Origin of the sequence: Meridianimarinicoccus zhengii (assembly GCF_003254465.1) — a bacterium.
GTDB lineage: Bacteria > Pseudomonadota > Alphaproteobacteria > Rhodobacterales > Rhodobacteraceae > Meridianimarinicoccus > Meridianimarinicoccus zhengii.
The window spans coordinates 1-42,918 of record NZ_QDFI01000035.1 but is presented as its reverse complement, the minus strand read 5'-3'; the positions used below and the strand labels follow the sequence as shown (position 1 = coordinate 42,918).

Below are 42,918 nucleotides of genomic sequence, written 5' to 3'. Positions count from 1 at the left end.
CTTCAACCCGTGGTCGGCAGCAAGTTCCGCCGTCAGTTCATCGATCGTGAGGTCGGGGCGGCCGCGATCCGGCGCCGCACCCAGTCTTTGACATCGGTCAGCTTGCCGCGTCCCGGATTCCGGGTCCTCGAAAAGCGTCATGAGCGCGGCGAGCCGGCAGGCATGTTCCGGTGCCTTCGAGGCGAAACCGGAAATGTCCGAGGCCCAGCCCCCGCGCCCGAGTGAGGCCTCTACCTTGTCATGGAACGCGATACAGATCGCGAGAGCCTCTTGGGACAGGGAGAGCAGTCGCTCGGTCGGGTCCTCGAGCGTGCGCGTCAGGGCCGCCTCGACCTCGGCATGGAAGCGGCACGCGGCGGCCTCGTCCTCGTCGGTCGGGCGCCTGTATTTCCGCTTGCCCATGTTGCTTTCGGGCCAACAAGGAAGCATCCGGGCGAGAAGCCCCTGGCCGATCAGGAACTCGTCGCCATACGTGTCGCGGATCAGAGTTGGCTGAAACATCAGATTCAGGGTGGTCGCGGTGGGCGGCACGTAGCCGTCGCCGTCCTGGCCGACACGGGGGCGAAAGAAATAGTCGCCGTCCCAGAGTTTCGAAACGATCCCACTCGTCTTCGCGCGTTGATCCTTGGACATGGAATGCCCGCCCCAGAACGCCGCGGCCTCGTCGGTTGCCCAGAATAGAAAGCCGCATCCGCTCGCAATCGTCTTGAATGCACCCTCAATCGTCGGTTCGGTCACGAGGAAGCCGGGACAGACCGGTGCTGCAGGTTTGTCTTCTCCGCGTCCGACACCTGCCAGAGCTGACTTGTGTTGCGCCATCGCGATCTGGTGATCTTTCCGCAGGCGCATGACCACCCGGTCGATGCCGGTTTTGGCGATCTTGTCAGCGGCGCTCTTGCGTTCGCCTGACAGCGCGATCGTGATGAACGCGGCTGTTGCATTCGAAGGGGATCCCAGTGTCTGGACCTGGGCCCTGCTGCCTGCGGCCACGGAGGCCACCGATAGAACGGACTGGGCTGCCAGAGCGGCCGGACCTTGCGTTTTGCGCATGATCGCTTCGGCGGCGCTGCGGAGCTTCGGCGTCAGGCACTCCAGCGGAAACACGGCCGTCGGCGGCTCCGCATGGGGGAGCGGTGTGGGCTGCTGGGGGGCAGGGGCTGTCTCGCCTGCCGGGACGGAAAAGTTTGGCTTCGGCGCTCTCGAGCCACTCGTGCTGGTGTTTCCGGTCTTGCCGATGAAGGATTTTATGCGGGCCAGCATGCCTGATCTCCGTTGCTGCTCGTTGTGAGCAGGACATCGGTCGATCGACTTTTTGACGGAAACAGCGGAACGCAGAATCTTGAGGCGCGGGGCAGATTTTTCCGCCTGCAAAAGAGAAGGACATGGTCCGCCGTGCAGGCGATGCGCGATGCGCGTCGGGGGGCGCGCAGCGAGGAATGCTCCACGGGGATCATGGCGTTGGATTGGGCCGTCAGGTCTCGTCATGTTTCGCACCCTGCCGCCAGATGCGCCGGGGACAGCGCAATCACCCGGTCAGCCGTGCGCGGCAAAGGCGACGATATTCCCATCCGCGGAACGCGCCCCAGGGTCATGAAACGGACTGCGGACGCGTGAGATGTCGATCTCGATCCCGTCGACCCACGCCTTGTACTCCTCGATCGGTGAGCCTTCGGGATCGTAGTGTTGTTCCGTGATGTCACGTAGCTTGTGGCCGAGAAGCCGTTTACGGATCTCGAGCGGGCACTTCGCGCGCTTCAATTCGACGTTGAAATGCGTGCGCAGCGCGTGGAAGTCCCGGCACGGATCATAGACGCCGTGCTCGATGCGGTAGTGCCCGAATGTCTTCGTGAAGGTACCCGAAAGGCGTCCCTTGGTGGCGCATCGCGCGATCTCCGGGAACAGCCATTCCTGCCCCCTGCGGCGACAATCCTCGACATGCCTGAGAAGGCCAAGCGCGATCAGATTGCGGTGGATCGGGACGATGCGGTAACGGGTTCCGCTCTTGATGTGCTGACCGTCGCCGGACTGGACGCGGAAGATCGAAATCCCCTTGATGCTATCGAAATCGTCGGTTTTCAGTTGGAGCGCCTCTTCCTGCCGCATGCCGGAATGCACGGCTATCAGCGTCGGCCAGAAGACGTCGTGCATCCTTGCGCCAGCAGGAACAGGCGTGGTGAACGCCCCGGTGTTCAGAAGATCGGCAAGCTTGTCGCCCCAGGGCAGACGCCGCATGTTCTTTTCCTCGGTCTTCAGCCTTTCGAGCTGTTTCGTGGTCCAGATGACGCCTTTCATCGCGTTCACGGGCGCCGCACCATGATCGGCAGCGTGCCGGAAGACGAACTGGATCGCCTGCAGGTGCCGATACACGGTCGCGTGCCGAACCCGCTGGATCTTGGCCCTTGCCCGACGCTGCTCGGCATCGCCCCGATTGAGGCCGTGTTCCACGATCTCGTTCTCGGCGAGAACCATGTTGCGCGCTTCCTCCGCCTCGGCCTCGTCGATGATCGTGTAGAGGCCGGGCGCGTCACTGCTCTTGTGGTGATTTTTCGGCAAGGCACACAGGAGAGAACGGAACTCCAGAAGCCTCTCGCGCGTGTAGAACGACATGGGCCGGTCCCCGTGCGCCTCGATGAAAAGCTTCTTCGTCGCGCGCCAGTTTGCCAGGTTGTTGACGTGCCAACCCGGGTTTTCCTCCTCCTTGCGGTGTGTGGCCTCATCGAACCACGCACTGAACGTTTTCTCCCTGGTTTGCGGCGCCGTGGGCGCGACGGGCGTGACGGATGCCGCGCCCTTCGGCGCGGCACGCAACCGCGCGGGTGCCCGGTGCGGCACAACTCGTGCGGGGGTGATGTCGTCCTGCGCGGGTGCAGAGTGATCACGTGCCGGGGCAGGCTGGACCGGCTGCTCGATGACGGTGTGGTGAGTGTCGGCCTCGGCGCAGCCGACATCCGGCGCCCCAGCCGATGCTGGTCGCATCTGCGACGCCGCCACTGTGGCGGACGGCAGGGGCGGCAACCCATGCTGCACAATCGCGTCCTGCTGCGCGACCGCGTCCACATTGTTCAAGGCATGCGTCGACGCGCGCCCGATGCAGGAGGCGAGGCGGGAATCCGTACGGTAGATCCCCTTTTCGCGGAGAATGTTCTCGTCCGCCACTTCGATCAGGGCGCGGGCGGCCCGCCGCGCCGCGCGGGACCAATCCTCGCTGTCGGACTCGAGCGGAAGCCCGAGGCGCGCGAGCGTACGGGCCAGAGGTGCGGTGACCGCGTCGTACGCGTTGTAGACGAGGGCGGCCCGCATGGTGTCGCGGGTGGCTTCATGGAGGCGGACAGCGGCGGCGACGGCTTCGGGGCCGCGCGGACCGCAGGTCTCCCGGAGTGCCTCGGAGGCCGCGACCTCGAAGCGCATCAGGTCGTCGACCACGCAATCCAGCTGTCGTTCGTCGAGCATGTCCGCTCCGCACATCTCTATCAAACCGATGAGATCGTCGGTGAAGCGGGCTGCGATCGCAGCCCGTCGCCGCGCCTCGGAGACGAAGTGCGTTCGAAGCGAGAAACAGAAAAACGGCTTGGCGTAAAAATTTTCCGCGATGGCCGGGACCCGGCGCCGGAAGACGAGGGTCGCGCCCCTGCGAATGACATAGGTCGTGTGTGCGGCCATGTGTGCCACCTTCTTGCGACGTTTGTGTCGCAGGATGTGTCGCTCTCCGGACTCTTGATCGATCTTTCGACCCAGGTACTTGATTTCACACGATTTTATGAGAATTGGCTCCGGCGGTAGGGATCGAACCTACGACCAATTGATTAACAGTCATTAGCCGATCCATTGTTTTCAATGGCTTAGGTCGATTAGTGTGATGATGAGCGCACGTCCATGTCGGATACGATTAGTCGCGAACGCTGATCACAAGGACCGGTGTCCCACCCGAATAAATTGCGCTCCACGTCTCTCCTGGAGCGACGTCGAAACTGACATGGCTTACCTCTCCGAAAATTTGCGTGCCGTTCTTCAGTACCGATGTGATCGTGGCGCCGGCACCACCGTTTCGCAGGTTAATTGTCTGAATATAGGGTGTAGCGTTGACAGTAGTTGCGCCACTGACGGGCATCGCTTTCGATGAGGTTTCGTAGTATTCGGGAAGGCTACCGTCGGTGCAGGTGTTGGCCCTGACGGTACGACCGACGGTGAAGGAGTTTTCATCAGGCAGACTGTAATGAGTTACCTTCGCATTCACCGTGTTGCCGATGATGTAATAAGGCCTGTTCAGCGTCGCGAGGCGGACGCCGATGTCCGGAACAAGATATTCATCAGCGCCAGTTCCCCACAGCGTGTTGACCCCTTCGTCGCTTGACATGCTGATACTGGAAACGTTGATCCTGATCGCCGCTCCAAAATCGAAGGCGACACAGTTGTTCAGGCGCGCCCGGCCCAGTGCGACGATCTTGCAGTCCTTGAACTGGACGTCGAGGATGTGATCCTTGGCAGCATCCGCGACAATACCGCGGCCGCTCATCCCGATCATCTGTCCCTCGCAAGTCAGTGCTAGCAGTGCACCCGTGCTGATTTTGTCCGTGAACAGCCAGTCGTTGTTCAGGCAAAAATGCCAGCCGCCCTTGACCTCCACATTGCCAATGGAACCGCCCTCGAACGTCATCCGCATGCGACCGTCGCCGGCGTAGTCCCAAATGTTGTGGAGGTCGTAGATAAACGACATGGGTCCCGTCGCATGAAGTTTCCAGAGCCAGGCCCAGTGCTGCAGTGTGCAGTCCTTGATCACCGCCGTGTCCCATTTTCCCTTGATGTTCACGACCGAGGTGCCGAAAGCGAAGGACCAGTGCAGCTCGGCCGCCCAGCCGCCGGATGTGTATGCGTTGAAGCCGGTTCCGTCGGTGTCGTTCAGCGTAAAGGTGTCCGCATTCACGACGGTGATGATATAGCTGTTGCCGTTCAGTTCGGTCATGCCGGCCACGCCACCGATGCGCACGCGACGACCCGTCTGGAAGCCGTGGCCGACGGATGTGATAGCGACCGGATTGGTACGCGTCGCTCCGGTGATCGCGCTCGGCACGATCGCGGGATTGGATGGCACGCCCTCTGGATACCCGTTCACGTCGTTGAGATAGAGCGCTGATCCGACTGAGGCCGCGGTGGTGTCGATCTTTACCAGATCGTACTGGGGCTGGCCGGTGCCGTACATGTTGATTAGGCGAACGCCGGACAGGGTACCCGTGACGATAGCCCGGAAGATATGTGGCAGGTTGCGGAACTGTGTTTTCATCACGAATACGCGGGCGACATTCGTGCCCTCCACCCATGCAACAGACCCGGCCGTATCGCCGATCGACACACGGGGGTAGCCGCCGAGAATGTTCACGTTTTCGATGAACTGTGCGTCCGTTCCGCAAATCCACACACTTCCGTCACGAAGCACAAACTGCGCTGCCATCGAACAGTTAATTGTGACATTGGAAATGAGGATCGGATCGATGCCGCCAGCGCGAACGTTGTAAACGCCCGCCGGTACGAATGCCTCCACCATCTTGTAAGCTGTACGCGCCGGATCGCCCCGGCGGTTGATGGCCGCGATGAACCGGTTCAATGCCGGAACATCGTCGCTGGTGCCGTCCGCCGGCGGTCCGAAAGCATCGAAGGTCAGGATCGGCACCTTCAGTTTCAGCCCGCCGTCCGTGGTGAAGTCCTCGTCTTCGCTCACAACCTCGTAGGCCCACCGGCTGTTGCGAAGCTGGATCATCGTGCCGACCGGAAGCGCGGCTGGATATGCATTCATGGTGGCGAAGTCGTCGAACCTGGTATCGCCCAGCCAGCCCAGCAGCACATCGCTGCCGCCGTCGTTGGAATGGACCTGCACGCCCGGCAGCATGGCAACCAGGAACACGTCTCCATCGGTGGTATCCGCCAGCCCGTCCGCGACCGAGGCATAAAGCGTGGCACCCGCGGCGACGGCCGCCAGCTCCGCCTGCGTGCGTGCCACGTCGGCCAGCGCCGCGTTCTGCGCCGCCTCTGCCGCGCTGAGTTTCGCCTGCGCCTCGCTGGCCGCGGCCGCGATCGCGGCAGCCTTTGCGATCGGGCCGAAGGTGTTGGCGCCCTCGATGTCGGCCGCGTTCGGTCCTTGCGCAAATCCGCCGCCTTCGGTGGCGATCAGGGTGTGCCCGGCTTCGATCGGCGGGATTTCGGGCGTGATGCCGTTGCCCCGCTGAACCACCAGCGCGCGCCGGACGCGTTCGGCGTTCTCCTGGATGGCCATGACCATCGCGTCGAGCTGGCGTTCCATGCCCTTTTCGCGCGACGTGGCTCCGACGAACCCCTGTTCCTTCTCCGTGTTCCGGTCGATGCGCAGCATCTTTCCCGCGAATGCGGTCGCCGCGTCGGCCGACAGCGTGACGATCCCGAAATCCACGGGACCGGCGGGTTCGACCGAAAACTCACCGCTGGCCAGCGGTGTGATGGCGCCGTCGTCGACAAGGCTGACCTCGATATCCTCGGCCGCACGATAGGGGTGCTCGATGGCATAAGGGCCCGTGCCGCTGATCGTGTAGATCGGGGAAAGGTCGAACGTTTCGACGGTCATGGCGTCCTCATGGCGTTGGAAAGATCGGGGCCTCGGCTGGGTGCCGGATCACCGCGCCGCCACCAGCTTTGGGTGTTGTAGTCGCGCTTGAGGCGCTGTTCGGCGCGGTACCGCAGGTCTTCGACCTCCGGGTCGACCAGGGGCTGGATTTGATCCCAGAGCAGGCGGTCCAGCGCCAGCCGGGTCGGGATCGGCAACAGGGGCTGGAACGTGGCGAGTGGATTGTACCGGCGCAGCAGATTGACCATGTCGCGCCCGATCAGCGGTGCCTTGCCATCGGCGACGCGCGCCACGTTGGAATTGACCGCACGGCCGACATCGCTGATTGCGCCGATGACCGGCCCGGCGGCGGTTTCGCCAAGTCCGCCACCTGTGCGGCTTGTGGTGGAGCTGAAGAAGTCTCCGAAAATGCCGATGCCGCCGCCCTGCAGGAATGCTTGCGCCCAGAATGTTGGCGTGGTCATGGGCCGCGGATCATTGCCCTTGGCGATATCCTTCAGTTGAAGCGACACGGCCCCAAGGATGGTCATCTGGGACATGAAGGCCACGATGTACGTGCCTTTCTCGCCCAGGCTGCTCATCTCGGCGACGCGCTGGATCTGGTTGAACATGACCGACAGGGCGTAGCTTTTGTACATGACCCCGGAATTGAGCAGTTCGCCGGGAATGGAACCGGGGGCTCGGTCCCCAAGAAGCGTGGCTCGCCCGCGCGCCGATGCGGATGGCACACCCAGTTCCGTACGCGCTTCGATGATGCCGCCCAGCTTCAGCGCCAGCCGTTCGGCCTGCGCGCGGGGCAGGCTGCTGTGCTCGACGAACCAGCTTGGCGTGATGACCTTGCCGCCGCCGGGCGATGTGAACATCACCGCCGGGTCGCGCAGCAGGTCCCATTCGGCGGCGGTCAGCCCGCGGTTTTCCATGAAGCGGCGCAGCCGTGGGTCCAGATCGGCAAAGGATTTTCCCGCCTGTTCGCCCAGCTCATGGCTGAAGGTCACGCGCATGGCGGTGCGCGCGCGGTCGGTCATCATCGCCAGCCCGTTGGCGCGCAGCACCGCGTTGGTGATCCGGCTGGTGATCTCCGGCGACCAGATATCGCCCATGAACCGCGCGTGGGCCGATCCTGTATCGAACCAAGTGTCGAAAACATAGCCCATGTCGCGGGCTTCTTGCTGGCTGATGTTGCTGGTCAGCAGCTTCATGGTTTGTACCAGCGGTGCAGTCGGGTTCATCCCGATGGCCTTGGCTGCGAGGCGCATGGTGCCAAGGTCGCTAAGCTGCGACAGCGGGGCCGCGCCAAGCTGCGCTGCGGTCAACAGGTTGCGCGTGCCCGCAAAGAATGCCGCCATGAACTTGTCGTGGGGTACATTGACCGCGCCGTTCAGGTGGCGCAGCACCACGCGGGCCTTCTTGTTCTTGCGGTCGATCACGCTGCGCAGGGTGCGCACCTTTTTCAGGTCGCCCGCCGACGCGCGCAAACCCCCGGCCAGCACGTTCAGCCCGGACACCAGCCGTTCGCCATCGACGCCCGCGACCTGCTTGGCAAGGATCTGCGCCCGGAACTCCACACCCTGCGTCGGGTTCGGGCCGAAGTTGCTCATCAGCGCGATGTCGCGGGCCATGCCGCGCAGCTCGCCCACGATGGCTTCGAACGGGTTGTACTGGCCGAAGGCGTCGTTGTACTGCATCCAGGCGTCGCCATCCCGGAAATGCAGCACCCGGTGTTCCTTGCGCCGGTTGTACATCGCGGTGCCGCCCATCCCAAGGCTGGGTTCCCGCGTGTTCCAGCCTTTGCTGGTGATGCCTTCATAGACCTGTTCCAGGAACCGGCGCGCATCGCTTTCGAACGGGCGCGCGTCGGCCGACACGGCGAAGGGCTTGCCGGTGTCGAAGTTCTCGATCCGCGACCAGTCGATCAGCCGGTTGTCCCACAGCGTCTTGAACCACGCCTCGAAACCCGCCGTTTCGATCTTGTCGGCGTTGTGGATATGCGCCAGCCCCCGGTTCGCCAGCTTGCCGATGTCGCCGCCCAGCGAATTGTAAAGCGACCTTGCCCGTTCCTGCGTGTCGCGCACGGCGTCCGCCAGTTGCCTGGCGATGGCGTCGCCGGTGTCCTGCCCGTGCAGTTCGCGCACCAAGTTGTTCAGCTTGGCGATGTCGCGCACCTGGCCGATCACGTTGGTGCGGTGCCGCTGCAGCAGTTCGGATATGTTGGACATGAAGCTCTGTTCCAGCGCGCGCTGCTGCAGCTCCGCCTGGTCAAGCTGCTTCAGCAGGGCGTCCGGGTCCTCGGCCGCCTTGCCGGCGTAGCGCGCCTGCGCTTCTTCCACGTCGCGCAACTGCGCCAGCATCGTGTGCCGCCGCTTCTGGGTGTTGGTGACCATATCGCCCAGCAGGTCGTCGGCGGCCATGACGCGGGCCATGTCCTCGGGGTTACCCTGATCCATGTAGCGCTGCATCATGTCGCGGTACTTGGCCTGCGCCTGTCGGCCGCGCTGGGGATCGACCTCGCCCGCGTCGATGGCGCGCTGGATACATTCGTCCATGCGGCTCATGCCCGTCCTCCCGATGTCGTGCAGATCTTCACGATGTCCGCCATGTCCGCGTCGCGCGCGAGATCGTCGAGCACGTCAGCCACGCTCATTTCGACACCTGACCCCGGCGCGCCCCATTCCAGCGTCAGATCGTCGAGGCCCCGGAATTCGGCGCGGGCGGCCTGCACGGCGGACGCCTCCTGAGCATCGACCGTTTGGCGCTCTGGCATCGCGTCCGATCCACGCCCCTGCCGAGAGGCGGCGTCCGGCGTGATCCTGCCGCGCAACTCCGCTTCGCGCTGATCCGCCACGCGCGTCAGAAGCGGGCTTGCAGCGCCGTCTGCCGTGCGGGCGGGGTCCACTGCCCGGATGTCCGGGATGGTGACCGTAGTGGCCGCTGCGGGCGTCATTGGCGCGCGCGCCTCGTGCAGGTCGATGGCGCGGGCCAGCGTGTCCACCGGCGACGGTGATCCCAGCAGGTCGCCGATATCGGCGCGGCCCGCGATCTGCGCTTCGGCGATGTAGCGGCGCAGGATGGCTTCGGTCGCCTCGGCCGGGCGGGCCACGTCGCCGCGATAGAAGGCGGCAAGGATCTGGCCGTTCAGATCGTCCGACCCGCCCTTGAACATGTCGCCGTTTGCCATCCGGTCGCGGATCGCCGCCACCACGCCTTGCCCGTCGCGCGCTTCGGTGCGGGCGCGGGCGATGGTGCGCACCACGTCGACCAGCTGGTCGGTGATGTCGAACTCGCTCTGGATCAGTCCCGCGTCGATGCCCGCGCGGAACGCGGCCCAGTCGGGGGCCAGGTCCTGCAGCATGTTCAGCAGGCCGCGCAGGCGGCGGTCGCCGGTTTCGGTCAACCGCTCCAGCAGGTCCATCGCGTCGAAGGCGCGCGCGAAGAGCGCCCGCCGGATGCGGTCGAACCCGGCGTTGGTCATGGCACCCTCGCGGGTGCTCATGCCGCTGCGTTCGGCCTGCGGCATGGCCTGCAGCACGCGGCGGCGGAATTCGTCGTTGGCGGGCGCTTCCATCGCTTCGCCGGGCCGATACGCGTCGAAGGCGGACTGCGACAGGAAATCCCGATCGCGCGCTGCCTGTTCGGCGGTGCCCATCGACATGGTCGCGCGGTCATTGTTGCCGGTCACCCAGTCCCGGCGCTGCGGCGCGTCGAACTCGGTTTCGCGCACGGCGGCCAGCACCGGCCTGCGCACGCCCTCTGGGATGATGAACCCGCCCTCGCGGATCGCGTTGACATAGGCGTCATAGCGCTCCGGGTGCAGGTCGGCGGCACGCGCGATGGCGGCGACGCGGCCATTGCCGCTTTCGATCATGCGGTCGGGTCCGATGATGGGCGCGCCCCGGTCGGCTTCGGGCGATGGCATCAGCCGCGCCGGATCGAGGCCTGCCGCGATTTCGGCGATCTGTTCGTCGCTGGACAGCCGCCCGGCACGGTCGCGCGGCTGCAGGTCACCCGATGCGAAGTTCAGGTCGTCGATGTCCAGCACCTCGTAGCGGACCTGCGCGCGCATGCCGGTCGGGCTGACCACTTCGTTGTAGCGCGTGATGGCCCGCCCGCCGGCGGCGGGAAAGCTGTCCGGCGCGGCCCCGCCGCCACTGCGCGCGGGCGGCGCACCGCCACGCAGCACCGACAGCACCGCGTCGGGCGATGTCAGGCTGGCGTTCAGCCCGTCGGAATAATAGCTGCGCCCGGCGCGCGGACCGTCCACCATGGGCAGCGCCGCCCATTCCTGCGCCAGCCGGTTGGCGAACTGCGTGTCGGTGATCTTTCCCGCGCGCCAGTCGTCCAGCCCGCGCCGCTGCATCAGCGTGACGGCCATGCGCCGCTGCATGGCCTCGTCGAACACCTCGCCGCCGGTCAGGCCCATCTCGTCGCGCAGGCCTTGCAGCGTCTTGCGGATGATCTGGAACCGTCCGGCGGCGGTGCTTTCGGCCCCCGCTGCCGCATTCGCGGCCTGCCATTCCAGCACGTCGTTGACGGTCATCTGCGTCAGCGGGCGCGGCGGGGCGATGCGGGTAAAGCCGGAGGGCTGGTCGAAGCCCTGCGGCGCTTCAAGTCCGCCGATCAGGTCCAGCGCGTTGGCGACCACCGGGTCCTCCAGCGCGGGCAGGGTCGGGTCCGGGCGCGTCGGCGCGGCGTCCAGCGTCGGCTCGTCGCCTTCGCGCAGCCGTGTTTCCTCGCGGTTGATGGCGGCGGCGTGGTCGGTGCCGGGCGTGTTGGCCGGGCGCGCGGCGGCTTCGGCTTGTCTGCGGGTGCGCAGGTAATCGACGGCGCGCACGCCCCCGCCGATGATTGCGCCGATGGCGGCACCGCCTGCCACGCCCACCGCGACACGTTCGGCGATGTCCACGTCGGGCAGGTCGAATGCCTCCGCCTGCGCCTGCGCGCGCGGGGCGATCGCTGCCTCTGCGACCCCGCCGATCAGCGCCTCGCGCAGCACGAACTGCCCCAGGCGGGCGGGGCTGCCGCCCAGCGGCATCAGCGCGATGTTCACCGGGTCGGTGAACGCCCCGGCGATGGTGCCCGCAACCTGCGCGACGGGGCTGCTGCCCGCGTTCAGCACGTCCTGGTATTCCTGGTAACGTGCGTTGCCGATGTCGCGCGCGGTGGCCTCGAACTGGTCGCGGTCCACCGGCAGACGTCCCCACCGCTCGGGATCGGCGGCGGCAATGCTTTCCGCCTGTTCGAAGATCAGGTCGAGCTTGGCATCGACCTTCATCGTATCGAACGCCTGCTGCCAGGACTGACGCCCACGGCCAAGGTCGCGCTGCGCTGTATCGAAATCGGCGGGCTTGAACGCCTCGATCCCGCCTGCCGCCTGCACGATGTCGTCGATGATCCGACGATCGATGCGACCCCGCGCGCCATAGGCGTTGTCGGCGAATTGCGTCTTTCCGGCGGCGGCGACGAACTGTTCGATGCGCGTCGGCACCAGCCGGTTCAATGCCTCCGGCGCGCGCTCCTCGCGCTTGGCGGATTTTAGGAACCACGTCACCGATCCGGCTCCGGCGTTGCTGCGAATTCCTGCAGCAGCTTGCGCAGATCGAGGACATAATCGGCGCCGTCGGCCCCCTCTGCGGTCAATGGTCCGTCCTTGGGGTGATCGTAATGGAACATATACCGATCGCCGCCCAGCGACACGAGCTTGGTTGCATACCACGTCTGCAGGTTCATGGGCTCGCCGCCGAAACTCGGGGTGTTGCCGCTGAAGCTGATACGCTCAAAAAGGCTGTCGAGGTTGGCGCGTCCGTACTCATCGGACAGTCTCAACATCCGGGAAATCCTGCCGCTGGCCTGTGTGATGTCCTTGTGCCGGATGTCCGGCGGCACGAAGGTCGGCAGATCGCGGAATTTCATGATGCCGCCGACGGCATTGTTGTTCCCGTAGTTTCCGGTGCCACCCAGCACGTTGTGCACCGCCTGCAGGTACAGGGTTGGGCTCAGCTTGCCGTCGGATCGTTCGTCCTTCCCGCGCGCGCGAAAAGTGTAAAGCGCGTCGGCGGCGGTGATGACCTGGTCAAGCTGGCCCGCTTCGAATTCGGGATCGAACAGCCCGGACAACTCGACGAAGAATTCCTGGCGGCGTTGCGACCGGGGTGGCAGGGGAACATCTTCGTTGTCCATGGCGCGCTGGCCTTCGAAAATCTGGCGCGCGAGGTCCTCGTTGCCGGTGAACGCCATCAGCCCGCCGACATAGGCGAACAGCGGATCGCCGCCGATTTCCTCGGCCAGCTCCAGCGCGCTCTCGCCCGTTGCCGCCGCAAAGCTCGCCGCCAGCCGCGCGCGCACCTCGGGCGTCTGCGACGGGTCTGCGGCCTTGGTGTAGGCCGCGCGCTCTTCCTTTGTGAACAGCACCGGCTCGTCGAGATATCCCGCCTCGACCAGCGAAGCCGCCCATCGGTTCCGTTGATCGAGTGACATGATCAGATCATCCGGTGCTGCGGTCATCGGGTCGGGCAGGGCGGGCGGCTGGCCCAGCCCGATGTCCTGCGCGTGCTGGATCGGATCGGTGTTCCATCCGGATTTCGCCATGTCATGCGCCGCCCGCATGGCATCAAGGATCTTGAGCTGCTCGGCATTCGGCACCGGGCGCGCCGCCTCTGCCGCGATGCGTTCGGCCTGTTCGGTCGGGGTCAGCCGCGCGAAATCCGGCATCGTGTCGCGCAGCAGGACCTGTTGCGCCCAGCCTTCCGCCGCCGGGTGCGCCATGAACGCGTCGTCGGTCAGCATCGCGGCTTCGTTGGCATAGACGCGCCCTTGGCCCGCGATCCTGGTGGCCTCGGTCAGCTCGTTGCCGATTTCCACCTGTCGTTCCTTGGCCAGCCGGTCGGCCTCTGCCTGCGCGCGGGCGGCGTCGGCGGCGATCTTGGACCCTGCGGTCGCGTACAGGCTGGCGCGCTGCTCCGCCGGGATGTTGTTGAACTCCCCGTCATCGTACAGATCGCGAAACAATTGCGGGTCGCTGTCGATCAACAACCGCGCGGCGGCGCGCTCGGTCTCGGCCCGGAAGGCCAGCTTTTCCTCGGCGGCGGCGGCGGGCGATGTGATCCCGGCAGCGACCTGTTCGTCGATCTTCGCGTCCAGCGACGCGTACATCGTGTTGCGCGTGTCGGGGTCCATCATGGCCCCTTGCGACACGGTCAGGTGCCGCTGCTCGATGAAGTTGGCGACTTGCTGCGACTGCTGGATGGCCAGCGCCTTCTGACCCAGCGCGAAAGCATGGCGGTCGGTCAACGCGTCGAACTGGGTGCTGAACCGTTCCGCCAGCTTGGGATCGACGCGCGGGCGGCCCGTGTCGGTCTGGCCGGTCAGGTACTGCTGTTTCAGCGCCTGCACGCGCGGGGCCCATTCCGCATCGATCCGGTCGGGATCGCCGTATTCCTCGAACTCGAGCCGCAACGCGTTGATGTCGCGGGTCATGTCGACATCGAGCCGCGACGCGGCACTGTCGAGGCGGCGGCGTTCGACCTCGTTGCCAACCTGCTGCACCACCTGGCCCAGCTGCTGGATCGCGGCGCCGGTCTTCGGGGCCTCGATGCGGATGTCGGCGGATCGTCCGCCGGTCATCCCGGCGCGGGGCAGGGTCAAGGTCATTGCAGCAGCTCCGGCCAGATTTGCGGCGCCGCGGACAGCACGCTGCCGGCGGCATTCGTGCGGCCTGTCAGGATGGCCTGCCGGCCCCGCGCGCGCACGCTGCGCGCCGATGCGCTCAACTCGGCTTGGGTCGCGGCGCCGCCCGAGCGGATTGCCTGGCTTTCGAAAGTCATCTCGCGGGCGGCGTTTTCCCCCAGCGCAATGGCGGTGGGGCTGGACAGGTCGATGCCCCGCGCAGCCAACTCGGCCGTCTGGCGGCGGATTTCCGATCGGAAGGCGGCGCGGGACCGTGCGTCCTGCACGCCCGTCAGCGCGCGTTCGACTCCCGCGCGCTCCTGCAAGGCCTCGGCCTGCATGCGCTCGGCGTCGGCGGTCATGTTGCCCTGCGACAGTGCCCCGCCCACGGATGCCGCCAGCCCGGCGATCTGCAATGCCAATCCCAGTGTCAGGCCCAGACCGGACGATGCGGCACCCGATGCCAGCGCGGCATTCAGGGTGGCCGCGCCGACCGATCCGATGCCACCTGCGGCGGCGGTGGCCGCTGCGGTGGCCCCGGCGGCCGTGGCGGCAGCGCTGCCTGCACCGGCTGCGGCCAGGGCGGAGGCTCCGAAATCACACATCAGACGCCGTGCTCCTCGATACTGGGGGTGACGGCCAGCACGGTCAGGGGGGCGCCGCCCACGGGCTCGAACCGCAGGCTGACATCCGGGGCCTGTCCGCTGGCCATGGGCATCTGGCGCACGCCGCTGAAGGCATCGACCAGGTCGGCCGCGATGGCGCGCAACAGGATTTCCTGCGGGGCACTGACGCGGGCGGGCTGGCCCAGCTCGCGCTCGATCGTGCGCACCAGCCCGGCCGCGGTGCGGTGCACGGCAATGCCGCATCCGCTGTGAAGCCGCTTGGCGCGGGCCATGGTGTTGCCGTCGCGCGCCTCGGCCTGGATGGGCAGGGTCTCGAACTGGTGGGTGGCGTCGAACAGCCCGACGGTCGCGCGCGTGGCCTGCGCGTCGATCGTGATCGTGCCGCTTGGCGGGACGGTGATCGGCCCGAACGCGCCCGCGTCGGTCCATGCGAACACGTCCTCGCCCACCAGCTGCGGGACCGAGAACGTGTCGGTGGCAGCACCAGTGTAGATCGTGGCGGCGAAGAAGTGGTTGGCTTCACTGATCGCCTGCGCGCCGGTCAGCGTGCCGTATGTCACCGACTGTTCCTCGACCATGCGCACGGTCGCGCCGTTCACCGTGCGGCGCACCACCAGCGTGAGGATATCGGCGGTACCGGTGGCGTTGGGGCTGACCGCCATCGCCTCCACCACGCCGCCAGCCAGCGGGACCGTGGCCCAGCCCAGCACGTCCTCGTCGGGATCGTACAGCATCACGGCGAGGTCCCCGGTGTCGCGCCGGATCCACGTCAGCCGTTGCGGCGCGGACTGGTAGACCATTTCCGCGAAACCGGCCGTGCCGATGTGCTGGGCGGGCAGGGACAGCTCGAGCGCGCGGTTGCGGTCGGATTGCAGCGAATAGACGATCTCGAAGATCCGGGTGCGGTCCTTCGCGATGAACATCGGATCGCCGCGCGGCGCCAGCGGCCGGGCCTGCGCCGATCCGATCGCGCTGTCATACCCGAAATACGTGGTGGCCGGGCCCAGCACCTGGTTGCCGTCGGTGGTGCGCGACGAATATTCCTCGCCCAGGGCACCGATATGAAGGCCGGACCGGCCACGGCGCAGCCAGATCACCTTGTTGACGCTATTCTCGCCGCTGATGCCGTAGGCGAAGCTGCTGTCGGCCTCGATGCCGGGGGTGAAGTCGTTGAAGTCGCCCACGGTGGAAAACCACAGGGTGCGCGGGTCGCTGGGCGTTGCGGCTGCGATCAGCCGTTCCTGGAAAATCTCGACCGCGGCCGGCCATCCGTAGCGCGCGGACCATGCCCCTTCGGCCCAGCGGTGTGTGGGTGCTGCGACCACGGCGGATGGCAGGCGGCGCAGCACGGTGGCGGTGGCCTGGGTGGCACTGGAGACGGACGTGATCCGCACCACGCCGGTGTCGTCGCTGATATAAGTCCAGCTGATGCCGGCGCCGGTTTCGACCAGTGCGATCCCGGTCGTGTGGGTCGGCGGTGTGCCGCCCGTGCTTCCTGCCGTGCGGGCCTCGTAGATGCGCCCGTCATAGGTCCGCCGATCGTCGACTGCGACTGTCTGGTTTGGCCCCCACGGCGTGGTCGGGATGCCGAGCACGTACAGCCAGGTTACCTCGCTGGTGCCCGGCGTCGCGGTGCCGCTTCCGTGATTGGGCGCAGTGTCGCCTGTGTCGCCGGTGTTCTGCGCCACGTAGATTGCGCCGTTACTTGTGACCTGCTGGCCTGCGGTCACGGTCTCGTCCGATTGCCAGGCGGGTGGAACATCGGCAATGAATAGCCACGACATCTGCGTGCCGAACTGCACCCGCTCCGTGCCTTCGGTGTGCAACGGCCTGTTCACGCCGGTATTGTCGCCCGATGCGACCTGGTACACGCGCCCGTCTGACCGCATCCGCACGCCCGCGCCGACATCGGTGTTCCCGGTCCACAGGGGCACGTCCGACCAGGACACGGGCTCCAGCGACATGAGCGATCCGACATGGTTCGCCGCGAACAGGGCCGCACTGGCGGTCAGCGTCACGGACCCGGTTTCACCGCTGGCCTGCACGGTCAGTCCGGCGTTGCCATTGCCCACCCGGAACGGTCCGGTATCGGGATCGAGCGGCGTGATCGTCCAGTTGTCGAGCGCGAACCGCGCCAGTCGCTGGATCGGGCGGGCGCCGTCCGCAAGGTAGATCACGTCGGCCGACTGCACCCATTGAAGCTGCGACAGCGACGCGGCGTCGTAGGGGTGCGCCAGCTCGAACGGCGACGCACCGGCCATCACCAGCGTGCCATACCGCCAGACGCGCATGGTGCCGGGCGTGAATTCCAGCGTCACCGCGTCGTTCGTGGCGAACTCGAAATCCAGCAGCCGCGCGGGCTGATTGTCCTTGGTGGTGCCCCGATAGACGGTGCCGGGGGCGCGGGTCACACCGCCCTGGCGCAACGGCACGAAGCCGCGGCACAGCCGCAGCCCGGTCATGAAGCGCTGGTAATCGAAACGCTGGTGCAGCAGCGGCGATATCTCGCCCGCGGCGAAGCTGTTTTGCGGCGGGCTTGTGCGGGTCACAGGCGTGCCCCCAGTGCCCAGTCTTCCTGCCGGTCCAGCCCGTCCCAGCGCTTGGGCGATGCGTAGCGCGCGTCATGGCGCAGCGCCTGGCGCATGGAAATCTCGGCGTCCTGCGCGATCCGGTCGCGCTTTGCGACATCGCCCAGCCATTGCGGCGACAGCAGCGTCGCCAGCCGCAGCGAAACCGCCAGCCGAAACCAGGCGGGCATCTGCGTTTCGTCGGTGATCATCGCCGTGAAGCGGATCTTGAGCGGCCCCGCGATGTCCGTGCGCAGGAACCGCCGGTCGACGCGCCAGGCGCCGTCCACGTACATCTGGCGCAGGGCCACGAATGTGGCGGGCAGCACGAAGGTGTTCGGCAGGTCGGGGTCGGCGACGATGTCGGTGCCGGGCACGGCGGCGGGCAGCTCGGCCAGCTCGGACGCGAAGGACCAGTCGGCCTGCTCAAGACACATGCGCAGCGCTTCGGGATACTGCTCGGACGCCGCTGCGGCCTGTGGGCTTTCATCCCCGAAACTCGATGGCGCGGCCAGCTCGAGCACGCGGAACGCTTGCTGCACGATGGTCGATGCTGCGATCGGCTGGGTCACGCCTGCCCCTTTCGGTCAGGGCGGGGGCCGCGGCGCGCGCGGCCCCGGCCGGTCAGTTGTAGATGTACGCGACCTGGAACTCGATCTTGCCTGCGCCGGTGGCGTTGGCGATCGCGTGCGCATAGAGGTCGATCACCCCGCCGGGGTTCGCGGCCAGGCCCAGCACTTCCCACAGGCGCAGCTGGCTGTTGGCGTCGCCGTTGGCGATGGGCTGGATGATGTCCGCGGCGGACTGGAGCTGGCTGACCAGCGCATCGACGTCGTCCTGCGTGCCGATCCGCACGGCCGCGAAGCCGTAATCGGTCACATCGAAATAGGTCAGCGGGTGCAGGATGCAGTCCGACGGCAGGCTGCACAGGCGATAGCTGGACAGATTGCTGGCATCCGACGCGTGGGTCACGGCACCGGTGGCCAGGATCAGGCGCCCGGCTTTCAGCATCGGGTCCAGAAGGGGCGCGCCGCTCTGCGGATCGCGGTAGAGCGCGCTTTGAAGATGTTCGACGGCCATGGTCTTGGTCCTTTCAGAACGGGATGGAAGCGGCCGCCACGCGGGCGGCCGTCACGATCACTCGACGCACTCGATGACTTCGACGCCGCCGTCTTCGACGCGCACGCAGTCGATGAAGGCACCGACATGGGCATAGGGCGTGTTCTTGGCGGAGGTGTCGTTCCACATCCGCCCTTCGACGTCCTGCCAGACCCCGGCGATGATGTTGCGCTTCGACCAGACGGGGCAGAGCCGCGCACCTGCGGTGTTGACGGGCAGGCGGTTCGTCACGATCCACTTGTAGCCCAGCAGCGGCGTCGGCTTGCCGTTCATGAGCTGGATCTGCTGAAACGCGTTCAGGGACGATCCGTCGCCATCGGCGATGTCCAACAGGTCGGTGACCTGCTTGGGGCTGATGGCGCAATACATTTCGTCATCATCGTCCTCGAGCCCGAATTCGCGCAGCGCCAGCTTTTCCTTCGACGTCTTCAGCTTGGCGAGCGTCAGACCGGCACCGCCAGCCGCGACGAAGTTGCCCGCGGGCAGCGCGACCTTGTTGGCACCGGGGCTCTTGCCATCCGCTGCCGCGCCCAGGATGCCCCCGCCGCTGACCTTGAAGGTCCCGTTCGGCTGCTTTTCGACGCCGAGGATCTTGTCGCCGATGCCGCGCTGCACCGCCACGGTGTGCGTGCGGACATAGACCGAGGTCGGGTCCATGGCGCGCTGCAGCTTTTCGGCCTTGTCGATGTACTGGCCGCTCTGCGTTTCGGTCGGGAACACCACCCAGCGGCGGCTGTTCTTGGGCACGTTCTCGATGTTGCGCCGGTCGCGCCCGTCGCTTTCCAGCGCATCGACGGCACCGACCAGGTCGGCGACGGAATGCGCCTCGCCCGAACAGGGCGCCTCGGTGACGGCTTCGCGCAGGGTGCGGCGCGTCTGCTGCGCCACCATCTGCACGTTCTGGGCATACATCAGCTGATGATGCGCCTCGGATTGGACTGCAATGGACATACGTCCCTCCTGCAAAATCTGACGATCGGTGTGAGATTTCGGAGGGGTTGCCGGTTGCCCGACCCGTCCTGGCTATATCGCGGCCTGCGCGGCAGTCTTTGCTGCTGTCATCCGGACCCGGTGAGGGGTTGCCCATCGCGGATACGAGAACCCGCGCGCGCGACCGAAGTCAAGAAAAAACGAAATGTGCCCCGGCGGCGGCGCGCACGGGGCACATGTCAACGATACCGCAAGTCATGGTATCAACCGGTAACGATGACCACATCGCAGGTCGTGTCGGTGCTGATTTCCTTGACCTGGAACGGCGGCATGTAGCCGACCGTCACCGGATCGAAGGTGATCCAGTCGCCCTCGGCGTTACCGACGGGCAGAACCTTCAGCAGCGTGCCATCGGCGATCGACGTGACCGCGACGGCCTTGGCCACCTCGGGCAGGTCCGGGCTGGCCGGGTTCCAGATCGTGCCGATGCGCCCGAATGTGGTCGGCTCGGCCGGGTGGCTGCGATAGCGATTGCGCATGCTGCCCTCCGCTCAGTCGTAGATGGCGACGACGGTCGCGGTGGTGCTGGGCCCGATCCGCAGCGCCTGCAGGGACGGCATGAAACCGACCGTGACCGGGTCATAGGTCACGTATGTGTCCTGTCCCGGCGGCATGATGTCGAGCCGCGTGCCGCCGCCCACGCCGGTGACCTGGACGGCCCGCGCCACTTCGGCGAGGTCCGCGTCGGCAGGCGTGACCGTGACGGCGCGGCGGCCGAACATCTGCACGTTGGCCAGGTTCTTGTACTTGTCGATGGGCATGTCAGTGCTCCGTGCTGGGGGTGGGGGTGAACAAGGATTTCAGCCACGCCCCGAAGGACCAGGCTGCGGGGGCGGCGCGTGGCGGTGTCGGGGGGTGCGCGATGTCGTGCAGGGCTGCGGCCTGCAATTCGATCAGGCGCGCGGTCCAGCCGTTGCGGTAGCGTGGCCAGATCGACAGGCGCGACAAGAACAGCTTGCGCCCCGCGATCAATCGTTCGACGGTCTTGATCGGGTCGGCCTTGGCCGCGGCGGCGTAACTGATCTGCCCCAGCCGGCCATCGTCGGCCACCTCGAGCACGCGCTGCAGGGCCATGATCGCGCGCCCCGCGCCGGAGTGCACCGCGAAGTCGAACACCGCCCGATCGATGCCGACGGGCAGCCGCCCGATGCCGGGCTGCGTCCAGTACCAGGCGCGGTAAATCTCCATCGCCTCGTCCTGCGACAGGGCCAGCACGTCGTCGGGCGTCACGGACCCGCCGCGCCATTGGGCCAGCGTGCCGATGGTGATCCCCATGTTCGTGGCCCCGCCCGGGTCCTTCGGGTCGTTCACGAACCTGCCCTCGTGCTTCAGCAGCAGCGGCACCAGGGCGGCGAAGCGGTCATTCATGTGTGTGCTCCTTGTCGGGTTGGTCGGGTATGCCGGATTCCGCGGCAGTCACGTCCTCGTAGTGAGCGACGTGAATGACCCGCTCCGGTGTCGCGTCGCAGCACGCGCCGGGGCCCTTGACCATGCCCCGGATCGACAACTTGAGGGTCGGAGGGATGTCGAAGAACGCCCGAAGCGCATCGAGGATCTCCAGTTCGGAGAACTCGGTAATGACCACGGTCTGGGTTGTTCGGAAAGTACGGGGCATGATCAGACCGGTGGTGTTGCACTGTTTGTGACAAGGCCGGCCGCAGTGCGCCACAGGTCCCAGACAACACCTGTCGTGTCGCCGTCGTCGAGGAACACATCGTGCACCAGGCGATAGTGCGCTATCCTGCGCGCCCCGCGATTTCCGAAGCCGCTGCCGCGCGATCCCATGCCGGTATCCCCGCTCAGCAGTGAACCCGAGTGCGATCCTGTGATGACCTGATGATACACCTCGGTCCCGTCTACGAAGACCTTCAGGTCGCCGCCGGTTGTCGCGGTAAGCCGGACGGTTGCCGTGAGCCGGACGCGCTCGCCGTTCTGGAAGAACGACGGAAACAACAGCAGGTCGCCGCCGGGCAGAAGATCCGTGCCCGCGCTGTCCTTTACCCGTAACAACAGCCGATCCTGGGTGCCGTATCCGACTTCGAAGCCGCCATCCCCGCGTTCGAACAATGTCCCCGATCCCTGTTCGAGTTCGTCGATGATCAAGTCGGCATCGAACGTCATTGCGCTGGCCGCGGGCACGTCGGCGGCGTCGATGATGTCGCCGGACGTACCATCACCGGGTGCATACCGGGTGGCTGGCGCCAGCGTGCTGAGATGAACCGTTCGCCCGCGCAGGTTGCGGTAGGGCGCCAGCGATCCCGCAATCGGCCTCGGCACGACCGGCAGACTGAGCGCGGTGCAGTCGATGTCGTCCTGCGCCGTCCAGGCACCCGCGTTGCCGCCGCCGCCCAGGGACAGTTTGTCATCGCCGTCCAGGATGATGTGGGATGGCATCGTGATGACGACATTGCCAGACCCGTCGATACTGGTGCGGTGGCTGATGGCCGAGCCGTTGAGTTGCAGTCCAGTGACCACTCCGCGCGTCGGGGACCCGGACAACGCTGGATCTCCGACGATCTCGCGCGGCGTTGTCAGCGCCCCCTCGGTCGAATTGAACGTGATCGTGCTGCCCGTCCAGGTCACGTTGTCGATCTCGGGTATCGATGGTGCCGGTTCGTAGCCGAAAAGGGCGCCAAGCGTCCGGGCGCTGAGAGCTGCCAGGCGATTGATGCCGGCATCGCCCGCCACAGGGTGGATCAGGTCGGCGGGGTCGAGCTTGTAGCTGAACATCGGCAGACCCCAAATGCCGTCAACACATTCGTCGGCAAGCGCGTCACCGAACGCATCGATGGACCGGCGCAGCTTGTCGGTAGTGTCATTGAGCGCCAGAGATCCTTGGCGCAGCGCCTTCCCGTTGCCGGGGGCTGTTCCGCCGGTTTCTTCCTGGTGGTCGATGAAGACGAACTTCGAGACCGTCTTGTCCGGGTACAGCTCTCGCAGGTGGTGCTTGATGGCGCGGTCACTACCGGCGGCGTTGATCGTGTAACTGCCCCCGGCGATGGCGCTTGCGACCGACGTGCCGTCCAGTGTCCTGCCGGTGTAGAACGGCGCCAGGAACTTTGCCCCGTCATCGGACAAACCTGTAATGCCATGCCACCAGGCCGAAGGAATGTGTCCTGGCAGCGCGCCGTCCGTCTTGAACGCATTGGCAACAGTCTCTTCCGCCGACCACGGACGGTTCGGATCGTCCTCTGCAAGCTGGATCTGGCTGGTGGCGCCCTTCTGATGGTTGGCGATCACCAGGAACTTGCCGGGGTATGCCGTCAGGTATTCCCGGGCGAAGTTCGAAAGGCCAACCGAGCCGGGGCTTGCATTCGTGATCGTGCGGCGTGTCCCGCTTCCGAGGTATATTTGCACTGCGCCGCTGGTCGGAATGTCAGGATCGGGATCGTCTGCGCCGGTCGTGATGTAGGTGCCGAGCAATCCATCCGACTGAACAAAGTTGGCGATACCTCTGCCGATGGCAGACTTTTTCGTCATGCGATCCGGTGTGACCGTACTTGCCGCAACCCGCGCCTCGAAATATCCCCACGCGCCATCGTTCTCTGCGGTCGGATCGAAGGCACCGCTCCACGACGTGCCCGACGCGGTGGCCACGGGTTGCCAATCGTGAATGGGCGTGCCGTCGCTTTCGACCATGCGGGCTTCGATGACAAGGCCATCCGCCTCAGCATCGCATGTTCCAGTCAGCGGCACCGTCTGCTGCACGTCGAAAATGTTCTCGTCGCGCGTGAAATCGGTGATGATCGCGGCGAGCGTATTCCCACCCGCTGCGGGTGCGGTCACGCCAGCGGTCACGGTCGAAATGGCTATCGCGATACGCATGTCAGCCTCCCGCCGCGATCTTGGTCAGGCGTTCGATCGTGGCGTTCAGCCGGTCGATCTCGGCACGGTTGCCGCTCTGGACGGCCTTGAAATAAGCGCCCTCGGGCGAGCGCATGCTGGCCAGTTCCGCGCGCGCCTCGGCGGGTGTCGTGCCCATGGTCTGCGCACCGGCACCGGCCCCCAGCATCGTGTCGTCGCCCAGCATCTCGCCCAGAGCCGCGAACATCTTGATGGCGTTGGCGTTGCCGGTTTTCTCGCTGAGCGCGCCGGACAGGTCCTGCAGCGCGTTCTGGTCCAGCCCCGCCTTGGTGGCGATGACCTGCGCCGCCTGCCGCGCCTGGGCGAGCTTGGCCGGGGTTTCGCGGCCCCAATCGTTCTGCAGTGCGGTCATCATCTCCGCGTTGGCGGCGGCCAGTTGCGTGTCCGCGTCCGCGACCAGCTTCCCGACATGCTCGGCATAGAGCCCCACGAACCTGTTCAGCGCCGCCGGCGGCACGCCCGTCTCGAACGCGATCTGCTTGGCTTGCGCCTCGAGGTCCTTGTCGAGCGAGATGTCCTTTGGCAGACCCTTCAGTGCCTCGGACGTGTCATACCCGTCGGCGTTCTCGGGCAGCCCGAAGACCTTCGCGTTCTCACGCATCCATTCGGACACGTCTTGCCCGTCCTTGGGCCGGGTCATGAGCTGGTCGGCCGACACGCCCAGCCGCTGTTCGGCATGGCGGTGCATGTCCGTCAGCCGGGCGATGGCCTCGGTCGGGTCCTCCACGGTCAGGCCCTTGGCAGTCAGGTGCTGACGCTGGGTGTCGGACAGCTTTTCGCCCTCCCACCACTTGGCGGCGGGCGGATCGCCGACGGACGGGTCAGCCGGGGGCGGCGTGCCAGTGCCCGGATCGGCAGGCGGATCGCCCGCGCCGCCGCCTGCGCCGGGATCGGCAGTGTTGCGGAAGGGCGCGAAGCGGGCAAGGTCAGTCAGCGACATCGTTGGTCTCCATCATCTGGGACAGTTCGAAATAGGAAATCTGCATGAGCGACAGCAGCTCGACGGCCATGTCGCGGCGCCCGGCCTCGTAGGCCAGGCGCACGGGGTCGATCGGGTCGGGCGCGGGCACGCCGTTTTCGATCCGCTGGGGCTGCATGGCCAGCACGCCCCCCAGCCGGATCACGTCGGCGGGCAGGCGCGGATCCTTGCGCGCGATGTCCGACCAGCGCCGCGCGACCTGGGCGGCCGCGCGATCCTGCCCGCGAAACGCGAAGCGCAGGATGCCGAGGCGATCCCAGACAGCGGTCATGTCCGCTCCCAGTCGATCGATGCGACGGGTTCGGACGTGATCCACCCGGCGGCCAGGCCGACGACCGGCGGCAGCGCGACCATGGCGATCTGGTAGATGCCCTGCGCGATGACTTGCGCATTGCCGACATCGAAGCCCAGCAGCAGCTGGGTCAGAAACAGGACGGCCAGCTGGTCGGTCGATGCCACGGCCACGCCGCTGGCCACCGTCGCCGCCGTCGCGGCCTTCAGCTTGCGGGCCATCCGCGCGAACTTGATCTTCTCCGTCATGTCATTCCTCGTATTTTTGGGAATCGCTGCGCGGCTGCTTGCCGTTGTGACCACCCAGCCGGTCCAGCAGGGCGGTGATCCTTTCGTTGGTGGTGTCGACCTTCCCGTGCAGGACGCGCACGTCCTGTCGCAGGTCCGCGATCTGTTCGGCCTGGTACTGGGTGGTCAGCTGGTTTCGGAACACGGTGCGGAACACCCAAACGATGCCGCCCACGGCTGCGCCGATCGCGTACATGGTTCCATAGCTGGACAACTGGTCGCGCCACCACGTCATGCGTCACCGCCTTGGGGCAGGGCCTGCGCCGCGTCGCGCATCATGCCGACGCCGCGTTCGGCCATGTCCATCTGCTGGGCCTGCGCCTCGCGTTCGGCGCGCGCCTTGGCGATCTGGTCCGCCTCCTCCCGCGACATCAGGAACCCGGCGGGAACGCCGCGCGCTTCGGCCAGCGCCTCGATGTACCCGTCCGCGTCGATCCGGTCCAACAGGCGCGGCTTGGCCTGCGCCAGCGGCGCGATGTCGGCCACGATGCGGACCATCGACGCGGCTTCGCTGGACTTCTGGGCGGCGGCGGCGGCGGACTGGTAATCGACCTGCAGCCCCACGTCGCGCGGCACGTCCGGCGGCGGCGGCAACTGCCCTTCGCGCCACAGGATGGCGAAGCGGCGGGCAATTTTCTTGGCCAGGTATTCCTTCTGCAGCCGCCCCATGTGCGGCGCCCACAACCGCTGCCGCTGCGCCTGGATTTCCATCACCTCGAGCTCGTTCAGCCCGGTGCGGCCCGCCAGGCTGAGAAGCGTCCAGTGGAACGCGTCCTTGATCTCCTCGATCTTCTGGCGCTTTTCCTCGATCGTCAGGCCGATGTTGGCGTGCTGGTCCAGCGACCGGATCATCGGCTCGCCGCGCGTGTTCACACCGCCATAGATGATCTCGCCGGGCCGGATGCGCCCGTGCAGCGGCCAGATATCGCGGTCCGGGGCCAGTTTCGTGGGGTCGGCGGCGTTCTGCGCCGCGCGGATTGTCGCCTCGTCCATGCGGTGGACGGTGCGGGCACTGGGCAGCGCGATGAAGCCTGGTCCGGTGCCATAGGTCTGGCCGCTTTCCACGTCCCAGCGCGGGGCGTAGAACGGCATGTCGTCATACCCGCTTTCGCGCACCAGCGTGGCGTTGATCTCGCACACGTACCGCGACAGCCAGTCCTTGCCGCGCGCGCCCAGCTTTCCGGGCAGCCAGCTATCGTTCGGCGTGACGTGCTGGTAGAACGTGATCTTGTCGGTGCTGCCCTTCTCGGCCATGTCGTGCAGCCGCTTGGGCAACTCGCCCTTGCCGTCGAACATGCGCACCGCCGCCCGCGGGGTCAGGTGGAACTTGCGCACCACCTCCACGACGCTGCCATGCGCATCGATGTCCCAGACTACCTCCGCCAGCGACAGGGTCACGTCGAGGATCTGGCGCTTGCCCGGCTGCGCCTCGTCGTACTGGGCGCTGTTCCCGAACGCGGCGATGTCGGAATAGAGCTGCAGGGACGCGTCGTAGAACCCCGACACGGCGGGCCGGAAACTGGCCAGCACGCGCGACGCCGTGCCGTGCAGCCATTCGCGCATGGGCTGCCAGTCGTTCACGTCCGGGTCGGTGGTCTTGAGCCCCATCCAGCGGTTCGCCGGATTGGTGATCGTGCCGTAAAGCTCCCCCGCGAAGGTTGACTGCGCCAGGATCGGCGCGCTGGACAGCGGCTTTTCGTGCACCCGCTGGGTGTGGTCCGACAGCGAAAACCCGCCGCGCTGGGGCCGGATCAGGCGGGCGATGTCTTCCCAGTCCTGTTCGAAGCGCGCGCGCTCGGTCTTCAACTCGCCCCAGCGCCGGATGGCTTCCTCGGCGCGGGGGTCCTTTTCCATCACGGCCATCAGGCGGCACTCCCCAGCGTGGTGTTGCCCCCGGCGGGGATGCCGGTCGGGCCGGTCAGCACGTTGGCCGCGGCCCCGGCGCGGCGGCGACGCAGGGCGGCTTCGGCGCTGGCGGCGCGGCTCGCCTCGGCACCGTCGGTGCTGGCGATGATCGGGGCGACCGGATTGGGAATGGCACCCATCTTGGGCATCTTGGGGGCGAGAGGTCCGACACACATTTCAGGTCTCCTTCAGGTCGGGGGCGGGCTGGGGGTCGGGTTGATCCGGGGTCCAGGCGAACTGGCGAAAGACATGGGCAGCGCCCCGCCCGCCGAAGCCGGGCATGTCGGCCTCGTGCGCGAAGCCGAGATACGTCAGGAACCGCGATGCGGTCGGGTGGGCGGCAAGGCAGCGCGCCTCGATCCGCCCGATGCCCTGCTGCTGGGCCACCACGGGCATGCGGTCGCGGATCAGGACCGCCGCCTGGGCGATGGGGCGTGCAAAGAGGTCGTGATTGCAGGACAGGAACGCCGCCCCGCCCACGCCGGCCTGCCCGGTATTGGCGATGCCCACCACGGCGAAGGGCAACCAGCGAAGGGGTTGCCGCACATGCAGCACCCATGCGAGCGGGTTGGCCGCATGCACCGCGTGCCAGTCCGCAAACAGCGACAGGTAATGCGTCCGCCCGCCGCGCACGGCCCCGGCCTCGAACAGGTCCCAGCGGTCCAGCCGCTCGAACACGGACAGCGCCGCCGGGGCGTCGTAGGGGCGGACGTCGATCATGCGACTTGCCCCACATGCCGGGACACGTAGGCGTTCAAGGCATCACGGACGGCTTCTGCATGGGCGCGATCAGGACAAACACAGATTGCGCCGGGAAAGACGCCGACCGATCTGCCGTAACGCGTTGATGGGCGCGCCACCTCCCAATCGTCATCGTCGTCGTCCTGTCCTGGCCACTCGGGTCGAATTTCAAACGGCCCTTCGCCCTCGGTCCGGTCGGGTTCGTTCTTGAGGCATTCGTGCTTCATCACACACCCTCCCGGATCAGCCTGCGCCGCGCGGCGTTGGACCAGTTGACCAGCGCCATGCGGTCGCCGCTGGTGGCATTGGCGGTGATGCCAAGGCCCCGCGCGCGTGTGACGTTGCCGCGTTGCGTGACGGTCAGCCCGAACCGGTCGGTCAGCACGCGCAGCAGCGCATCACGGTCGCCATCGATCTGCTGATCGATCAGCGCCGCCGCGTCCCGCCAGTCGTCGTGTCGTTTGCTCATCTTCAGCCTCCGTAGGGGTTCAATGCTGCCGGGTGGCGGCGTTCATCGTGTCGATGGTGCGCTGGTGAAACCGCTCGATCTCGGCCACCCACGAGGACATGAACTCCATGTCGCCGTCCGTGACGTCGTCGCCTTCGTCTGCACCTGCGTTCATCAGCGCCCAGATTTCGGCGGCACCTGCGAAGAAGCAGGTACGCATGCACGCGACCTGGTCGGCCGGCGCGCCGGGATAGACGCTGCGCTGGAAGACCTTGAACGCCTCGTCGATCAGCTTGCCCTTCCGGGCAAGCCGCCGAACTTCGGCACGGACCATCTTGTCTGTGCTGGGCATGGCGATCAGGCCTCCACCACGGCCCAGTCGTCGGCCAGCATGTCGGTCTGACTGGCCAGCCATCCGATCACCAATGTGCCGTCGGCCGCGCGCATGTCGATGTGCGCCCCAAGCCTGATCATCTCGTTGGGCTCTTCAGCAGCCACATGGGCAGCAGCATGAACAGGCTTTGCATACTCCGTAGCGAATTCGCTGCCCGGAGTAAGGGCGATCCACATCCCCTTGCCATTCCAGCCCGCGCGGGCCACGCGCTTGCCCGTCTTCAGTGCTTCAAGTGCTTGTCCGAAATTCATCGTTTAGCCTCCGTAGGGGTTCAGGACGTCATGTCCCGCCGACAGACCGCGCGGCGCGCCGGGCATGGCCGGGCGGTCAGGATGGCCCATGCCGGGCCGGGATCGGGTTGTCTGGGGGCTCAGCCCGTCGCCGCGATGTTCGGACAACAGCAGGTACTGCAGCGCGTCCATCGGGTTCGCCTCGGGCAGGCTTTTGTCGGGCACCTTGCGCTTGCCGCCCGATGCGTCGGGGGCATCGGACCAGACATAGCGGGCCTCGAACCCCCGGATCAGGAACTTGCAGGATGGGTCGATCAGCAGGCCCGGCCGTCCGCCGTCCAGGTATTCCAACGGCGCGCGCACGGCCTCTAGGCGCGGCTGGATGCGGTTGGTGCCGATCCGCTGGGGGCGCACGGTGAACCCGGCTTCCTTGCCCACGATGCGGTTCCATGTGTCGTTTTCGTCCGCCGCCTGGCTCGCGCCGTGTTCACCCGCCATGTCGCCCCAGCCGCCTTCGATCCGCACTCCGGCGAAACGCGGCTGCGACAGCAGGTCGGCCAGCCGCGCGCCGAACACGCGCGCCATCAGCCGTTCGTCGGCGAAGAACAGCTCGGCCAGGATGTGCCAGTGGAACGGGGGCAGGAACTGGCCGATCACGGCCGCGCCCTTGAAGCCCTGGTCCAACCCCAGCCGCAACGGCGCGCTGCGGTCAACGCCGATCGTCTTGTCCGCGACGTGGATGCGGCGGTTGAACTCCCGCCGGAACACCGGCTCGCCCGCGCGCAGGTAAGTCGGCTTGTTGTAGACCAGCCGGTCGATCATGTCGCCGCGCCCGGCCAGCCGCATGGCGGCGATCTGGCGCGGGTAATAGGTCGGGCTCAGGTTCTGCAGGTTCTCGCAGCCGTCCTCGCCGTAGCCCGGCTGGTTGTAGAACGCGATCTCGATGGGCCGCGTGCCTTCGGGCAGGCCGGAGGACAGCATCTGCGCCATCCGGCGGCTTTCCTCCCGGTCGTAGAACACCTTGTAGACCCAGTTGTCCTCGTCCGGCGCGTTGAAGTCGCAGTCGATGACGCCATAGGATCGCAGCTCTGGCGGGTAGCCTTCGAAGTGCTGGCGCGCGGGCCAGCGGTCGATCCGGCCGATCCCCACGGTCAGGATCTCCACCACCATCGTGTCCGCTTCGTTCAGGTCGATGTCGGTGGCCTGCATGCCGCGCATGGACGCGATGGGATCGTCGCCAAAGGCCATGAACTCGGCGGTGAACTCGATCGGGCCGTGCGCGTCCTCGAAGTGGATCACATGGGTCACCGGGTCGCCGCGTCCGCCCGACCAGGTGCCCAGCGACTTGGGGAAAGTCTCCAGGTAGCTGGGGATCGTGGTGGACCAGAGCTGCCGGTAAGTCTCCCGGATGTAGACGCACTTGTAGCGGCGCACGCCGTCGATCACCGACCGGGGCATCTCCATCGCGCGGCGCAGCTTGCGCTTGTTCTTGGTGGTGGTCTTGCCCGACCCGACGGGCCCGCAGATGCCGATCACGTCGGCGTTCGACCAGTAATAGGCCTCGGCGATCGGGCCGGGAAATGTCGGGGCTGCAAGATCCAGCTTGTCGCCCGCGTCGGGCAGGTCTAGCGTGGCAATCGCGTCCATCGCCGCCAGCGCCTCTGGCGCGGTTTCCGGCCGGGCAGGGACGCTTCCCCCCAGACCCCGTTCGGGTGCAGCCCGGAGTGCCCCCCGACCCGATGCCGATGTGATCCGGTTCGCGCCGATCATGCGAAGCCCCCCGAAACCTTGAATGGGGTCGGAGCGGGGGGCATGTGATATCGCGACGGGGGGTGCCCCCCCCCGTGCTGGGCGGGTGTTATGTCAAATCCGACCCGCGCGCGATCTGCGGCGGAGCCTGCCACCAGGGCAGGGGCTGCGGCCTGATCCGCTGCACCGAAGGCGGAAGGCAATGGATTTCCCATCAACTGCCGAACCCCATTTTTCCCCATGTTTTCCAGCATCTTAGTCACTCCGTCCGACTGTCCGTGTCCGACGCATCGTCCGAAGCGCCGCTAACCTGTTGATTTTGCTTGTTCTTGCTGGGCAGCGGCGGCGGGGCCATCCGACTGCCGGGACGCGGCGTGACATCCCGCGCCGAACCGGACCGATCCGCAGCGCCAGACGGCTGCATGGGCACCACGAACGTCACATTCGGGTTCACGTTGACATCCGGGGTGGCCTTCGGCGCGCCATAGGGCAGCAGCGCCTCCGCCGCGCGCAGCTGGATCGTGTAGAGCTGCATGAAGACCTCGATCCGCTTGGTCTCGCTGGGCCGCTTCTGGGCGCGCAGCGGATCGTCGCCCGGATCGTAGGCCCAGTTCAGCACCCGCTCCGCCGCCTGCATGGCGGTCAGGACAGCATCCTCGTGGCTGGCAAGTCCCGCCATCTGCACCAGGACGTCCTCGGGCAGCCGGTAGCCGCGATGCTCCAGCCAGTCTCGCATCTGGCTCGACACGCGGCCTTTGCCGCGCTTGCCCGACCCGCTGTCGCCCGCGCCATCGCCGCGCGTCGCCACGGCACCGCCAGGGCGCGGCTCATCAGGCAGGAAGGTCAGCTGCTCGCCCGTCGCCCGCGCCCGATCGATCCGGGCCGCTGCATCCCGCGCCAACTGCTCGTATCCGTTCTGCGGACCAGCCATCAGAAACACCACCCTTTTGAGCGTTTCCAATGGTTCCAATGACTTGGCAGGTTGCTACGACACTTCGAGGCACATGTCGTGTCGTAGCGTCGTAGGGCTGTCGTAGCCTCTTTTTCTTTATTTTCAATAAGATATAAGAAAGTTACGACGCTACGACAGTACGACACACACAATCCCGCATATGCGCGCGCACGCGCACACACATGTGAGGCAAAACCGTGTCGTAGCGTCGTAGCGTCGTAGGCGGCGCGTAACCCTCTGACATTGCAGAGGTTTTGCCCTACGACAGCCCTACGACGCCTAATTCTTGAGCGTCGTAGCCCCGGACCCAGCCGCAAGGGAAGGCCCGCTTCGCGAATAATGGCACACCCACGGGTCGGGGTGAAGCCGTCAAAGCCGCCGGGGGCATGGATGCTGCCGTGATCGCGCATGTCAGGCGAAGCCGTCCTCTTCGTCGGGTGTGGGTGGTGTGGGGCCGTCTCGCTGTGCGCGGTCCATGGGGAACGTCAGAATGCCTGGGATCGCCTTGAGCGGGATGCGCATGCCGCGCGTTGCCACGCGGTTCAGGGTCATGTTCACCGGTTCCGCGTCGTCGATGCGGCGCACCGCCTGCGCCCAGACGCCATTCGCCCACAGCGACCCGTCGAACAGGTCCAGCAGCCCCTGCAGCGGCTTGTTGGCGATCGCCAGGCGCGCATCGACGTCGCGGCCATAGACCCGAAGACCGTACCGCGCCAGGTAGTCGTTGGCGGTGTTGCGGTCCGCGCTGTCGATGGTCTCCCGCGCGCCGGGCAGGTGCGCGGCCATGGCCACCCACTGCGCCACGGTGAACCGCTCGCCACGCCGCCAGACATCGATCTCCTGCGACATCAGGTGCACCAGCATGTCCTCGGCGTTGCTGCCGACCTCGGCCGCGTCCTCGGTCACGGCCAGCGACAGCTTGCTGGCCCAGCTTTCGAGGATCTCGGCCGAAGGCGCCGCGTCGTGCAGCGCCATGTCCGCCAGCGCCAGCACGGTCCCGAAATTGTCCGCGCCACGCCCCGACTGGCCTTCCAGGGCCAGGGCGGCGCGCCATGTCTCAAGCCTGACCTGGTACTCGGGCCAGCGGTCGATCAGGCGGCGCCGCAGCCCCGCCCCGATCGACCGCAATCGCCGCGCGTCCAGTGTCATCTTCGGCGCCGTCTTCGGCAGCCGGTCGAGATCCAGAAGGATCAGCCGCGACCGGTCCTGCGGCGGCATGGCCGGCACAAGGATCGAGCTGAACAGGAAACACGAATAGGCGTTGCTCTGGTGGCCCTTCTGGTCGGCACCGCCCCGGAAAATCTGCGCGCCCGACGATGCACGCCGCGCCAGCTCCACCACGTTCTTGGTCTTGCTGGGCTGCTCGGGGTTCGGCTCCAGCTCGTCGATCGCCACGGGCAAGCTCGAGAACCCGATGACGCTGCGAATACCCGCCTCGGTCGCGTCCGCTGCCTGCAGCAGGCCGGTTTCGCCGCCATGGACGTACAGCAGCAGCTTCTGGAACGTCGACTTGCCCGTCGCGGCATCGCCTGTCAGCCATCCGACCGGGCGCCAGTCCAGCGCACCACCCAGCATCTGGGCGCAGATCATGCCCAGGGCGAGCTGCGGATCGATGTCGGGCCTGCGCCAGTTCCAGGTCTCGATCAGCTCCAGCAGCTCGAGACCAGCCAGCGCCTGGCGGTCCTGTTCTGCCGGGCGGGGTGCGGGGTTGCACGCGGCATAGACCTTGCCACCGTGGATGCCGGGCGGCTTCCACGCGCCGCCGATCAGGACCTCGTCGCCCGCATGCACGATCAGGCTGCCGTCTTCGTCCGTCCAGCAGCCCGCTTCGCGCATCCGTCCCGTGGGGGACCAGATGCCGCGTTCCTCGCACGCGGTGATCATGGCCGTGGCCAGTGACAACTGGTCGAACCGGTTGGGGCGTGGCAGCCCTTCCTTGTCGTAGACGGGAAACCAGTGCGCCAGCAGGGCTGTACGCCCGCCGAACACGTGCAGCATCTTCTGCAGGGTGTGGTTGTCCACCCCGCGCAACTGCCCCCGCACGTCGAGGTAGAACGACACGTCGCCCGACATGCCCAACGCCTGGACGGGACAGTCCGGCCAGATTTCACCGGGCTGGCGGGTGCGCTTCTTGCCCTTTCCGCCGCCGCTGTCGCCCTTCGTGCCGTCGCCCTTCGGCTTCGCCACGGTCGGCGCGTTCTCCAGCTCGCTGCGCAGCGGGTGCACGTTGTCGTCGGGCGGGGTCATCGGGTGGCGCTGCCGACCGGCATTTCGTCCCATGTGCGCCCATCCAGACATCGCCCGGTCAGCTTCTTGACCGCGTGCACCATGTGGTCTGCGTCCTCGGGAAGATGGGCATGGGGGATCACGACCGATGCCGGTGCCCAGCCGCCCCACTGCTTGAAGAAGAACGCCACGCCCGCCGCATGGCACTGGTCGCGCAGGGACCGCGCCCAATCCGGGTGCATGGGGCGCGCGCCGGGGCCGCTTTCGCCGCCGACGATGATCCAGTCGAGGGTGCGAAAGCGGCCGTCGAGCGGTCGCATCAGGCCGGTTCCGCCGCTGCGCTCCATGCTGGTCAGGTCCACGGGCCCCAGCAGCGGTTCGGCCGACACGAACCGCACCGCGGCCGGGGTGGCCAGCAGGTCCGGGATGCGCGCGTCGGCGGTCGGCTGGTCCTCGATCGACGTGCCCAGCCAGACGTTGGGAAAGCCGTCGATGTGGGCTTCCCATGCGCGCGTCGATGCTGGCCAGCTATCCCATCCCAGCCGGTCGATCTCGGCTTCAGCAGCGGCCATGATGTGAGTGATCCGGTTTTCAGTCCGCCATGCGCGCATGCGCTCCGGCCGCTTCGTCAGCACCTGGAACGTGTGACGCGGGCACAACGACATGACCGCGAACACGCGGTCGATCCATTCATCCGGCACAGCCTCATGGAACAAATCGCCATGGGCGCAGACGAAAATCATCCGCGGCTTGGTCCAGCGCAGAGGCTGGTCAAGCCACTGTTCGTTCAGCCGGACCTTGCCGGTCCAGACATGCCGCCCGCCGGTCTCGCGCGTCAGCCCGGCCCGGCTGGGATGGTGGCGCAGGCGCGTGGCGGCAAGGCCCATCGCATAGCAGTTGGTGCAGCCCGCGCTGACCATGGTGCAGCCCGTGATCGGGTTCCATGTCGCGTCGGTCCATTCGATGTGACTGTCGTCGCTCACGCAACCCCCTTCGCCCGCGCCGCGCGCAGGGCGTCGTTCAGATCCTTGCCGCCCATGGTGTTCTTCCAGACGCGCACCTCGCGCCCGGCTGCCGCGTGCTGGTCCACGGCGCGGGCCAGCTCGGCCTGCGCCTGGTCGCCCTGGTCCTGGTCGGCCACCAGCGTGACGCGCGCCACGTTCGGGGGCAGCGGCACGCCCCCGAAATTCGACAGGCTGATCGCCGCGATCACCCGCGCATGGGGCATCAGCATCACGGCCGACAGCGCGTCCTCGATCCCTTCGGTGATGTACACGTGGGTGTCGGGCGGGCACTGGCTCAGCGGGGCGGGCTTGCCGCCGCGCGGACCGATCCCGCGCCACAGCATCACGGCACCGCCGGCATAGTTGCCCAGCACCTTGCGCGCCTTGGGCACCGGGGCCTTGTCCCAGCGCCCGTCCGGGCGCAGCGCCAGCCAGGTCCGGTGGCACGCGATGGCGCGTCCGTTCGCGCCGCAGACGATCGCCAGCATCGCGGGCCAGCTGCCCTCGATCACCTCGCCGGTGTCCGGGTCCATGTGGTAATACCTGCACGACCGGTGATAGCGCAGCGCGCGCGGCTGGCGCCCCAGCTCCGCCAGGTCGATCCCGCGCGTGTCCGCCAGGTACCGTTCCACCGGCGTGCCGCGCAGGCTGGCCTGTGCGGACAGCCACAGGGCGTGGGCGCGCTGCGCCTTGCGCTGCTGATCCTCGCGGGCCTTGGCCTGCGCCTCTTGGCGGCGCTTGCGCGCCTCGGCCGCGGCGCGTTCGTGGCGAACGCGGTCTTCGGGGCTGATCGTCGACAGGCCCAGGATGTTGCGCGCCTCGCGCAGGGCCTCGCGCGTGTCGCAGCCCAGGGAAAGCTGGATCAGGTCCAGCACGTCGCCGAACTGCCCGGTCGCGTGGTCGCGCCACTGCCCGGCGCGGGCGCCGCGGATGTGAACATAGAACGATCCGACCGACCGGTCGGCGCGGCCCGGGTTGAGCGTGAAATACCGCCCCTGGTGGTCGGTGAAGCTCCCCTCGGCCGGCGGCGCGAAGCGGTCGACCACGTGCTCGACCTGCGCCAGCAGCAGATCCTTGATCTGGTCCAGCGAATAGGTCTGCCGCTCGCTCACGCCGCCGCCTCCGCCTTCAGGGCGCACAGCAGATTGGTCTGCGCCTCGAAGCTCGGCTCGGGCAGCAGCGCGCGGAACCTGTCCCTGCACTCGTCGATGCTGCGGCCGATCTTCGTGGCGGTCACCGGCAGGGACACGCCAAGCGACAGGCTCTCGACCAGCGTCATGTCCTGGTCGGGCGTCCAGCCACATTCCGGGTCTCGAACGAAGGGCTTGACGGTCGGTACAGCCGTGGGGGCAGGCGGTGGGGCTTTCGGGCCGGGCGATACCGCGGGCTTCGGCTGGGCCTTGGGCGCGGCCATGACGGGCGCGGTCTTCGCGGCCGGGGCGGGGCCGCGCTTGTTCTTCGGGTTGCGCAACGCGCTGATGATCCCGCCCAACTGGCGCGGATCGCGGTTCAGGCGCTCGCCGATCTGTTTCCCGGTCGCGCCTCGGTCGAGCATGGTGCGCACGATGGCGCGTTCGTCCTCCGTCAGCGGCCCCTTGATATAGGCGGACGGGTGCTGCGGGCGCGATGCCGTCGCCGGAACGCCGGGGCCCGGATCAGGGTTCGGCGTCTTCTTCGGTGCAGGTTCAGGATCTGGCAGACCGACGATCGTGCACGCCAGCGGCACCTTTTCCACCAGCACGCCGCGATCCGTGCCCACGGTGATGTTGATCGCCACCGACGGCAGGTCGCCGTCGTGCGAGACATTGACCGGGAAGCCCATGCCGCGCAGCTCGGCCGCGAAGCCGTGCACGCGCCGGGCCGCGTCCAGCGCCGCCCCGAGGCGCGCGCACAGGTCCTGCAGCGACCCGCTCATGCCGCGTTCCCCGCGCGGGCGCGGCGCCGGTCATGGGCGCAGGCCGCGCGCCAGGTGAGGATCCCCGCCGCCGCCGCGCGGATGTGATGGGCGGCAAAGGCGCGGTCCTGCGGTGTCATCCTCGGCCAGTCCAGGATCGCGTCGCCAGCGGTGCAGACCGGGCCCAGGTGCCCGTGATCGCGGTCGCATTCGGGCAGCACGTCCGCGATGACGATCCGCATCGTCTCGATCAGCACGTTGTCCCACTCGGGCAGACGCGCCGCGACCGCACCCACGGCATTGATCAGCGCGGCTTCCTCGGTGCTCAGTCGTTCCCTAGCCATGGATGTCCCTCCGGTGGATGTCGACGGGATCGGGCTGCACGGCGCGCGCGACGGCCTCGTGCAGCTCCACCCCAAGCGTGCGCAGGTAGGCGGGGTCGTGGGCGTACAGCTCGTACCCGGTCGCGAAGGTGGTCACGGCGATGCGCACAGGCTGACCGCTGTCCAGCAACTCGCCCGCATCGTTCACCAGGTCCGCGACGTCATTGGCGGTCAGCTGGCCGCACTTGGCTTTCATGGCGACGCTCAGGGCGTTCATTCCGATGGCGATGACGGGATCGGGCATGGCCGCGCTCCGGTTGATGTGTCTGGCCGGAGCAGCGGGGAGGAACTCGCTGCCCCGGACACCGCCCGAGGGATTTCAGGCGGTGTTCATGCCGCCACCGCGGGCCTGTCGGCCCCCAGCAGCGCGTCGATCTCGGCCGCGGGTGCGCCCTCGATCAGGTGTCGGTGTTCCAGCGGGATGCCCCGCGCGCGGGCCTCGGCCAGCAGCGCGCGCATCACACGCGTGGACGGCAGGTCGCCCGCGTCGCGCCATTTGCTGGCGGCGTGCCAGGCATAACCGGATTTCCGATGGAGACCGGCGATGCTCGAAACCTCTTCCGAGGATCCGAACAGGCGGATCGTCACTTCAAATGGTGTGAGGTGGCTACTCATGCGCAAGATGTAGCGCCGGTCACAACCTTTGGTCAAGTAACAAAGTTAGAAAAGCTAAGCAGTAAGTTGGGTGGTAAGTGCCTACTTGGCACACATGGATGTGATGTGGTTCAAGAAGCAGCAGAAAAAGGCGGGCGTGACGACGGCGGACATAGCCAAAAGGCTGGGTCGTGATCGATCCGTTGTCTCTCACATTTACACGGGCCGGCAACGCATGTCGCTGGAATGGGCGAAGGCCTTTGCCGAAACCCTGGAAGTGCCACTTGACGAAGTGCTGAAACGCGCTGGCGCACTGGACGAACCGCGGGCGCGCGAGTTGCAGCCAGGTTTTTCCGACAGCGATGCAGCGGTCTGGCGCGGGCAGGAAACCGAGCGCCGCAAGGCGCAAAGCGTGACCGAGGCGCTTGGGCTCGATCGCCCCGGCATCGATATCTGGCAGGTCAAGAGCCTCGCCATGTCCCTGCAGGGCCTGCTGCCGGGCGACATGATGGCGGTGGACCAGCACGCGGCGGAACACGTCCGCGCGGGCGATACCGTGATCGCCCAGCGATACGACCACACGCTGGGCGTGGCCGTCACGCTGCTGCGTAGGTTCGAACCGCCCGTCCTGGTCGCCGCCAGCGTTGCGGCAGACGACCGGCGGGTGCACGTGGTGGACGGAAACAATATCGTCATAAGGGGCAAGATTGTTGCCAGTTGGAGGGAATAAAACCTTGAAGTTTCAATGTGATGGATATGAAGTTGGGCTGACCTTTTTTTTCAAAAGGCCATATGTCAAGAATATACAAAGCGGCACTAAGCGAACCATCCCTCGTCCTGTAATGGACAAGTACAATCAATGCATTGACTACATAATGCGCGTCGACCTTCGGCAATCAGAACGCGAATTTTCAGTAAATTATGTTACGTTGCGGATGGTCGACGCGGTTTTTCACCCGGATGAACTTGGTGCGGCGATGTTTTTGAGCCAGTCGGCTAAGCAGACGGTGGATGCCGCGCTCCATGCGATTTTGAGCGAAATGACTGCCGAGTTGAACGCTCAAATGGGGCCTGATGCTCTGATGCGCAGGATAAGTGATCGGCCTAAAGATTAGAAAAACTCACATTGTGACTTGACGGGTGGCAGGTAGCTACCCCACTTTGTGCGCATCGACGCACAACAGGGGTTGCACACGATGCCACACTCACACCGCCACGTCCGGCGCGCCTGCGGGACCGAGATCTCGGACCGCCAGCTCGCCCAGCTCGAACGCCTCGCCCACAACGCCGCCAACGGCGACGTCTCCGAAGCCGAAAGCGAATGGCTGCTTGCCAGCGCCGGCCCGCTGCTGAACGAACTGATCCAGCGCCGCCAGGTCGATGCCTTCATGGCCTCCATCATCCAGCAAGCCAACGTCATCCCCTTGCGCGGCGAGGTGTCGTGATGGCGATGAATGTGCGGGTCAGCGAATTCGACGTGGCCGACGCGATCCGCCGGGGCGACCTGTCGCTCGGGATCGTGCTGTCCGCGATCGCGCTGCATCCGCCCGAGGATTTGGCTGTCGCGATCGTCAACCCCGCGGCGGATTACGTGCGTCACCACGGCAACCCCGACGCGACCCGCGCCATGCTGCGCGACCTGCTCACCCAATCCGAACGCCCAACCCGCGCCGCGGGCTAGGGCCACGCCGGGGCTGCCCCGCGTCCTGCCAGACGCGCTCCATGGTCCCCGTCCCGTCGCCGGGCAGTGCGGCGGGACCCATTCAGGATCTTGTTCCATGCTTTCCGCCAACTTCATCACCGCGCATACCGTGGCGCAGCTGATCGGGCTGCCCAGCGGTGCCGCCTTCCTGCGCAACCGCGACCGGCTGGAGGAGGACCTGTCGTTTCCCCAGCCCATGCCCGTCGCCCGCCGCCCCATGGTCTGGCGCCGCGACGAGGTGCAGGCCTGGGCCGCGCGCCAGGGCAAGCCCCGCGACATCGATCCCGCCACGCTTGGCGGCAACGTGGTCGCCCTGCGGGCCCGCGCGTCATGAGCCGGGCAGGGGGCAACGTGCTGCCCTTCCGCACGGCCGAGGCGCAGACAGACCTGCACGGCCCGCTGGACGGGCCCGTGGCGCGCCACCTGGACCGGATGCACCGGGGCGAGGCGCGCCGCAGGTGGATGCGCCGCGCGGCGATGCTGTTCGCCTGGGGCGGCGTTCTGGTGGGCGGCATCCTGTTTGCCATCGTCCGGGGGATGAGGCTGTGATCGCGCGGCCGACAAGCGTGGAACGCGCCGCACGCGCCACCGTGCTGCTGCGGCACATGGAAAACCTGCCCGCGGTGCAGTGCGGCAATCCCGACGCCATGCAGGTCCGGGCGAAACGGATCGATCTGCTGATCGACCTGCTGAACGGCGTCGACAACCCGCCCGACGTGCAGCGCCGCGACGGCGTGACGGTGCTGCGCATGATGGGGCTGGGCGCCGCCAGCAAGGGCGGACTGGAACAGGCCCTGCGGAATTGGTGCCACAAGGCCCGCCGCGCGGCCGGTATTGAAAGGGCAGCATGATGCGCTCCGATCTGGTCGATCTCTCCGTCCACCTGCACCACGCCACGCTCAAGGCATGGCTGGTCAGCGACACGGGCGACAGCGAAGACGCGGTCCGGATCCCCCACAGCCAGGCGGAACTGGAACAGGACCCGGACGGGCGCAGTTACACGCTCACCTGCCCGGAATGGCTCGCCAAAGAGAAGGGCTTGGTATGACCGCTCGCCCGCCGATCCGCGACAGCATCCCCCGTCTGCGCCAGCGCCAGCGGCGCGACGGGTCCTGGCGCATCTGGTGGGAACCCGAAACACGCATCCGTCCGCTGGGCTTCACGCCGGTGGAGCTCGACGAAAAACGCCTGACCTGGTCGGCCAAGCGCGCGCGGGGTCTCAACACCGACGTCGCCGAGGCACGCAAGCGCGGGCGCCGCACGCCGGTGACCCGCGCCACGCGCACGGTCGCAGCCCTGATCGCCGATTACCGGGCGTCGCGCCAGTATCTCGACCGCGCCGCAGCCACGCGGCGGACCTATGACAGCCTGATGAACCGGATCGACGATCGCTGGGGCCCGCATCCCGTGGCGGTGCTGACCAAGGTGGACATGGATCGCTGGTACGACGATCTGCTGGGCGCGAACTCGGTCCGCAACGCAGAAGCCATCATCCGCATGGCCAGCACCCTGTTCGCCCACGCCGAACGCCGCGGCTGGCGCCCCGAGAATTCGAACCCCTGCGCGCGGCTGGGCCTGCGCGCGCCCACGGCACGCGACCGGGTGCTGTCCTGGGCGGAAACCGACCACCTGGTCGCCACGGCCGAGCGTATGGGCCTGCACGCCGTGTCGCTGGCCATCGACATCGCCCAGCTGCAGGGCCAGCGGCAGACAGACATCCTGTTGCTGACCCCGGATCAGATCACGCCGCGCACCGTGGCCGACCCCGTGACCGGTCAGCCGATGACCCGCTGGGTGCTCGAGCTGCGCCGCTCCAAGCGCGGCACGGTCGGTGCCATGGCCGTGCACCTCGATCTCCAGCCCCGGCTGGGCGCGCATCTCAAGCGGTTGCCTGCGGACGCGCCCCGCCTGCTGCTCGACGATCGCACCGGCCAGCCCTACGCGCGGCTTGCCCGCAACGGCGACGGCTGGGACATGACCCTGTTCAACAAACGCTTCGCCGCCGTGCGCACCGCGGCCGGCGCCGCGATGCCGTCGCTGGGCGACGTGCAGTTCCGCGACCTGCGACGGACCTTCGGCCAGCGCGCCCGCCTGGGCGGCGCCAGCCGCGACGATGCCGGCGACGTGCTGGGCAACTCGGCCGCGCGCGATTTCGCGCTCGGGCAGGTCTACATGGGCGCGCAGTTCTGGACAGCGACCCGCGCCATCGATGCCGTGCAACGGCCCGTGAAACCCGAGGAGAAGAAGGGATGACCCGCAATCTGTTGACCGCCAGCGCTCTGGCGCGCGCCTGGGACACGGCCCGCCCTGGCGTGCTGCTGGCCCTGATCTGCCTGGGGATAACGCTGTGACCGGCGTGACCCTGCAGGGATCGCACGGGGCCTGGGCGGTGTTCCGCGGCGATGCCCGGATCAGCCCGTTCTACCGCGACCAGGACGCCGCCGCCCGCCGCCAGCTCTCGATCGAACGCACACCCACCCGCACGGTCCGCCGCTGCCTGTGCTGCGGCCACCCCTTCGCATCGGAAGGCCGGGGGCATAGGATGTGCGACGGCTGCCGGGGGCAGTGGGACGGGGCGGTGTGATGGTGGGGCAGCTACGACAGACGGTGTCGGTACTACCGACACCCTGTCGCGTTGACAGGATGAAACCGCCGGGCAAGCCTTTCCAAAACCAGAGGGGATTGGAATATGCGATTTGGGTTCATCATCATCGGCGCTTTCATTTTTTTGTCCGCCTGTGCGACAGGTCAGGGCTTTGTGAACCTCATGAATTCTTACATGGGCGCGAGCGAGCAGGCCTTGGTGTACAGGTTTGGCGTTCCCAGCAACGTGTACACGGCACCGAACGGCGACCGGACAGTCAGCTTTGCAAGGTCTCGGACAACGACAGTCGGGGAAAGCGCGCCCACGTACACCTCAACCGATATTGGCGGCGTCCTCTACACCACCAGCCAAGGCGGATCGCCCGGTGTGACACACACCTACACCTGCACGCTGCATTTCACCTTGCGAGATGACCGGGTGATCGACTGGGGGTCGAGCGGAAACCACTGCGTCGCTTGACGGTCGGGTGATCTTCGGGCACGGTAGGCGTTGCACGGTAGAAAAGACCGTGCCGGGATTGGAACCCCGCATGGAATAGGACGCTGCCAGCCCGCGTCACATCGCGGGCTTTTTCTATGGTCGGGCGTTCGGGGCCGCGCAAGCGGGCCGTTCCTATTCGCGGTAGTTCCAACCCCGTGTCGTCCGGCCACCAGAGATTGGAACCTTCTGTGGTCGGCTCAACCTGAATAGGAGCTGGCACATGGGTGCAGAGTTAATTCCCTTCGATTTTGAAGAGCAGGCCGTGCGCGTCGTCGTGATCGACGGCGAACCGTGGTTCGTCGCCGCCGACGTGTGCAGGGTGCTAGAGCGTGTCGCCCCTGATCGGATTCTGGATTCCCATTTCGATCATCCCGTGATTCCCTGTTCTGGAGGCAGATATGGGGGTCAGGTATGGGTAAGCCGCATCCTGTTGAGTTACGTGAACGGGCGGTTTTGCTTGTTGAGCAAGGCAGCACGCACACCGAGGCGGCGCGGCGCCTGTGTGTTTCCATCAAGTTCGTCAATGACATGGTGCGGCTCAAGCGCGAGACTGGCGCGCTTGCGCCAAAGCCGCAGGGCAATCCGGGACGCGGCAAGCTGACCGATGTCAAAGACTGGGTGCGGCGCCGGATCGCGGCC

At 66.8% G+C, this 42,918-nt stretch carries 47 protein-coding genes and 1 pseudogene; 12 read left to right on the top strand and 36 right to left on the bottom strand.

The features are described 5' to 3' along the window. The 36 genes from DDE13_RS12535 to DDE13_RS12365 form a co-directional block, all read right to left on the bottom strand. The coding region (locus tag DDE13_RS12535; RefSeq protein WP_162630987.1) for a DUF3987 domain-containing protein at nucleotides 1–1,260 on the bottom strand (1,260 nt) is incomplete at its 3' end. 273 nt (nucleotides 1,261–1,533) lie between these two features. Further along, complete coding sequence (locus tag DDE13_RS12530; RefSeq protein ID WP_111404632.1) at nucleotides 1,534–3,660, bottom strand: tyrosine-type recombinase/integrase; 2,127 nt, start codon at nucleotides 3,658–3,660, stop codon at nucleotides 1,534–1,536. 226 nt (nucleotides 3,661–3,886) lie between these two features. After that, on the bottom strand, nucleotides 3,887–6,589 hold the full coding sequence (locus DDE13_RS12525; RefSeq protein ID WP_111404631.1) for a ubiquitin-activating E1 FCCH domain-containing protein: 2,703 nt from the start codon (nucleotides 6,587–6,589) through the stop codon (nucleotides 3,887–3,889). Next, complete coding sequence (locus tag DDE13_RS12520; protein WP_111404630.1) at nucleotides 6,586–9,141, bottom strand: hypothetical protein; 2,556 nt, start codon at nucleotides 9,139–9,141, stop codon at nucleotides 6,586–6,588. Before DDE13_RS12520 ends, DDE13_RS12525 begins: the two co-directional genes overlap by 4 nt. Next, nucleotides 9,138–12,134: a hypothetical protein gene (locus DDE13_RS12515; RefSeq protein WP_111404629.1), complete on the bottom strand. Its 2,997-nt coding sequence runs from the start codon at nucleotides 12,132–12,134 to the stop codon at nucleotides 9,138–9,140. Before DDE13_RS12515 ends, DDE13_RS12520 begins: the two co-directional genes overlap by 4 nt. Further along, complete coding sequence (locus DDE13_RS12510; RefSeq protein WP_111404628.1) at nucleotides 12,131–14,233, bottom strand: hypothetical protein; 2,103 nt, start codon at nucleotides 14,231–14,233, stop codon at nucleotides 12,131–12,133. Before DDE13_RS12510 ends, DDE13_RS12515 begins: the two co-directional genes overlap by 4 nt. Continuing rightward, on the bottom strand, nucleotides 14,230–14,853 hold the full coding sequence (locus DDE13_RS12505; protein WP_111404627.1) for a hypothetical protein: 624 nt from the start codon (nucleotides 14,851–14,853) through the stop codon (nucleotides 14,230–14,232). The genes DDE13_RS12510 and DDE13_RS12505 overlap by 4 nt, the downstream gene beginning before the upstream one ends. Beyond that, the gene (locus DDE13_RS12500) at nucleotides 14,853–17,423 is read right to left on the bottom strand and encodes a hypothetical protein (protein ID WP_162630986.1); all 2,571 of its coding nucleotides are present in this window, start codon (nucleotides 17,421–17,423) and stop codon (nucleotides 14,853–14,855) included. Before DDE13_RS12500 ends, DDE13_RS12505 begins: the two co-directional genes overlap by 1 nt. Then, a complete protein-coding gene (locus DDE13_RS12490; protein ID WP_111404624.1) occupies nucleotides 17,420–18,013 on the bottom strand; it encodes a hypothetical protein in 594 nt (197 codons plus the stop codon). Before DDE13_RS12490 ends, DDE13_RS12500 begins: the two co-directional genes overlap by 4 nt. Before the next feature lie 52 nt (nucleotides 18,014–18,065). Beyond that, nucleotides 18,066–18,521, bottom strand: coding sequence for a hypothetical protein (locus DDE13_RS12485; RefSeq protein WP_111404623.1), 456 nt, complete (start codon nucleotides 18,519–18,521; stop codon nucleotides 18,066–18,068). 57 nt (nucleotides 18,522–18,578) lie between these two features. Further along, nucleotides 18,579–19,511 carry a phage capsid protein gene (locus tag DDE13_RS12480; protein ID WP_111404622.1) on the bottom strand — a complete coding sequence of 311 codons (933 nt, stop codon included), beginning with the start codon at nucleotides 19,509–19,511 and terminating at the stop codon, nucleotides 18,579–18,581. A 242-nt stretch (nucleotides 19,512–19,753) separates the two neighbouring features. Further along, on the bottom strand, nucleotides 19,754–20,029 hold the full coding sequence (locus DDE13_RS12475; RefSeq protein WP_111404621.1) for a hypothetical protein: 276 nt from the start codon (nucleotides 20,027–20,029) through the stop codon (nucleotides 19,754–19,756). A 12-nt stretch (nucleotides 20,030–20,041) separates the two neighbouring features. Beyond that, on the bottom strand, nucleotides 20,042–20,311 hold the full coding sequence (locus DDE13_RS12470; RefSeq protein WP_111404620.1) for a hypothetical protein: 270 nt from the start codon (nucleotides 20,309–20,311) through the stop codon (nucleotides 20,042–20,044). Between the two features lies 1 nt (nucleotide 20,312). Then, entirely contained in the window at nucleotides 20,313–20,918 is a 606-nt protein-coding gene (locus tag DDE13_RS12465; RefSeq protein ID WP_111404619.1) for a glycoside hydrolase family 108 protein, read from the bottom strand. Continuing rightward, the gene (locus DDE13_RS12460) at nucleotides 20,911–21,165 is read right to left on the bottom strand and encodes a hypothetical protein (RefSeq protein ID WP_111404618.1); all 255 of its coding nucleotides are present in this window, start codon (nucleotides 21,163–21,165) and stop codon (nucleotides 20,911–20,913) included. The genes DDE13_RS12465 and DDE13_RS12460 overlap by 8 nt, the downstream gene beginning before the upstream one ends. Nucleotides 21,166–21,167: 2 nt before the next feature. Then, nucleotides 21,168–23,375, bottom strand: a complete 2,208-nt coding sequence (locus DDE13_RS12455; RefSeq protein WP_111404617.1) for a hypothetical protein — start codon at nucleotides 23,373–23,375, stop codon at nucleotides 21,168–21,170. A gap of 1 nt (nucleotide 23,376) precedes the next feature. Next, nucleotides 23,377–24,354, bottom strand: a complete 978-nt coding sequence (locus DDE13_RS12450; RefSeq protein ID WP_162630985.1) for a hypothetical protein — start codon at nucleotides 24,352–24,354, stop codon at nucleotides 23,377–23,379. After that, nucleotides 24,341–24,664, bottom strand: coding sequence for a hypothetical protein (locus DDE13_RS12445; protein ID WP_111404615.1), 324 nt, complete (start codon nucleotides 24,662–24,664; stop codon nucleotides 24,341–24,343). The genes DDE13_RS12450 and DDE13_RS12445 overlap by 14 nt, the downstream gene beginning before the upstream one ends. Next, nucleotides 24,661–24,933 (bottom strand): hypothetical protein, encoded by a 273-nt coding sequence (locus DDE13_RS12440; protein ID WP_111404614.1) that lies wholly within the window; start codon nucleotides 24,931–24,933, stop codon nucleotides 24,661–24,663. Before DDE13_RS12440 ends, DDE13_RS12445 begins: the two co-directional genes overlap by 4 nt. A gap of 1 nt (nucleotide 24,934) precedes the next feature. After that, on the bottom strand, nucleotides 24,935–25,207 hold the full coding sequence (locus tag DDE13_RS12435) for a hypothetical protein (RefSeq protein ID WP_111404613.1): 273 nt from the start codon (nucleotides 25,205–25,207) through the stop codon (nucleotides 24,935–24,937). Further along, nucleotides 25,204–26,835 (bottom strand): portal protein, encoded by a 1,632-nt coding sequence (locus tag DDE13_RS12430; RefSeq protein WP_111404612.1) that lies wholly within the window; start codon nucleotides 26,833–26,835, stop codon nucleotides 25,204–25,206. The genes DDE13_RS12435 and DDE13_RS12430 overlap by 4 nt, the downstream gene beginning before the upstream one ends. Then, nucleotides 26,835–27,053 carry a hypothetical protein gene (locus DDE13_RS12425; protein WP_111404611.1) on the bottom strand — a complete coding sequence of 73 codons (219 nt, stop codon included), beginning with the start codon at nucleotides 27,051–27,053 and terminating at the stop codon, nucleotides 26,835–26,837. Before DDE13_RS12425 ends, DDE13_RS12430 begins: the two co-directional genes overlap by 1 nt. A 1-nt stretch (nucleotide 27,054) precedes the next feature. Next, the gene (locus tag DDE13_RS12420) at nucleotides 27,055–27,597 is read right to left on the bottom strand and encodes a hypothetical protein (protein ID WP_111404610.1); all 543 of its coding nucleotides are present in this window, start codon (nucleotides 27,595–27,597) and stop codon (nucleotides 27,055–27,057) included. Continuing rightward, a complete protein-coding gene (locus DDE13_RS22880; RefSeq protein WP_162630984.1) occupies nucleotides 27,594–27,845 on the bottom strand; it encodes a hypothetical protein in 252 nt (83 codons plus the stop codon). Before DDE13_RS22880 ends, DDE13_RS12420 begins: the two co-directional genes overlap by 4 nt. Continuing rightward, complete coding sequence (locus DDE13_RS12415) at nucleotides 27,845–28,087, bottom strand: hypothetical protein (RefSeq protein ID WP_111404609.1); 243 nt, start codon at nucleotides 28,085–28,087, stop codon at nucleotides 27,845–27,847. Before DDE13_RS12415 ends, DDE13_RS22880 begins: the two co-directional genes overlap by 1 nt. 19 nt (nucleotides 28,088–28,106) lie before the next feature. After that, the gene (locus DDE13_RS12410; RefSeq protein WP_111404608.1) at nucleotides 28,107–28,418 is read right to left on the bottom strand and encodes a hypothetical protein; all 312 of its coding nucleotides are present in this window, start codon (nucleotides 28,416–28,418) and stop codon (nucleotides 28,107–28,109) included. A 5-nt stretch (nucleotides 28,419–28,423) separates the two neighbouring features. After that, the gene (locus DDE13_RS12405) at nucleotides 28,424–28,711 is read right to left on the bottom strand and encodes a DUF2829 domain-containing protein (protein WP_111404607.1); all 288 of its coding nucleotides are present in this window, start codon (nucleotides 28,709–28,711) and stop codon (nucleotides 28,424–28,426) included. A 3-nt stretch (nucleotides 28,712–28,714) separates the two neighbouring features. Further along, nucleotides 28,715–30,460 (bottom strand): hypothetical protein, encoded by a 1,746-nt coding sequence (locus DDE13_RS12400; RefSeq protein ID WP_162630983.1) that lies wholly within the window; start codon nucleotides 30,458–30,460, stop codon nucleotides 28,715–28,717. Nucleotides 30,461–30,698: 238 nt separating this feature from the next. Beyond that, nucleotides 30,699–31,370 carry a hypothetical protein gene (locus tag DDE13_RS12395; RefSeq protein ID WP_162630982.1) on the bottom strand — a complete coding sequence of 224 codons (672 nt, stop codon included), beginning with the start codon at nucleotides 31,368–31,370 and terminating at the stop codon, nucleotides 30,699–30,701. 432 nt (nucleotides 31,371–31,802) lie between these two features. Then, nucleotides 31,803–33,671: a DUF927 domain-containing protein gene (locus DDE13_RS12390; RefSeq protein WP_162630981.1), complete on the bottom strand. Its 1,869-nt coding sequence runs from the start codon at nucleotides 33,669–33,671 to the stop codon at nucleotides 31,803–31,805. After that, nucleotides 33,635–34,600: a DUF5131 family protein gene (locus DDE13_RS12385; protein ID WP_111404603.1), complete on the bottom strand. Its 966-nt coding sequence runs from the start codon at nucleotides 34,598–34,600 to the stop codon at nucleotides 33,635–33,637. Before DDE13_RS12385 ends, DDE13_RS12390 begins: the two co-directional genes overlap by 37 nt. Next, the gene (locus DDE13_RS12380; protein WP_162630980.1) at nucleotides 34,597–35,733 is read right to left on the bottom strand and encodes a DUF7146 domain-containing protein; all 1,137 of its coding nucleotides are present in this window, start codon (nucleotides 35,731–35,733) and stop codon (nucleotides 34,597–34,599) included. The genes DDE13_RS12385 and DDE13_RS12380 overlap by 4 nt, the downstream gene beginning before the upstream one ends. Then, nucleotides 35,730–36,536, bottom strand: a complete 807-nt coding sequence (locus DDE13_RS22875) for a helix-turn-helix domain-containing protein (RefSeq protein ID WP_162630979.1) — start codon at nucleotides 36,534–36,536, stop codon at nucleotides 35,730–35,732. The genes DDE13_RS12380 and DDE13_RS22875 overlap by 4 nt, the downstream gene beginning before the upstream one ends. Next, nucleotides 36,533–36,859 carry a hypothetical protein gene (locus tag DDE13_RS12375; RefSeq protein WP_162630978.1) on the bottom strand — a complete coding sequence of 109 codons (327 nt, stop codon included), beginning with the start codon at nucleotides 36,857–36,859 and terminating at the stop codon, nucleotides 36,533–36,535. Before DDE13_RS12375 ends, DDE13_RS22875 begins: the two co-directional genes overlap by 4 nt. After that, nucleotides 36,852–37,142, bottom strand: a complete 291-nt coding sequence (locus DDE13_RS12370; protein ID WP_111404600.1) for a hypothetical protein — start codon at nucleotides 37,140–37,142, stop codon at nucleotides 36,852–36,854. Before DDE13_RS12370 ends, DDE13_RS12375 begins: the two co-directional genes overlap by 8 nt. Before the next feature lie 86 nt (nucleotides 37,143–37,228). Continuing rightward, the gene (locus DDE13_RS12365; RefSeq protein WP_162630977.1) at nucleotides 37,229–37,513 is read right to left on the bottom strand and encodes a hypothetical protein; all 285 of its coding nucleotides are present in this window, start codon (nucleotides 37,511–37,513) and stop codon (nucleotides 37,229–37,231) included. Nucleotides 37,514–37,607: 94 nt separating this feature from the next. On the opposite strand from DDE13_RS12365, the gene DDE13_RS12360 reads away from it, so the two are divergent. From DDE13_RS12360 to DDE13_RS12300, 12 genes and pseudogenes are all read left to right on the top strand, one after another. Then, on the top strand, nucleotides 37,608–38,222 hold the full coding sequence (locus DDE13_RS12360) for a helix-turn-helix transcriptional regulator (RefSeq protein ID WP_111404598.1): 615 nt from the start codon (nucleotides 37,608–37,610) through the stop codon (nucleotides 38,220–38,222). A 145-nt stretch (nucleotides 38,223–38,367) separates the two neighbouring features. Further along, nucleotides 38,368–38,607, top strand: a complete 240-nt coding sequence (locus tag DDE13_RS12355) for a hypothetical protein (RefSeq protein ID WP_162630975.1) — start codon at nucleotides 38,368–38,370, stop codon at nucleotides 38,605–38,607. 81 nt (nucleotides 38,608–38,688) lie between these two features. After that, complete coding sequence (locus DDE13_RS12350; RefSeq protein WP_162630974.1) at nucleotides 38,689–38,937, top strand: hypothetical protein; 249 nt, start codon at nucleotides 38,689–38,691, stop codon at nucleotides 38,935–38,937. Continuing rightward, entirely contained in the window at nucleotides 38,937–39,173 is a 237-nt protein-coding gene (locus DDE13_RS12345) for a hypothetical protein (protein ID WP_111404595.1), read from the top strand. The genes DDE13_RS12350 and DDE13_RS12345 overlap by 1 nt, the downstream gene beginning before the upstream one ends. 97 nt (nucleotides 39,174–39,270) lie before the next feature. Next, nucleotides 39,271–39,528, top strand: coding sequence for a helix-turn-helix transcriptional regulator (locus DDE13_RS12340; protein ID WP_111404594.1), 258 nt, complete (start codon nucleotides 39,271–39,273; stop codon nucleotides 39,526–39,528). Further along, nucleotides 39,525–39,743: a hypothetical protein gene (locus DDE13_RS12335; protein WP_111404593.1), complete on the top strand. Its 219-nt coding sequence runs from the start codon at nucleotides 39,525–39,527 to the stop codon at nucleotides 39,741–39,743. Before DDE13_RS12340 ends, DDE13_RS12335 begins: the two co-directional genes overlap by 4 nt. After that, on the top strand, nucleotides 39,740–40,045 hold the full coding sequence (locus DDE13_RS12330) for a hypothetical protein (RefSeq protein WP_111404592.1): 306 nt from the start codon (nucleotides 39,740–39,742) through the stop codon (nucleotides 40,043–40,045). Before DDE13_RS12335 ends, DDE13_RS12330 begins: the two co-directional genes overlap by 4 nt. After that, nucleotides 40,042–40,242 (top strand): hypothetical protein, encoded by a 201-nt coding sequence (locus DDE13_RS12325; protein ID WP_222626092.1) that lies wholly within the window; start codon nucleotides 40,042–40,044, stop codon nucleotides 40,240–40,242. Before DDE13_RS12330 ends, DDE13_RS12325 begins: the two co-directional genes overlap by 4 nt. Further along, on the top strand, nucleotides 40,239–41,447 hold the full coding sequence (locus DDE13_RS12320) for a hypothetical protein (protein WP_111404591.1): 1,209 nt from the start codon (nucleotides 40,239–40,241) through the stop codon (nucleotides 41,445–41,447). Before DDE13_RS12325 ends, DDE13_RS12320 begins: the two co-directional genes overlap by 4 nt. Before the next feature lie 94 nt (nucleotides 41,448–41,541). Continuing rightward, entirely contained in the window at nucleotides 41,542–41,778 is a 237-nt protein-coding gene (locus DDE13_RS12315) for a hypothetical protein (RefSeq protein WP_111404590.1), read from the top strand. Nucleotides 41,779–41,883: 105 nt separating this feature from the next. Beyond that, the gene (locus DDE13_RS12310; protein ID WP_111404589.1) at nucleotides 41,884–42,258 is read left to right on the top strand and encodes a hypothetical protein; all 375 of its coding nucleotides are present in this window, start codon (nucleotides 41,884–41,886) and stop codon (nucleotides 42,256–42,258) included. A 432-nt stretch (nucleotides 42,259–42,690) separates the two neighbouring features. Further along, a pseudogene (locus DDE13_RS12300) lies at nucleotides 42,691–42,918 on the top strand (helix-turn-helix domain-containing protein); the annotation flags it as partial.

Excerpts from the sequence above, each read along its gene's own strand:
- DDE13_RS12450 (WP_162630985.1), bottom strand. The coding sequence starts at position 24,354 with ATGTCGCTGACTGACCTTGCCCGCTTCGCGCCCTTCCGCAACACTGCC.
- DDE13_RS12465 (WP_111404619.1), bottom strand. The coding sequence starts at position 20,918 with ATGAATGACCGCTTCGCCGCCCTGGTGCCGCTGCTGCTGAAGCACGAG.
- DDE13_RS12435 (WP_111404613.1), bottom strand. The coding sequence starts at position 25,207 with ATGACGTGGTGGCGCGACCAGTTGTCCAGCTATGGAACCATGTACGCG.
- DDE13_RS12340 (WP_111404594.1), top strand. The coding sequence starts at position 39,271 with ATGCTTTCCGCCAACTTCATCACCGCGCATACCGTGGCGCAGCTGATC.
- DDE13_RS12460 (WP_111404618.1), bottom strand. The coding sequence starts at position 21,165 with ATGCCCCGTACTTTCCGAACAACCCAGACCGTGGTCATTACCGAGTTC.
- DDE13_RS12455 (WP_111404617.1), bottom strand. The coding sequence starts at position 23,375 with ATGCGTATCGCGATAGCCATTTCGACCGTGACCGCTGGCGTGACCGCA.
- DDE13_RS12480 (WP_111404622.1), bottom strand. The coding sequence starts at position 19,511 with ATGTCCATTGCAGTCCAATCCGAGGCGCATCATCAGCTGATGTATGCC.
- DDE13_RS12430 (WP_111404612.1), bottom strand. The coding sequence starts at position 26,835 with ATGGCCGTGATGGAAAAGGACCCCCGCGCCGAGGAAGCCATCCGGCGC.
- DDE13_RS12410 (WP_111404608.1), bottom strand. The coding sequence starts at position 28,418 with ATGCCCAGCACAGACAAGATGGTCCGTGCCGAAGTTCGGCGGCTTGCC.
- DDE13_RS12440 (WP_111404614.1), bottom strand. The coding sequence starts at position 24,933 with ATGACGGAGAAGATCAAGTTCGCGCGGATGGCCCGCAAGCTGAAGGCC.
- DDE13_RS12365 (WP_162630977.1), bottom strand. The coding sequence starts at position 37,513 with ATGAGTAGCCACCTCACACCATTTGAAGTGACGATCCGCCTGTTCGGA.
- DDE13_RS12350 (WP_162630974.1), top strand. The coding sequence starts at position 38,689 with ATGCCACACTCACACCGCCACGTCCGGCGCGCCTGCGGGACCGAGATC.
- DDE13_RS12505 (WP_111404627.1), bottom strand. The coding sequence starts at position 14,853 with ATGTGTGATTTCGGAGCCTCCGCCCTGGCCGCAGCCGGTGCAGGCAGC.
- DDE13_RS12510 (WP_111404628.1), bottom strand. The coding sequence starts at position 14,233 with ATGACCTTGACCCTGCCCCGCGCCGGGATGACCGGCGGACGATCCGCC.
- DDE13_RS12400 (WP_162630983.1), bottom strand. The coding sequence starts at position 30,460 with ATGATCGGCGCGAACCGGATCACATCGGCATCGGGTCGGGGGGCACTC.
- DDE13_RS12425 (WP_111404611.1), bottom strand. The coding sequence starts at position 27,053 with ATGTGTGTCGGACCTCTCGCCCCCAAGATGCCCAAGATGGGTGCCATT.
- DDE13_RS12485 (WP_111404623.1), bottom strand. The coding sequence starts at position 18,521 with ATGGCCGTCGAACATCTTCAAAGCGCGCTCTACCGCGATCCGCAGAGC.
- DDE13_RS12390 (WP_162630981.1), bottom strand. The coding sequence starts at position 33,671 with ATGGGACGAAATGCCGGTCGGCAGCGCCACCCGATGACCCCGCCCGAC.
- DDE13_RS12320 (WP_111404591.1), top strand. The coding sequence starts at position 40,239 with ATGACCGCTCGCCCGCCGATCCGCGACAGCATCCCCCGTCTGCGCCAG.
- DDE13_RS12420 (WP_111404610.1), bottom strand. The coding sequence starts at position 27,597 with ATGATCGACGTCCGCCCCTACGACGCCCCGGCGGCGCTGTCCGTGTTC.
- DDE13_RS12370 (WP_111404600.1), bottom strand. The coding sequence starts at position 37,142 with ATGCCCGATCCCGTCATCGCCATCGGAATGAACGCCCTGAGCGTCGCC.
- DDE13_RS12375 (WP_162630978.1), bottom strand. The coding sequence starts at position 36,859 with ATGGCTAGGGAACGACTGAGCACCGAGGAAGCCGCGCTGATCAATGCC.
- DDE13_RS12360 (WP_111404598.1), top strand. The coding sequence starts at position 37,608 with ATGGATGTGATGTGGTTCAAGAAGCAGCAGAAAAAGGCGGGCGTGACG.
- DDE13_RS12530 (WP_111404632.1), bottom strand. The coding sequence starts at position 3,660 with ATGGCCGCACACACGACCTATGTCATTCGCAGGGGCGCGACCCTCGTC.
- DDE13_RS22875 (WP_162630979.1), bottom strand. The coding sequence starts at position 36,536 with ATGAGCGGGTCGCTGCAGGACCTGTGCGCGCGCCTCGGGGCGGCGCTG.
- DDE13_RS12335 (WP_111404593.1), top strand. The coding sequence starts at position 39,525 with ATGAGCCGGGCAGGGGGCAACGTGCTGCCCTTCCGCACGGCCGAGGCG.
- DDE13_RS12345 (WP_111404595.1), top strand. The coding sequence starts at position 38,937 with ATGGCGATGAATGTGCGGGTCAGCGAATTCGACGTGGCCGACGCGATC.
- DDE13_RS12520 (WP_111404630.1), bottom strand. The coding sequence starts at position 9,141 with ATGAGCCGCATGGACGAATGTATCCAGCGCGCCATCGACGCGGGCGAG.
- DDE13_RS12405 (WP_111404607.1), bottom strand. The coding sequence starts at position 28,711 with ATGAATTTCGGACAAGCACTTGAAGCACTGAAGACGGGCAAGCGCGTG.
- DDE13_RS12395 (WP_162630982.1), bottom strand. The coding sequence starts at position 31,370 with ATGGCTGGTCCGCAGAACGGATACGAGCAGTTGGCGCGGGATGCAGCG.
- DDE13_RS22880 (WP_162630984.1), bottom strand. The coding sequence starts at position 27,845 with ATGAAGCACGAATGCCTCAAGAACGAACCCGACCGGACCGAGGGCGAA.
- DDE13_RS12355 (WP_162630975.1), top strand. The coding sequence starts at position 38,368 with ATGCGCGTCGACCTTCGGCAATCAGAACGCGAATTTTCAGTAAATTAT.
- DDE13_RS12415 (WP_111404609.1), bottom strand. The coding sequence starts at position 28,087 with ATGAGCAAACGACACGACGACTGGCGGGACGCGGCGGCGCTGATCGAT.
- DDE13_RS12525 (WP_111404631.1), bottom strand. The coding sequence starts at position 6,589 with ATGACCGTCGAAACGTTCGACCTTTCCCCGATCTACACGATCAGCGGC.
- DDE13_RS12475 (WP_111404621.1), bottom strand. The coding sequence starts at position 20,029 with ATGCGCAATCGCTATCGCAGCCACCCGGCCGAGCCGACCACATTCGGG.
- DDE13_RS12310 (WP_111404589.1), top strand. The coding sequence starts at position 41,884 with ATGCGATTTGGGTTCATCATCATCGGCGCTTTCATTTTTTTGTCCGCC.
- DDE13_RS12470 (WP_111404620.1), bottom strand. The coding sequence starts at position 20,311 with ATGCCCATCGACAAGTACAAGAACCTGGCCAACGTGCAGATGTTCGGC.
- DDE13_RS12445 (WP_111404615.1), bottom strand. The coding sequence starts at position 24,664 with ATGACCGCTGTCTGGGATCGCCTCGGCATCCTGCGCTTCGCGTTTCGC.
- DDE13_RS12325 (WP_222626092.1), top strand. The coding sequence starts at position 40,042 with ATGATGCGCTCCGATCTGGTCGATCTCTCCGTCCACCTGCACCACGCC.